Here is a 57,671-nt window from a genome sequence, read left to right on the forward strand (position 1 = left end):
ATTACAGCGGTATAGCATTCGATGATTTTGTAGATGCGCGAGTCGATAGAAGTGTCGACTTCAATTGGGGCACTGGCCAACCCCATTCCCAGCTCTCCGACGACAACTTCAGCGTTCGCTGGAATGGTATATTTACAGCGCCCCATGACTCAGGCACAAACACCTACCGCTTTACCGTCAGGACCAACGACGGCGTGAGGCTCTACGCAAACGGTACTCTTGTTATTGATGACTGGACAGAGCATGCTCCCACCGAATTTCAGTATGAACGCACACTCAGCCCCGGGGAAGAAGTCCTGCTCTCTATGGAATATTTTGAACGAGTTGGTTCAGCGGTCGCCGAGTACAGGGCAACAAACACCAATACAGGCGGAACCCTCTCCACGCCTGCCACTGTGAAGGCGCCAGACCCTACAACGAGCCACTCGCTTGATTCGGACAACGATGGGATTCCGGATACCTGGGAACTTTCACAGGGGCTTAGCCCCTGGGTTGACGACGCTGACTCTGTATCAAACAACGCTGGTATTTCGAATATTGAGGCATACAACAGTGGCCTTGATCCGTTCACACTCGAAGAAGTCGGAACCGTGAACACTAGCCCCGGCCCAACCGAGCCATCTCCTGAACCCGCAGAACCAAATGGCAGTATTACGCTGTCCTGGACGGCTCCAGGCACCCGCCTTGATGGCTCGTCTCTGTCACTGAGTGAAATCGATTACTACAGGATTCGCTATGGTCAATCACCGGGAGCGCTCACACAAACCCAGCAGGTCGACGGAGCCGAGACCTCATTTACTTTCGGAGATTTGGCGTCAGGAGTGTGGTACTTCTCGATAAGCGTCGTGGACCAGGGCGGTCTCGCAAGTGCGCCATCGGAAGTCGTATCCCAGCAAGTCGAATGAAGTAAAACCATATAACTCAATTTGTGTACAGGCGGTCTAGGTGTTCCTGGGCCGCTTCTTTTATTAACGGCGAAATGTCGCGTAACACGCGATCCCGGTCGCACTCTTCGCAATGAACACCAATAACTAACAGCGACGCATCGCTGCGGGAATTAAACATACCCGGTAGCTGGGCAAGCTTGGCCTGAAGTTCATTATTCTCCCATCGACCCTCAACATAGTATCCATACGCCACTACAAACGTCGTATCCGTTTGACGGAAGCCCAACTCCAGACCAGCCAACGGTGTCTGACCACTTACCGGATCAACACTGAAGGTACGCTTAGGAACCAATACCGAGGAATCGTATATTCGGTTGTTATACTGAACCACCTCAAACTTGGGGCGCTGATAGTCGTAACTGTATAACGCCACCAACAACCTGACTCCGGCCTGACCCTCCCGCGCCGTTCCTCGCTTTATATAGGTCTGTTCAAGGATACGATCGGGACGAACAATGGCAGGCTGCCATCCCAGAAGACTCCGGCGGAAAAGGGGCATCCAGTTGGAAGCATCTACTAGAGACACACTGTGTTGTTCGGTTTCCCCATTCATGTCTGCGAGGCTTGGTGAAACAGACCAGGAAGCCGCTCCCATCAAAAGCACAAGAAAAAGGGGGGATAACATGCCAGCGGCAGAATGGAGGCCTGATCCTTCCGTGTTGCCGTCCACAGCCGAGTCAAGGTTCTTTTCGGTGCCTTCCAGCCAACGAGCGAAGAAGTACAGTGGAACAAGAGTCCCGGCGAAAACCCACCAACCAAAGAAATCGTGCTCCTTGATAAGTGATGACGTCATTTCAGATTCGTATCCAATATAAATAATGACGAAAACACGGATCCAGTTGGCAACAAGGGATATCACCACTCCGGTAAACAAAAGAACGCAGCGGGTACGCCACAAACGGTAATTCAGTTCACCGTATAGCAGCGACAACGTTGCACCAACCAACAAGTACCGTAATCCGGAGCAACCATGGGCAATCTCGAATGCCCCCACTCCCGGAAAATAGACGAACACACCCTCGACGATAAATTCGATATCAAACTGCGATAACATCAGCTGGTTGAAAGCAACTGTAATCAGTTGCAGGTTCCAGGAAAGATAGTCCCAGAATGGAAGCGTGAATACCATCAACCCCATGGGGATAAAAAACGCTTGAGTCTGCCTCCACCCCCACAACACCAGAAGCCCACCAATCAATAGCGGCAAAAGTGCCACTTGCTGGAACGCTTCAATCAGAAGAACGCTGCCCGCGAGGTATACCAAGCCGGAGACACACAGTGGGAGCAGCCAGAACCAATAGAACCCAACTACCGGGCGATGCCTGCGCCACGCAGAGACTGTCAGGAAAATGCTGATCACGAGTACAAGAAAACCGTGGGAGTACGACTCATCGAACTTCAGCCAACGGTCAACCAGACCGCTCAACGTAGAAGCGGTAGCAACGAGAAAACAGGCAAAATACAGCGCGGGAAACAGCCAAGGGTATCGCGCTATGCCGATATTACGATCCATGTAGTAGATCCTGAGAAGCGTGGTTTAAATGGTAGTTTACCTTTTTACTACAAGTTGGCACTCGGGAAACGAGCACCCCACTTTAGTTTCCGGATTTTATACGGTATAGATACCGAAATATGCGGCTTCTGACTAGCATAAACGAAATCAGAGGCTCGGCATGAGTTGCAAGTCGAGCTTTGTAATCTTCATTCTTACCAGAGCCAGCAAGAAGGTCAAAGTCCGCAATACCGGCATTCTCAAACGCCTCTTCAATTGAATACCCTAAATGGAGCGTGCCCAGCGCCAGTTTAGGATGAAAATCCTGCTGGTAGCCCGATTGAAGGTTATAACAGCGACCACGGTAATGGACGTTATACAGCACTGACACGGCTGTCCCATCACAACGCATTATCGAAAGATCGGGCACACCCCCTTCCTCTACAACGTGTGTGAGGAAATCCTTATGGAATCTCAGGCTCCTCGCGGAAAAGCAGGGCTGCCCCCAGCGCTCGACATGAAAAGCATTCAGGGCATTAAAAAAGTCATCAGGACTGTCTGGCCAGGCGTCCGCAAATGAGAGCTCTCCGCAGATTTCGAGCACCTTGCGCCTGTTAAAGAGACGCAACCTGGTATTGGGCCCCAAGGCAGACAGGTAGTTGTCAAAACTACCCGTCGTTTCAATGCTGTAGGCCACATCACTATCGACAACCCGGTAGCTCCATCCCGCTTTGTGGGCCAGGTTCTGCAGATGCAATGCCTCAGGGGACTGTTTAATCACATCCCGGAAAACGGCTTCGGACCAACCACAGGACGACAGAAGACGTTCAAGCCGTCCCGCACCTTGGTCAAACGTCTCTTTTGAACAAACAAAGGAATTGTACTCCGTGCGCGGGGTGGAAATTCTACGGTAATTGGTGCCCACAAACTGCAGACAGCGCAACGGTATCAGCCCCTTGAGCAGGTATTTGTCAATGTAGACTCCGGATGCGCCGGAACCGCCCTGCTCCAGCAACTGGAACCCCCGGGTCTGCCCCCATTCACGCCACCATGCATTCTGCCAGGCATCTGTCTGGAAAATACTCACCGGTCCCTCACAAACGGTTGAAAAGTCGTAGCTCGTCCATGGAATGTGGTAGGTTACCTCACGAATAAGGAAATGCGTTATCTATCTTGTGCATGGATGTACAATACTGCCTCGTCATTCCGATACGTCCAGTGCGCCCATCGTTAACTCTTGAATACTCAGGAAAGCCCAGTGTCGACCATGTCACTCGTAAAACGCCTGTTTCGTGGGTCAATTGCCCAGACACTTCACATTGTGGTTACGATTGGCGTCGGGCTTTTCATGTTGCCCTTCATGGTGTCCCAGCTTGGGGAATCCATGTACGGCATCTGGATACTCATCGGTGGCTTCACAGCCACTCTTTACCTGTTTGATTTCGGTTTCGCGACCGCTGTCACCCGGTTCATGGCACGCTATATCCAGCAGGAGGACACCAGGAAAGCCAACCAGGTTATCAACTCATCCCTGATTATCTATTCCGGCCTTGCTGTTGTCGTCATGCTGGCCAGCGCTGTCATCGCCTGGGTATCACCGGTCTGGGTTGAAAATCCAGACAATGTCTTGCTGATACGCCTTCTGATACTGATTGCCGGGCTCCAGATAGCACTCGGATTTCCATTTAAGGCATTTGCCGGCATTGCTGCAGCCTACGTGAGATATGACCTTACCGCATGGTGCCGAATAGTCGTAAAAGTACTTTCCACTGTCTGCTCTGTTATTGCCCTACTGCATGGCTATGAACTACTCGCCATCAGCCTCGTCCAACTGGGCGCCTCTATCCTCACAGACATCATCCTGATCTCTATTGCGAAGTATCTCCACCCGGCTATGCGCATCCGCAGGGAGTTTGTCGACAGGGAAACAATGCGGTCGCTCTTCAATTACAGCAACTGGGCCTTCCTGATCGATATCACCAACCTGGCCAAGGACAAAGCCGACATATTTCTGATCGGTGCCTATCTTGGAACTTCATTGCTGACGACCTATTACGTCGCCGTCAGGCTGGTTGAGTACAGCCTCCAGTTCCTTACCAAAGCAACAGGAATGAGCACCCCGGTGTTTGCGGCATCGCAGGCTAAGGGCGATACCGTCGATCTGCATGACAAGATTGCCGTTTTTCTGCGAATCAACATGATCCTCGGTGGATTCGCGCTTTTCGGCCTCATACTGCTCGGTGAACCGTTGATACGCCTTTGGATGGGTGCAGAGTTTGAATACACAACGGCCTACCATACGTTGGTGGTTCTGGTCAGCGGCCGCATGCTTATGTTCCTGACAGCACCCATGGGCAGCGTGCTCATGGCAACATCCCGACATCGACTTCAAGCCTTCCTTGGAATCGCGGAAACACTCACTTCAGCCTCGTTGATCTTCCTCCTGATCGGGGTACTGGACTACGGCATCGTGGCCGCAGCCATAGGGGTATCGGCACCACTATTCATTGGCCGAGCTTTTGTAATGCCATTCATCGTTCAGAGAGAAGTCGGGTTTACAGTTAACAGAGCAATTAAAGAGCTTGGTAAACCCATAGTTTTAATAGCATTATCATGTATTGTGGCCTCAGCAATGACTCGCTTCTTATTGCCCACGGGAACCTTTCCGGAGTTTTTATTTACCGGCCTGGCGATAACAACCGTATATTGGCTATTTGTTCTTCCGTCATTGTCCAAACGGGAATGGGGACACCTTGCACAGCTTTTACCGGGAAAGCTTGGCGTCAGGGCGAGAAACTATCTGTCAGCCAACCAATAGTCGTATATACTCACACTTATAGTGTGTTTCAAGCTGTTGGCTTGCACAAGGACAAGCAAACTATGGCGAATACGGCCCCTCGCATTGGTGTAGTTATCCCCCACTTCCAGAACGACGGCACGCTGCTCAGGCGCTCCCTCGAGTCCATTTTCAGTCAGACCGTCATCGCGCATATCGATATTGTTATTGTGGATGACGAATCACCCGTATCTACAAAATCCATTACACAGGATCTCTCACCTCCTGATGGAATATCGATCGCTGTAATAGAACAAAAGAACAGCGGGCCGGGTATTGCCAGAAACACGGGGCTTGCCGCGTTAAATTCAAAGACTGATTATGTCGCGTTTCTTGACTCGGACGACTATTGGTCACCTGAGCATCTCGAAACTGCTATGCTCGCTTTCAAGCTAGGCGCTCATTTCTATTTCTGCTCCCGCATTGTAGAGGGTGAGGATGAGGATCTTTTCAAAAAACTTAAGTTTATTGAAAAATATAATCTCGACTCGATCGAGGGTTATCCCCACCTATGCAGAATGAAAGACAACTACTTCAGGTCGGTTATCGAAGGTTACGTTACCACTTCGACTATTGTTTACGATTATCAAATGTTTGGAGATTTACGATTCCCAACGGAGTTCTACAGGTTTGGCGAAGACCAATTTCTGTGGCTAACAATCGGGAAAAGATCCGATAACGTCATCTGCTCGGATACCGTAGGGCTAACCTATGGGAAGGGCGTAAGTATATTTTCAGAGCAGACGTTTGGGACGGATAAGGATTTCTTTCGCATACATGATGAAATCCTTTATCGCAAAAAGGTGCTACGTAACTTCGAGCTGGACAGTGAAATGAATGAAGCAATTCACCGGCGGCTAAAATCGGCCCGCGATAGATTATCCCTTCGCCTTCTCCATAAGTTAAAACGGGGCCAGCTTCGCTTCCTGATGGTGGCTATCAAGTGTGACCTTGGAATCGCTCCGTACATGCTGGGAAACGCGGCAAGAATTATCGGGCGAGGATTTCATGTCAACAAGAATTAGTGTTGTTATCCCGGCATTCAATGCAGCAGCCTATTTAACTGAAACTGTGCAAAGTTTGCTCTCCCAATTGAGTGATCAGGACGAAATACTCGTCGTCGATGACGGCTCAACTGACAACACTTGCGCCGTTTGTGCGGATATTTCAGATCCCAGAGTTCGTTTGGTTCAAAGGGCAAACAGCGGTGGCCCTGCAGCTCCTCGGAACGCTGGATGCAGGGAAGCGAAAGGCAAATACATATTCCTGTTTGATTCGGACGATATCGCCGAACCCGACAAGGTAAGTGTCGCCATGAAGGCACTGGAAAACTCTCCAAAGGCCTCATTTCTGTTTACGAACTTCAGCCTTGCTGACTCCAACGGTGTCATCACCGAACACAGGTATCTGGACAGATACAGCGTTCTAAAACAGTTAGAGAAGTCGCCCGCTGGCACCAACACCTATACCGTAAACGGTGGCCGGCTTCTTGCCGCATTGTTGAGAGCCAATTTCGTCGGAACCTGCAGCGTTGTGTTTAAAAAGTCAGTTTGGCTACGTACCGAAGGGTTCAATGAGAACCTAAGACACCTCGATGATCGGGATATGTGGCTCCAGCTCTGCCGGCATGGCGACGCAGTGTTCGTGGACCACAGCTCATTCAGATATCGAAAACATGAAAGCGGGATTTCCTCACAGCGCATCAGAGCCCAGCATTTAGAGCGAGTGGCCGTAGCGGAAAGGGTAAAGCAGTGGGATCTCAACACTGAACAAAAAAATGCAGTGCACACGTTGGCCGCGAAAAACTACCTCAAGCTTGGCTACATAGACTTTCACGATCAGGGAAATATAGAACTTGCAAGGAATTGGTTTGCAAGAAGTTTTATTAACAAGCCATCCTACCCTGCCTTTAAGGGCATGATAAAATCAGTGGTACCACAGAAACTGTATCTAATGCTCAGCAGGAACTGATAGAAGCCCAAGAAAATCAACCAGAGCGTCTCGCTCCTCAAGTGTTATGTCGAGCGTTCTCAATTCATGCTGGCCATTAAGTCCTTTCTCTGGGGGCGATCTGTAGTAGTCCATCACGTCCTTTAATTGATCGAAGCGGCCATCATGGAAATAAGGTCCGGTCTTATCCAAAAACCTTAAAGTAGGCACCTTGAAAGCCCCCTGGAGCCCCTGGTGCTTGTCCCTGCTGAGGTATTTCAAATCGGTGCATTCTGAGGGGGCTGCGTCACTGTACTTGCCAAGACAATTGAACTCATCCATCAAAACAGACTGCAAACCGAACACGCGTCCATAGTCCATATTTGGACCACTGAACACGCCGCTGCCGATGTTGTGAAAACCACCATTGGTAAGCATTGGACCATTATGGCACTGAAGGCACTGAGTTTTTTCCTGGTCGATAAAGAGCTTCGCCCCAAGGATCTGGCTTTCGGAAACCATCGATAGCGCCCTATCCTGTTGGCCGGCCGTAAGGGCATCTACAAAATGATCAAACTTTGATGGCTCCGGTAGCAACGTTCTCTGAAACGCCTCAAGAACCTTGCCAATATTGGAAAACGCGCGATTGATCGTCGTTTGTGTCGGTCGTGACAACCTGTACCAGTTATTCTGGATATCAGAAGCACCGTAAGGTGAGGCTTCGTCCGGGAGTTTGGAGAAATCGAGTTTTGGCAAGCCACCAAACAGCGCCTCATAGTAGGAACGGTATCTTTTGTCATTATTGATGACTCTCAACACAGAGAGCCTGCTACTTCCCATTTCATCCGGAGCTTCAAAAGGAATCAGGGCCTGCGACCAGAGGGAGTCGCGGCGACCATCCCAGTAAAACCAACGCTGGTACGCCGCTCCAATAAGGGTAGGAGTGTTACGGGCCGCTTCCCCGACACCCTTTCCACGCTGCTTCCCGTCAGTAAAAGCCAGCTCGGGTTGATGGCAACTGGCACAGGACAACTGCCCATCCTTGCCAAAGCGAGAATCGTAGAAGACCTGGCGGCCAAATTCGACTGCGAGTTTGTGGTCCGCGACATTGTTTGAGGGGGTGTCAGGCAGCGGCGGAAGAGCAGAAAGGCTCAGTGATTGAAGTATCCGTATATCTCGCTCATCAAACTGCTCGTTGTTGGCCTGCGACGATAGCGACACGGACAGTGAAACCAACAGAAGCAAACACTTGGTGAAGAGCCGGAAGAGCATCAATAATCCAGATTAAAGACCAACGTCGCGTGGTCCTGCGCTACGCCATCGAAGAGACTTAAATTCAACTGCCACTCCCCATGCATATTGAACATCAAGCCATCTACCCTGTAACGGCCACCGCCGAGATACTCAGTCACTCTCGGCTGTGAAGGCAACCCATGGCCGTGGGCGGGCATTCCACCTGAAACCGCCAACCCTCTCAGCTCAACAGGATCACCAACGTCACTTTCTACTTCAATGATCCAACTGTGGTGGCTGTTTAACGGTACTTTCCCATCTTCGGGAAGAACCCGAAGATGGAAATGCCCATTGGCAGACATTACCTCGCACGCAGGCTGGCAAACTCCTTCCGACGCGGACAGGACTGCGGCCCACGGGAGAAGCACAACAACCAGCCAACGCCACTTAATCTCAAAGCCCAATTGGCTACCTCGCTTCATCCTGAACCGATTGTCTTAGCGGCCACCGTCGATCTCAAGCAGATACATCTCCAGTTCAACCGCCTCTTGCTCCGTGACCGTTACATTACTGTGTCGCAGGATTGCTTCCGCTATCGTAAGCGCAGAGCCATCATGCAGATAGGGTGCTGTCGCCCACAAGTGATTCAGTGTGGGTGTATCAAGACCGTAAACCGGTCCTCCTGAGGCATTACCGGTGACAGCTGTAATAGTTCCGACATCATGCACTACTCCGGAGGGAGAGTCTGTGCCTTCGCTACCAGAGTGGCAGCCTGCACATCCTTCTCTCTGGAAGACGCCCTCACCTGCCTGGCCTGCAGCCGACAGATTTCCGTCGTAGTAGGGTGAAGCGGGAATCGCGGTAAGCGACTCCACGTACGCTGCAACGGCATCCAGTTCAGCATCGTAGCCCTGCTTGGGTGCACCCATTGGATCCTCTACAACAGCAAAGTCCCCGTCCTCCAGGAGCCCCGTGCCGCCGGCCAGTGAGCGGATCTGATTTTCGAAGTCCTGAACCTCGTCAAAGTTGCCGGTCCAGTGCAAACGCCCGTGGCCAGAGCCTCGGCCCAGCAGACCAATAGTATTCCTCAACCCTTCGCCAAAGGTGCTCAGGTCCCACGTCCGGCCATCCTGACCGCCATCGTTATGGCAGGATGCGCAACTCATGTAGTTGTCCCTGGCCAAACGATCGTCGGCGGCATCGTAGAATAGCTGTTTTCCAAGAAGTACTGTTGGGGAAAGCGCTTCCTGCGAGACCAATGACGTTGACCCAACGGCAACAGTCGCACTTACGTCACCGTTGAGAATGGCTTTCAGGTCAAAGGTTGTCAGCGCGCGGTCCATGAAGTCATGGACATACAGCACTTCACCATCCGGCGACAGCGCAACGCCCTGCGGTGCACGCCCCGTATCCAGCCTGGTCAGTTCGAACCCACTGATTACGTCGTAAACAACCACTTCCCTACTGGTTTCAAGTGCAACGAACAGATAACGGCCATCGCCGGTAAACGCGGCACCGGTCGCAACACTGGCGTTGTCATGATCGATACGAACGCCAGGGTTCTCGGTCAGGTTCGCAAGATTAACCCGGGATGTAACGGCCCTGACAGTCTGGTCAAAGGTCATACCGGCGCCGCCTCTCAGACCGCCAGACAGGATATTGTCCTGTTTGGAGGGAACATAGGCATAGCTACCATCCGGTGACAGCACAGGAGCATTCAGGTAGTTGGGCAGCCCCGGACCAGAGCTCTCAGAAACACCCTTGTTCAGATATCCCAGGGAGACAGTCGATGTATGGGCCAGGGAGGCGGCATCCAACACAAATATTTCCGCATTGGCGTTTTGTACATCCGGAGACAGTCCATCCTCTCCTGGAACAAACGGCGTTACGAAGTTGGTGGCGTAAACCCGGTCACGGCCCACATCAATCGCCAGGTGCCGTACCCTGCCATCCAGCATGGCGGAACCCAACGTCTGATCCGTTGCAACATTTAACCTCAATACCTGCCCCAACGCCTCAAGGGCGACGTACAGCTCATGAGATCCCGGGCGGAACACAATGCCATGAGGCTGGGAAGCCATCGGAAGAGTCACCGTCCTGACAACCTGATAGGTGTCAGGATCAATCGCGTTCAGAGTGCTGTCACCTTTATTGGCAACCCAGACGTCACCTGAAACAGGATTAACAGCAACCGCGCTCGGCTTGTCCCCGACGGGCACTTCGACAACCACATCGCCGTCATCGACAAGCGTCACCGAGTCGTTATCCGGATTGACCACCCAGACTCTCCGTGAACCCGTATCGCGTTCGGTCACCAGCGTGGTGGAGTTAAGTACCTGGGGCGCACTCTCCGCATAACGGGAAGGATCATTCGGATACGCGTCAGTATTGTCTCCTACACCATCGTCATCCGTATCGGCCCAGTTCACAGAGTTATTCGGGAAGACATCACGATTATCTCCAACACCGTCACCATCGCTATCTGCATACTCACCGGAATTTTCCGGGAAGGCATCCAACGCGTCTGGTACGCCGTCATTATCAGTGTCCACTGCAAAGTCCCGTGGGTAAAGCGTCATGACCTCCTGGGCATTGATTTCAGCACCATTATTGAGGGCACCGGCAACCACGAACAGTTCGTTTCCGTAGCGGGCACCGCCGGGGGCATTCCGTGCGATGCCCAGGCTGGGCAGGGTGCGCCAGTTTCCGGTCACCACATCCAGAGCCTCAACATTGGAGTGAGCGCCCGCACCGCTCTCGCCGGCAGCAACAATCAGTTCAGAGCCCTGCTTGATCATCGCTATTCCACCCCTTGGCGTTGGAATATCACTGTCCAGAGTGCTCCATTGCCCGGTTTCGAAATCAAAGACATCCACCTCGGGAATGGTATCGCTTACCGGGTTGCCGAGGTTCACCGAGGAACGCCGGCCTCCAACTACGTATAGCTTACCGTTGGCCACAGCAGCCTTGTGATGGTCCCTTGCGCGCGGGGCATTCGGAAGCTGCGTCCACGTTTTGTTGACGGGGTCATAAACGTCAAACCACGGGACCCAGCCCGCGTTATGACCGCGGGTGTTCCCGCCGACTACGTAAATCTTGCCCTGATAATTGACCGCGGCAACCGAGCCTCTCCGGCGCTCCGCCGGGATCACAAACTCAGTTTTCCACTGAGTTGGTTGGTCAGGGTCAAAGCTGTAGATTTCAGGCACACCGGTTTCTGCAGGGAAACCACCTTCAAGCGCACCAACAACGAAGATGCGACCGCCCACCTCAACGCTCTGATAGTGATGCAGCCTGAGCTCCTGCTGGGATTCGTCGACCGGTACACCATGTTTGGTCCAGGTATTGGAGATGGCATTGTACTCGTCTATTGAGCGGCTACCGCGCCCCCCCGTCAGATAGAACCGCTCCTTGAACGCTATGTAGTCGTTCTCATGACGGGCATCCGCAGACCCGCTCGCCGGCATACGAACAGCCCAGTCAGAGGGTTGTTCAGGGTCCCCAGAACCATCGCCCGGGTCGCTGGAAGTATCACGCACCACCTGGATGGTATAGCCCTCTGACGGCACACCATTTTCATCCAGCGCATACAGCCAGTAGTAACCTGGGATCACAACATTCGGATTCGGATTCAGCTCCAACTGATATCCAGAAGCCTGCTGGGTGAACTCAACAGGAATGAACCGCTGATCGGTGTTTATCGAATGGGTTGTTCCCTGCAAGCGAATCATGTTGAAAGCCGTCGCACCGGATGAAACCTGAACCGATAAGGTCTCTCCGGCGCTGACCACTGTGCTATCAACTGAAACTATCTCGAGGCGACTTGCAGCGCTTCCATCCGTGTTGAAAAGATAATCAGGGGAATAGAACTGAGCATCCTGATGATTTGCATCGCAAGGTCCGCAGGCGCCGCCACCACCAGAAAATACCCGTCCGTCCTTCATAAGAAGCGCAGTTGAGTGGTAATTCCTCGGGATCTCAAGGCTGTTTACAACTGTCCAGGCCTCAGTTTCCGGATCCCAGATCTCTGCAGGAAGAATCGAGCCCCAATCATCCCAAAGCTTGCCCTCTGTGGTACCACCTATTATGAGTACCCTTCCGTCTGGCAGAACCACTGCATCGTGGAAGGTCCTCTTGAAATTCATTGGTTCGATTTCCGTCACCACAGGTGCGGGCCCATTGATATCAACCATGATGGCGGTATCAGAAGACGGATCATCACTCGATGGATCGTTACCGCCGGTAATCAGAATCTTGCCCACGTCGTACATGACAGCGGAACCGAACATCCTTGCCTGATCGCCACCAAGCCTTGCACCGATTTCCTCCACGGAGCCCTGCCCTTCAGTGCCAAACCAGCGCATGGTTTCCATGGGGCCAGACTGGAAAACGTTACCATCCGGCGCCACGTGCATAAACGCATACCATTGCATGCTAGCCGTCTGGTTCTGCCAATGCTGTTGGCTATTCACCAGATTCTGCTCATCCACCAGGCCCTGCATATTCGCACCCGGGGTATTTGTCCATTGGTTCGTCACGCTGGAGTAGATTTCCGACGTATTGGCCGCACTTCGGGCAAAGGTTGTGAACACCCGGTCATCCGGCATGGTTAATGTCGTCGGATACCAGCGAGCCTTATCCATGTCATCCAGAGGTACCCAGGACATGGTCTCAATATCAAACCGGCTGGTTTTCTTGGTGTCCGGGTTGCCGCCAGAATTGAAGATTGAACCGTCTTCAGTCAGGGCAATACCGGAACAGAACTGATTATGTGTTTCGTTGTCCACACCCACGAACACACCAGTCTCGGGGTCGTAAAGGCTTGCGGTGCTCTTTGTACCCGTATCGGTTATCTCGGTTCCACCAACCCAGGTCAGCAATTTGCCGTCAGGAAGATGTGCTGCCGAAACCGGTATTTCCGGCCACTGAATAACCTCTCCCCACTCTCCGCCGATGTGCGGCTCGTAAACGACCGGGGTGGAAACCTCTCCGTGCAGGCGATCCGTTACAGCTGAGAACTCCGCAATATCAAATGAGTACTGCTGGACACCTTTGACGCCAGCGAACTCAACAACAGCCCCGCCGGTATTCTCAAAGTAGAGAACTTCAATCTGATGCAACCCTTCTTCGAGGAAAAGCACTGCCTCGCTGTGGTCCACCGCGCGTGTCAGGTCGTCATTAACGACAACGTTGCCATTTACCGTCAGGCGTACACCATCATCACTTCTGACAAGCAGGCTGTATTCTCCTGACTCAGGGGCGTAAACCTCCCGAGTCGCCAACATCGCGAAGTTGTTTACAAACGGGAAGCTCTCGCCAGCAGCAAAGATGGCCTCGCTGCCGGAAGTACCGTCGGTAAAGCTGATCTCATGAGTCTCGAAAGCGACGCTTTCGTATTGAGTGGCGTTATCAATCAAGGCCTGGGCATCCGCCAGGCTATCCACAACATCATCGCTCTTCACGAACTGAACCTGGTAGAGACTGCTGTAATACTGCTGGGTTGGATCGTTAGGATAAGCGTCACTGTTGTCCCCAACGCCATCCCCATCTGAATCAGAGGCTTCCGTTGGGTCAAACGGGAACGCATCATTCATATCGGCGATACCGTCGCCATCGGAATCCAGATTCGCGTCGCTGTTGTCCCCGACTCCGTTCTCATTGACGTCCGCCCATTCCGTCGGGTCGTTGGGGAACACATCTGAATTATCCCCGAAGCCGTCTCCATCGCTGTCCAACCACTCATCTGGATTGTTGGGGAATGCGTCTTCGCTGTCAGGAACACCATCACCATCCGTGTCGAAGTCTCCGGTACTTGGTGAGATACAAAACGCTGAGAGTTTTGGCCAATCTGCTATAGCACCGAAACCAATTCCGACCGCGTTGTCAGTGGTTTGGGCGAGATAACGCTTGGTTATGGCTGTTTTCGGGCCAACCTCACCAATAATGTCGAAACCGCTGGTGGTCAATTCGTTCTCGACATAGATATCGAAAACACGGCTGCCAGGGCCACCTGAGGGCGTTCCAACCTGGTAATAGATTTCCGCAAACATCAACTCAACAACGTAGTCTCCCACTGCAGGAACCGGAACTGCGTAGCTGAAGTCCCCCCAACGCTCACTTCTAAACAGTTTGTCATCGTCGGTGCCAGCAATACTGTAATTATTGGGGCCGCCAATATCTCCGCCAGAAAAATGGGCATCCGCAATGAACTCTGTGCCATCGGTCGCCACATAGCTTCCGCCACCAACGTTCACACACATCTGGAACCCATCAATGTCACCGAAGGGTGTGGGGTCAGCATTATCACCGACGCCATCACCATCGCTATCAAGCCACTCGGTGGGATCACCTGGGAATGCATCCTGATTGTTGTTGTAGCCATCTCCATCACGGTCAGGATCGCTATTGTCACCGATACCGTCGCCATCCAGGTCAGACCACTCTGCCGGATCGGCCGGGAACACGTCGGTATTGTCTCCAACGCCATCTTCATCACTGTCCAACCACTCAGTTGAATCAATCGGGAAAACGTCCTGGTCATCCGGAGTGCCATCGCCGTCATAATCGCCATTGGTTTGCCTGACACAAATGGCCGACACCTTGGGCTCGTTGGCAACTGCATTGAACGAGATATTGATTGAGCCGCTGCTTGAACTGGTGAGATAGTGCCTTGTTAGCGCCGTCCTGCTAGGCACGTCCGCCAGGATATCGAACCCGGGCTCCAGGACATTGCCCTGAACAATGATGTCGAAAACCCGGCTGCCAGCACCGCCAGTTGCGACCGTGGACTGGAAGTAAATCTCTGCAAACTCCAATGACGCAATGTAGTTTCCGGACTCAGGAACCGGTATGGAATAGGCGAAGTCGCCCCATCTCTCTGAATGGTAAAGGGTATCGTCGGCCGTACGGTCTATCTCATACACATGACTGGCTTTCGAGCCACCATTAAAATGGCTGTCGGCAATATAGAGGGTTTCATCAGCCGCGGAGTATTCCGACCCACCCACATTTATACACATCTGGTGGAGAGGCTCATCTCCGCCGGTTCCACCACCGTTGTCTCCACCATCACTTCCTGGATTCTCCCAGGCGGTGGGGTCATCGGGGTAGTAATCATCGGCATTGGCAACACCATCACCATCGCGATCCGGGTCCGAATTATCTCCCACTCCATCGCCATCAAGGTCGGACCATTCTGACGCATCATTCGGGAAGAGATCCGAATTGTCACCAACTCCATCTCCGTCCGAGTCAACGGTTTCATTGGGATCAGAGGGAAACGCATCCTGAGCGTCGGGCACACCATCACCATCGGAGTCAGCGCCCACGATTTCGGTTACACAGTAGGCTGAAAGCTTTGGCCAGTCTGTAATAGCACCGAAATCGACATCAATTTCACCATCCTCGACAACAGCCACATGGTCAAGCTGGGTTGCTGACTTGCTGCCTGCTGCCGCAATTATGTCGTACTGTTCCGCAACGGTTTCACCCTCTACGAACACATCAAATACCCGACTACCAACCCCGCCAGATGAAATCCTCGCCTGATAGTAGATTTCGGCAAAGTAAAGTTCGACCAGATAAGAACCTGAAACAGGAACAGGAATGTTGTAACTGAAACTCTCCCAACGTTCCGTATGATAAAGGACATCATCCAATGTATTGGCTATGGATTGCTTATGAGTGCCGGTTCTGCCCCCGAGGAAATGGGTGTCAGCCTTGAAAACAGTGCCGTCCTGAGCAGTGAACTCTGGGCCCCCAACGTTCACACATTCCGCAACACTCGGTAGGGAGGGAGTTGGATCAGAGTTGTCACCAATGCCATCATTATCGCTATCCAGCCACTCCGACGGATCCTCCGGGAACGCATCGTTATCATTAGCGAAGCCATCACCATCCATGTCAGGGTCGCTGTTATTCCCTACGCCATCACCATCCATGTCCGCAGATTCTGTGGCATCGAATGGGAACGCATCTGCATTGTCGCCAATACCATCCCCATCGCTATCGAGCCATTCCGTACCATCAAATGGAAATACGTCGTCGCTGTCACTATAGCCGTCGCCATCGAAATCACCGTTGCTAGGGAAAACACACACGGCCGACAGTTTGGGAAGATCTGAAATTGCGCCGAAACTGATGTTTACAGAGCTGCCGCCCACCTGAGAAAAATAGCTCCGGGAAACCGCTGTTACGCTTGCAGCCTGCTCGATTATATCGAGCTCGGATTCTACTTTTTCGCCCTGGATGTAGACATCGAAAACCCGGCTACCCACACCACCGGTTGTGGTGGTGGACTGGTAATAAATCTCTGCAAAATGAAGTGTCGTGATGTAGCTGCCCGCGGTCGGTACGGGAATCTGGTAACTGAAATTGCCGTATCGCTCCGATTGGAACAGCGGGTCGTCGTCCGTAGCGGCAATGTTGTGAGCGTGGGCCGCAATATTGCCACCAGAGAAATGGGCATCGGCGATAAACTGGAAGCCCTGAGACGAGGTGTAGGCGCCTCCCCCAGCGTTGAGACAGATGAGCGGCTCGCCAAAATCAGCTGCGCTTGTGATTCCCGTCCAGAGTAGCGCCAGCATAAATGTGATCGTTGGCTTGAAGGTGTTCCGTTTTGCGCCCATGCCCTAGCCTCTCCTTTGGACAAAACTCATCTCCAAAGGATCGCTGCAAAGCCTGTACCATTAAAACAAAAGGTTCGGACTTACAGTAGACAAAAGCCGCAAAAGGTCGTTATGAAAAAGCTCAATGTAAAGAAAGCTGACGACCAAAAAGCTCGGTCGATCCGCTAACGAGCCCGCCAATTCTTGAGCTGCCTGATTCTTGCAGCCAATCTGGAGCCAAGAAAGGACAGCAGATAGAGCTTCAAAGCCGTGGAGTTAATAGAAGCATTCAGTGCCTGTATGGCTTCCGCTCTGCATCGTCCCATTTCACTCTTCTGGAAGCTTTCGTAGGCCAACGCACAGTAGTTGTCTGAAACCAAGGAACGGATACTCCGCGCAAATTCATCGTCAAGTGGATTGTCCAATTGCCTTTCCAAAACTTTTATTTTCGAGGGGGTGCGTTTTCTTGCACTGCCCTTGGAAATGCTTGAACTTCCAATACGATAAGCGTGGTAGCAGCCAGGCAAAAACAGGACCACCTCTTGGCGCGTCACCCGGAACCACAGATCCCTGTCATCCCCATTGGTCAGCGATTCATCAAACCCCCCAAGCCGATCAAACACCTTTCGGGGAATAACGACCCCCGATGTACCAATATAGTTCTCGCTCCCGAGAGCACGATAGGCCTCCGGAGGTTCAATTCTCACGCACGCCTCATCTTTTGCACAAAACGGACCGGTGAACGTATAACTATCCAGGAACCGGGAACTCAAAACATTTCCGAGTTCATCAATTGTCGAAAAATTGGTGAACAGCAGACCAGCATCCGGATAGTGTGAAAAAGCCTGACGGGTCGCCTCCAACTTTCCCGGAAGCATGATATCGTCTGAGTCGAAAAGAGCGATGAGCGAGCCGTTTGCCTCCCTTATTCCGCGGTTTCGCGGGCTTGCAGGCCCCCCGCTGTTAGCCTGTCTTACATAGCGGACTCGTGACGTAGACCAGCCCTCCATAACATCGGGAGTTTCATCGGTCGATCCGTCATCGACCACAATGATTTCATCATGCTCGGACAGCTGCGGGACGATGCTCGCCAGAGTCTCCGGTAGAGTATTCGCCGCATTGAAGCTTGGAACAATGATACTGAAACTGAATTCTTTCACGTGCGCTAACTCCCTGTGAACGACGGAATTCTACACTAATGGTTAAAAGGCTGGAGAGAAACTATGAATTGCGGACGTCTACAACAAAAACAAAAGCAGACAGTGCGAAAGCCACAGAGGTTGAGATAGACTTACTTCCATAGACCACCCCTGCGAGTTCGAAGGAGCTGAACATGTACACTTGGTGCGATCTGACCAAACAACTGCCTTTCGCCATCAACATCGACGAATTGCGGCGGGAGCTTGATCAGCTGAAGGATGACAGCTGGCTGGAGCACTATGATGTAACCCTCTCACGAGGCTGGAAATCCATACCACTAGTTTCTAAAAACGGGGAAGCAAGTGGACCAGAGTCACAACGTGCCGCTCCATATGAGGAGATGAAACGGACTGAGATTTGCGCTGACCTCCCGGCATTCTCTTCGCTTCTGGATTCTTTTCATTGCCCTCAAGGCCGCATCCGTATTACCCGACTGGATCCTGGCTCTGGGATCGATAAACATCGTGACATCGGCCATGAAGTGGCAAATCTCGCATTCCGAAAGGTTCGTCTCCATATCCCTATCGAAACAAACTCCGGCGTCTATTTCTGGGTCGATGGCGAAAAGATCAAAATGGATACTGGTCGACTTTACTATGTTAATTTTTCAAAGCTGCATTACGTGATGAATGACGGCGATTCGCCTCGCTATCATCTAGTCATGGACCTCGGCGTAAACGATTGGTTGGAACAGTTTTTCCCTAAGCCCAGCCCTACTGATCGAGTCGAAATGGCATTCTATCGAGTAACGTTACCTTTGTTTTGGTATCTGAGGAGAAAGAAAGTAATTTGGACGACCAAATTTTGGCAGAACTACAACGGCTCATGGCTTCAGCGATTCCGACATAGATACTTTCCAAAGACATAAGTCCGAAGTCACCAATTGTCGATCTACTTATGAAATCAAAGTATAGAAGCTCACACGAAGTAGCAGAGAGTAGTAATTCTCAACAAAGCTACAACGCAAAACCAAAAGAACAAAGGCTATTTGTTTATTTAACCTGTATATACATTTTTTCTTGGTATCTTCAAATTGGGCTGCGCGTAGATTTCCTCGGAACCATTCGATTCGAGTTTATTCTTGGAGCCTTTTTAAGCGTTTGCGCAGCAATTAAACTACTAAATGAAAAAAAGTCTACTCCTCTAAAAGGACCAGTAATATTTTTTTTCTCGGTTGTGGCCTTCTATACGGCCTTTTCTTACGATCACGCTCAGTCTTGGAATATCTTCTTCAACCGCGTAGTGAAGTTCTCCATGCTTGCTGCGTTTATCGCCGCATTTGTTCGCACCGAGTGGGCTCTAAAATTAATAATAGGTGCCTTTCTTCTAGCGATGCTAAAGATGGGCCAAGAAGGATTTATGGGCACATTGACAGGTGGGATGGTTTGGCAAAATCAAGGTATTCCACGCTTGCATGGAGTAACCCCTCTTTATAGGCATCCAAATTCATACAGTGGTATGGCTGTTGGTTGCTTGCCATTCATCTTCTACCTCTATCCTATCGCGAACCGCTGGCAAAAGGCCCTTCTAGGCCTTTTGTTGGTATTCTCGATAACCATTATAGTTTTTACCGGCTCAAGAACTGGTTACGTAGCCACAGCCCTTCTAGGACTCTATTTCTGGCGTGAAAAGCTACGCTTACACAAATTTAAGTACACTTTAATAGGGCTTCTTGTAATATTAGTTGCGTACCTTGCTCTGCCTGAAGCCTATGTAGGACGGATTCAGTCGATTTTTACACTAGAAGAAGCAGAGGGTTCGTCATCTGACGCCCGAATCCAAATAATGAAAGATGCAATTTTAGTTTTTTTATCTAATCCTTGGGGCGTCGGGGTCGCTGCATTTCCAAGCGTAAGAATTGATATGTTTGGAAGGTTTCAAGATACCCATAATCTATACCTTGAGCTATTAACCAACATGAGCATATTAGGAATATCTGCCTTTTTCCTTTTTGTGCGTAGAATAATTGCAGTTAATCAAAAAATCGCCAATACGCCGAACCAATCACCATTTATAAAAGCAATGTCGAGAGCCATCATTGCGTTCATATATGCTCGTCTTTTTTTGGGATTGTTTGGGATGGACACCTACGAAATCTACTGGTGGTTTTCATTAGGTATATCTATTGCAATATATCGCATAAATGACCAAAACAGCCATACCGATGTATCGAATAGTAATATTGAATCCACTCTTACCGCAAAACGTTATATGCAAAAAGCTTTCAATTAGTAGAGTGAGCAAAAAATCCGGACTAAACTGACGGTATGTCTAATTTCGAGTCCTAATGCAAACAAAAACACACAAAGCGTTACAGGCGGAAACCGGAGATTGGTACGTAATTCCAGATGCCTAGGCACTTCTAAGGATAGGCTAAGTGGCTGGTGCGATACACAGACATAGTTGCCTTACTATGAGAATGAGGAATTGAGATGAGACTCAGGTATAGCGTTATAACCAACCTGGTAATTTTGGCGTCACTTGCTTGGGCACCTGCTTTAGCTTTTGGTGCACCGAATGTGCAAAGTGTTACTACAGATCAAGCAGATGGTCAGACATTGATTATTACAGGCAGTAATTTCGAGTCTGCAGAGTTTCCAATAATTCTGGATACTGCAGATGACTGGCAGGTGGTTCAGCAAAACGATAGTTACAGCACGCTATCGCCTTCGGAACTTTGGTCTGAAGAGGGATCTGCGTGGGCCACACCCCTTGAAGTAGTATCGGGTACCGGACCCTTAGGAGAGCAATCAAATAGACTTTATTACGGAAAAAGAAAGAGTTACAACCGCTACTTCACACCGTTCCAAGACGAAAACAATAACTCTCTGTACGTGTCTTGGTGGTTCAAACCTTCCGAAAGCCCAAATGCTGCTGGCGGATCTAATAAATTCATTAGAATATGGGACGATGACGGCGGAAATAACACAAGAATCTCATGGACGAACATGCACCTAACATATTCGACTGGCGACTTGGGGCTAGAAGGCGTGGAATGGGGCACTTGGTCCGGCGACGAAAACAAATGGAATCTAATGGAGATTTACGTCGACTCAAGTAACAACTCTATAAGAACTTGGGTAAACGGAGATTTGCTTCACAACGTGAAGGATTTCAGAAAGTCTCCGATAAACAAAGGACTTAACGCTAAGCTTATTGGATTTGATCCGAGCGTGTCAGACCCATATCAGAATTTGGAGTTCCACATCGATAATATATACGTCTCCCAGAAGCCAACAAGAGTGGTAGCCTCGCTACATAAGACTTGGGATAGAGCAAAATCAGAGCATTTAGCACTTTTCCCAAGAAAGTGGACAACGACGCGAATACATGTAGACGCAGAAGAAATTTTGGATGATGGGCAGAGCTACTATCTATATGTAGTAGATCAATCAGGTGCTGCAAACCAAAACGGTGTCACCCTTTGTCCGAAATGCCCTGCGCGGATAGAGCTTAGATTATAGCTATCATAACTCGATAGCTCAAAATGGGGGCATAGGAAAAGCCTTGCCCCCCTCCTTCTTGCAGGTCAGTAGCAGACTCCATTCCATAGCGGCGAAATTTCAACCTACAAACGTTTAAAAGACAAAAGCGCTTTTGTCTTTATGAATGAAAACCATATACATAAAAAATATTTCTAAACTCTAATTAGCCATATCGTTATTGGAGGAATAACATCGATATCTCTAGAAGAGGCATTCTGAAATTAATCCAAGCAGCCTATTTTATATTTCAAGCGATCAAATTTCTTGGACCATGACTCCACTAAATATGGCTTGTATTCAACCAAATCAGATTTTAGTTCATTGTTGACTTCTTTTGATAAGAGAATATTTTTAAAAATATCATCTTTTGTAGGCCTGGTATATAAACAACCACTTCTGAAATAATTTCTGATTATCTTCGTATCAGACAGAATCATAGGCCTCTCTAGAGCAACAGCTTCATAAGAGCCACAATTTAATATATCGTTTTTTAGTGTGAGTATAACGATCACATCTGAGTAGTGCATTAACGCTTGGTATTCTTCTTCACTGATAAAACCCGTTAATATTATTCCACTCTCTTTGAGTTTTTCCACGTCCAATACACTAAATTTTTTTCGATAGTTTCCTGTTAGATAAACTCTAAAGTCGCTCGGCAATTCTCGAGAGGCTTCAATTATTTGAGAAATCGGTTCATCTGAGCTGAAAGTTGAAACAACCATCACATGAAAATAAGGCGTGTCATAGTCCATAAAGTAAGGAGGGTTCTGCGTACTAGCTAAAAACATATCTGGCACTTTATCTTCTAGGATAAAAGCCTCACCACCTAACCTCTCAACTAATTCTTTCAAAAATCCATTTGTCACAATAGTTAGGTCCGAGGCCTTGACAGTATATCGGCTAAGCCAATGAAATATTTTCCATTTTATGTTATTCGAGCGAGAATATTCCATTTTAAAGTTCGAATGTCGATCCACTACCAGCCTAAATCTCATTATTTTTCTCATAAGTGATAAGAAAAACGTGAGAACAATAGAAGGGTTCTGGCAAAAAACAATATCGGGATTCTTATTAAGAACAAAAAAAACAGTTCTAAATATTAAATATGGATAACGAATAAACCTAGATGCATTCAGTGAAAATAAGCAAAATTCTGCATCTAGACCTTTTGCGAGCTCTCGAGATCGTCTATGATTTTCCCAGCATATCCAAACCTTTGATTGCGACTCACTCATTACTCACTATCCATTTTCGACTAGTTTATCCAACAGGTTATGAAAACTAATTTTCCTGTGATTAGCACTCTACCAACTCTACTATCTTAAGAACAACAGCCTTCATCTATTCTCTATGCACTTTTCGTTAACCATCTGAATTTCGATAACAACTTACTAGTGACCCCTTAAGATATCGGAATTAAAGTGCACTTACGTTTGTCTGACATATAATTTCACAGATTCAAACAATAATATTTTGTGTAAAATAATTTCTCTTTTTATTCGCTTTCAATTCAGAGAATAATGATACGTTAATGTCAACTCTAACACCTTCGATACGATTAATCTCTCTCTCAATATAAACTTCTAGATCGCTCACATCACTCTCCCGAACACCACTAATAAACACATCAAGCTCAGAATACTTGGACTGAACAAGAGAAAATATAAAAGCCTCATTTGATTTTTTTGTATACCCATCAATTATCTTAGAGAATACGGTAGCATGAATTTTTTCGCGTTCCGTAATATAAAAAAACCTGTCTGACGTCCTACCGTGCAATTGTTCTATGAAATCAATGCTACCTATTTTTCGACAAGAAACTTTGTCAATGGAAAAGGAATCGCCTAATTGGTATCGAATTATATGTTGAGTGGCTCTAGATACATCGGAAACTAACCCCTCGTGCTCATCTAAAATTAGCCAAGGATTGACTAAATGCCTATGACCGTCTGCGCACTCGAATGCGATCACATCAAATTCAGTAGAACCATATTCTTCGGCAACAGGCGCCTTAAAGGCTCGGGAGATATAAGATTTTTGAGCGGGGAGAATCGTCTCCGCGGTACAAACCACACATTTAGGAGGCAAAAAGTCAAAATTCGTATCAGCCAGAGTCTTAGCGGCTTCAAGCAATAGTGACGAATAGCCATATATATAATCTGGTTGCCACTCCATCATGCTGACAATTTCTTCCCTTGCATGAGAACCCACGGGATGAAAAATCCGCCTGTTCATCACGGCACTTTTGAGCCGTGACGTTAAACCAGATTCAGGTCTCCCCCATAGCCTCGCCTCTCTCTCTCCAAGTTTCACACCATAATGCCGGAAACAATAATCCCGAATGCCGAGCATCCGGCCAAGTTCTATTCGGTTAACCGTAATATGGGTGGGCTCTCCTGTCGTCCCGGCAGTATGGCGGTTAAATGACCAATGCCTGGTGGACCGGCCTTTACTGTCACGTTGTTCTCTCAGAGCTTTCTTTGAAAGAGGGGGGGATTCATAGAGCTGCGTCAAGCTCGTAACCTCGTCACCACAAGCGTTCAGTGGACGGTTAACCTTGAGCTGATTTTCAACTTTTTTCAACCTTTCAGTTTCGGGAAGCGCCCATAACGCCTCTACTTCTTTTCGCCATTTCGTTACGGACAACCCCATTGCAATAAAAAAAAACCTACTAAGTAAATACCGCAGTCTCCGCATTGCCCGTAATATCCTGTTATCGAAATCTAGTTAAATGGTTCTTATAAATCTGTACTTTCGGTCTTTTATTTTTTAACTTTTCGTAAAAATCTACTAGTGGACTCAATGTATACAGTGTTAGATCGCTCAACAGTTCCCAAAAAGCGATTTTAGTTTCCTATCGGTTGGAATTTAAGTACGTTAAGCCAAATAGGGTCTTCTCGAGTGAACTGGTCGAGGAGCTTACGGGATAGCGATTGATGGCCCATCGGTCGCCCAAAGTATCCGCACCTGGAAATGCGGCAACTGCATACTCATAGCCTGCATCACGAACCTCGGACTTTATCCTCTCATTGAAATCAACTTGTTGCCCATTGGGGTAGCAAAATGCTCGAACGTTACAAGCCAATCGCTTTTCTATCAAACTACGTGAATAGAATAACTCCCTCTGTAACTCAGAACCCTCCAGCTGTGTTAAAATTGGATGACTGTGTGAATGGCTCCCGATATCCAACCCTCCTGCGACCATCTCCCTAATTTGCTCCCAGGTTAATGGCCGATAGACAGTTGGAGCTTTATTCGGCTTTTCAACGTCCAGAAGCCGGAAAAGATTATCTATCAGTTCAAGCTTCTCTATGTTCGATATCACCATGCAGTGATCTGCTATCTGGTGCCAGCATTGTTCAGGCTCCACAGCAATATTCAATACCTTGGGGATATTAGGTAAATAGAATTCCCTTATTCTTGTATTATCGAGTGCATAACGTATCTGGTCTGGCCAAAGCCAGAGATCTCCCTCTACAAACCCTGTTGTCACGAAGAGAGTGGCTGGTATATCTAGTTCTTTAAGTACCGGGAAAGCATAGTCAGCGAAGTCATGGTAGCCATCATCAAAGGTTACTACGACAGCATTTGTTGGCAAGCAAGCATTGTCATTTGCATTAACGAGCTCATCCAAAGTTATCACATTGAATGACTGTTTTATCATTTTCATTTGCTGGCGAAAGATATCAACGGTCATACCGGTTCTGTTCTCGGATGCACCTATTCTATGGTACATGAGAACTCTCGGGTGCCACCGTGTAAGATATCTAGCTACCGCCAGGCCGCCCAACGGCCTACAAACGCGATAGATCAGTTGATTTAGGCCCATAACCCCTTCCCGACTAAGTACATAATTAGATCCGTCTTAGCAACAACTTCGCCAGGGCTTTCCATGCGAACATATAGAAAAAGTCATGGCGTAAGCCCATCAGGATATCCTTGAAAGGCTCTGAAAACGTCTTTTCGCCATGTGCCACAGACATGCCACGACTTACATACATATCCGACCAGGCACGAGCCTGCAGCTTGATCGGTACTGCAGTAGGATTGTTGGTTATGAACTTTTTTAGGATTCGAAAAGCATTATCGTAACGACCACGATAGTTTTTAGACATCTGTCCTGGCCATATACGATAGATATAGGTTTTTTCCTCCGTATACTGAAACCTCCAGTCCATGGAGTATCTTAGCCAAAGGTCCCAATCGATTCCCATTGGCAGATCTTCGTCGAAGTACCCATTTTTCTCCAGACACTCCCTGCGTATAACCGCTGTGCCAAACGGAACGAAATTTTTTATAATCAGGTGATTGGTTACCTCGCCACTATATCGCTCATAAGGCTGAGGTTTATCAATTGTCTTGCCGTTTTGGTCTATGTACGAAACCTCGCTGTAGACCACCCCGGTATTTTGAACCTCAAACAATGGCATCTGTACGCTCAATTTCTCTGGGTGCCAGATGTCATCGGCATCGCAGAATGCAATGAAATCGCCGTTTGCCTCCTTGAGGCCACGATTCTTTGCTTTGGGCTGGCCGCGATTTTCCGTAGGTAGGTACCTCACTCGGCCATTGCCCTCAAACCGCTTCATTTGTTCTGGCGTATCGTCCGTTGAGCCGTCGTCTACTACTATCACTTCCAGGTTTTCCCACCTTTGAGCTAGTACGGAGTCAATAGCCTCTGGAAGGTACTGGCCCATGTTGTATGTCGCTATAACAACGCTTACCAGAGGCTGATCATTCATTCTTATACCTTGCATATTGAGAACCGGTACTTACCAGACGCTTCCTGAGGGATATTTGAGACATCTTTGATCTCGAGTTCTACGCTGTCGTCAAACACTTCCCGCATGGCGCTTATAAGTCCCGTGTCCGTATGTTCGTTGAAATCCTGACCTTTGACGCGATTGATAATCACGTGGTCCAGCGCATCCTGAACGAGCTGCATCTGCTCGATGCCCGGCACTTTGGTCAAGGTACGTTCCACCAGCGATATGCCGGCTACCTGCCCGCCTGCAGGCAATTTGAGAAAATCCGCTACCCTCCCCTCAAGGCGCTCAAGAATAGACATCCCCCGTCCACAGCTACAGGTTTTCTCGGTGTACACACCTACGTCCTCAACCCGGTAACGAATGAGTGGCATGCCGCGGTTATTCAGGTCCGTTACAACGATCTTACCGGGTTCGCCAGGCTTCACCGGGCGATTATTGGCATCCAGAAATTCCACATACACATGCGGTAGATTGAGGTGCATACCCTGGTGCTGTTCGCACTCGCAGGCAATCAGTCCAACTTCCTCGCAACCATAGCGATTCGTCACCGGGCAGCCAAAGGCTTGTTCAATCACTCTCCGTTCATGGTCGAGTAGCATCATGGATGTGGCAACAATCCCGTCCGGCTTCAAATCCTCAATGCGATTGGATACCAGGTAGTTCGCAAAGATGAAGATTGAATGAGCGTGCCCAAATACGGCGCCTGGTTGCTCTCTGCGCCATCGTTCCACAAACTCTCCCATGGATTTGTCATTCAGGTCCATGGTGTCGAGATAGATTGTGCGGTCAAGGAGGTGAAGACGCAGTTTCTGTTTCAACGTTTCCGCAACGGGAGGGTTACCCCAAACCGAGGCCTTCTTCATTCCAAGGTCCCAGCCCGCCCATCGATCAGCCATCAACTGGGCACCATTACGGCGTTCCTGGCAGGCTTCGTCGAAGTACAGATTCAGTGAAACACCGGTGGACCCACCAGTTTTGGCCATTACCAGATCGGTCTTGCTGAACTCGTCGCTTACAAACTGGTCCAGGTTGTTGCGGATATCCTGTTTGGTGGTTACCGGAACCGCCTCGAAAGCCGCTTTCGAGTTGATGGCGCCCGGCTCAATACCTTGCTCGGCAAACAGCTTTCTATAATGAGGGCTGTGGTTCGAAGCGTAAATTAACATGTCCTGAAGTCGCTTGAACTGAAGGTCCAGCAGCTTCTGGCGTGGCCACCACTGTTGCTCTTCGAGAGTTTTCCATTCCCGAAGTCGCCCGCTACGGTCTTTCAAGTCCCATAGCGGGTAAAAAATATGTTTGGAGAGTGTTCGCATCATATCTCGACCATCCCTGGTTCAATTTGGCGGTAAAGTTCAACGTGTTTGGCTACCATCGCTTTCATGGAGTACTTGTCAGCCAATTGTGATTGAGCGGCTTTCCCCATTTTTTCGCGCAGCTTCGGATTTTCCGCCAGTTTCCGTATTCGGTCTGCCAGAGCCTCAACATCACCAACGGGCACGAGGTAGCCGTTAAGGCCCTCTTCAACAATTTCCGGGTTGCCGCCGGTACGCGTGCAGACCACCGGCTTTCCACATCGCATGTACTCAATGATGGCATTGGAAAAGCCTTCTGTTTCCGAACAAAGTACGGCTATATCAAAGTCACGGATGTGGCGTTCAGGTTCGGGCTGACTCCCCAACAGATGGACGCGCCCTTCAAGCCCGAGTCGCGTTACCTGTTCCATATAGGCACTGGGATCACCGCCGCCGATTACGTTCAGTTTGAGATGCAAGCCTTCCCTGGCCAGTAGGCCAATCGCTTCAATCAGGTCTTCAATACGCTTAATCGGGCGAAGATTCGCAACGATACCCACGACAACCTCGGCCTCAAAACGACTTTCCCCGGAGGCTGTTACCTGCTCGCCAGACGAAATGTCGGGGTATCCATTGTAGATCACATGGATCTTTCCGAGTGGCATCTTCTCAAATCGGGACGTGATTTCAGCTACCGCTTTGCTGTTACATACGGCCGCGTGCACGCAGCGACCCGTCAGGCGTAGCGCCTTGAGATAGGTCCCGCTGTACCAGAAGCCCATGTCTCTTCTGGAGATGAGTGTTTTAAGGCCGGCAAGGCGCATCATGGGGGGAGCGATCACGGAAGTGTCGTTGAAAAAAGCATGGACCACGGAGAACCCCTGCTTGCGCAATAACCGGGCATACCTGTACATTTTGAACCAACTGCCGGGGCTGGAAATACTACCCACGCCGAGATCATGTACCGGCACCGGAAACATCCCGCTTCGGGTGTAATCCGTTCCGCGAAGCACAGCGAACTGTATGTCCCATCCCTGCTCCATTAATCCATTGACAAGCTTCAGTACCTGGCTTTCGGTGCCGGCGTAAGGATTATCGTATCGATCCATGATAATACTAAGCTTCATTGGGTGACCTGTCTGTAAACAGCGAGATAGCTTTCCATCATCGCATTTGCCGAGTAGTCAGTTTCCACCCTGTTCCGGGCCCACTCGACCTGTTCGTCGACGCTGTCTTTGTGGTCAAGTACGGCTGCCAATTCGCCTGCAAGCTGGGATGCCCCTTCATAGCGGACTATTCGTCCGCCCGCACCATGGCCCAGTACCTTGTCGATTTCACCAACGTCGCACGCGACGATCGGGATTCCCACGGCCATTGCCTCCAGCAGCGTAATCGGGAGGCCTTCCGTCAGTGACGGCATGCAGAGCACATCGCTCCTTTTCATTACCGCTGGAACCTCGTCGACATACCCCGGTAGCTGAACGAAATCCTCCAGGCCGAGATCGGACACCTGCCTTTCCAACGCAGCCCGCTGTTTACCTTCGCCAATAATAATAAGGCCCAATAATTCATGGCTCTGCCTGAGCACGGCAAATGCATCCAGCAGGCGGACAAACCCCTTTTCTGCGGACAAGCGCCCTACTCCCAATACTATCGAATCAAAACGGCTCAGGAATCCGAACACAGCCTCAGCGGGCTCACTCGACGCAGACTCACGTATTGAACCTATGCTCATCCCGTTGGGGATCACTACAGTCTTCGAAGAACGGGCAATTTTCTCCGGAACCTGACGTTTCATTGCTTCGGAGACCAGCACAACACGCCGCAACCGCGCCAGGATCAGGCGATCTATCGTTTCGTATACCCAGGCCTTTGTGAATCGCTTCGCCCTTACGTAACCGTGCAGTGTAGCGATCAAAGGTATTTTCCGGATCGATTCGGGCCAAAGGCCCATGAGCACGTTGAACTTATAACCGTGTGAATGGAGGATCTGGTAGTTTTCGGATTGTGCCCAACGGAGTATGTCGCGGGCAGCCTTTAGATTGAATCCCGGGTTCATTCGCCAGGGAATTACCGGTATACCAAGACGCCTAGCTTCTACTTCAATGGGCTTGTTCTGAATACCAGTCTCACCGGCACTGAGAACGGTAGGTAACAAACCTGCGGCCATTTGCTCGGAAACCAGCGTCAACAACATCTTCTCAGCCCCGTAGAGACCGCCACTGTCAATCAGGTGAAGAACTCTCATGTTATCGGTATCAACCTTTCCTTGGGTTCCAGACTACTTTCTTTTCTCCCTTCAGAAACGCCATTGTGGCTTTTAGCGATGCGATGTTCAGCAAGAGGAAGTAATAGGGAACGGCATAAACAAAGGAGCTACTGCGGCCGCGCTCCTCGCCCTTACGTCCCAACCAGCCAAAGGCGTAGAGCAGCACCAGGCCGAAGAAACACAATGCGTAGAAGCCTCCCCGGGGGGCCAACAGCAAGGCAGCCACCGTGAACGTTATCAGCGGAACAAACGCCAGATAGCGAAGCAGTTTGTGAGATACCATTTGCAGCGCAAACAGTCCGTAGTTGAAGGGGTTCATCAGATGTGCCATGTCCTTCAGGGCCCACAACGCTCGCAGACTCACTCTGACACGCATACTGAACTCGCTGACGCTGTCCTCGTTGGCATCTTCCTTCAACAGTGCCCTGGGCTCGTAGATAACCCGATACCCTTGTTCAACGACCTTCAGCGGTTGCACGAAGTCCGGGAGTTGGTCTGCTCGCAGGGACTGATAGAGCGACTTCCGAATGCCATCAATACCACCATCAACACCTACGACGGAGCCAATGGCAGACTCCTTTACCCGCAGCCAATTCTCATATTTCATGTAGGTGCTGCAGCCATCGCCCACCAGTGAACCATCAGCGGCCACGTAAACCATTTTTCCGGTCACATAGCCAACACCGTCATCAGCGAAGTTGCTCACCAGATGATTCACTGCGTTTTGGTCCCACTGGGAGTTCGCATCCGAGAACAGGATAATGTCCCCTGTAGCGTTCGCAACCAACGTGTTCAAGCCAGCGGTCTTGCCTTGCCGGGGTACCTGACGAAAGAGTTTTATGCTGCGACTGGATGACTGAGCAACCCGTTCGACAATGCTGTCTGTGCCATCGTCTGATTCGTCAGACACTACCAGTATTTCAATTTTTTCGTCCGGATAGGCAAGTTCCAGCTTGTTGTTCAGTGTTGCCTCAATGCTGTCCGCTTCGTTATAGGCCGCGATGACAATGGTCACTGTGGGTTGATAGGAGTCGTCGGTAGAGATTGGCAAGCCTCGTATCTGGGCCAGTACCGACGCCAGTAACGGATAGCCCAGATAGATATAGAAAAGCAGCGCCAGCGAAAGCCAGAAAACCAGGGTTAGCATGATGTCTCATCCGTGAAGAAGGTCATTTCGTTCAACCCCCAAGCAAACGGGCAGTGCCCATCTCGGTCTGCCGGGGGCTGGCATCCCGGCCCAGCACACCCTGCTCGACGAGAACGTCACTCATCGTGGTGAATCGAAACCTTTTCAGCAGGTTAACCAGCCGCTGCTCACACACTTCCAGGTTATTGTAGTGCCTGAAACGAGAGAACCACTTTACGTCGAGCCGCGGTTGGCCAGGGTCGATTTCCCAAGGATGGAGGTAAAAGACAAAGGGCTTGCCCATACGGTTGATCGAGCCAAGCCCCCACTGGCTGAACCAATAGGGGAACAAACGGAAGTAGCCACCTCCGGCGATTGGAAGAGTGTAGCCCGGCAACTTCAAGGTGCTCAGCGGGAATTCTGCGATCTCCGAACCGTTGTCGGTTTTCAGGCGATGCGGCCATCTGGGTGTACCTGGCATTCCATACCGGTCATGGTGAACGGGGAAAATAGAGGAATCCCATGTGAACCCCTCTTCACACAAAATATCCAGCGCCCAGCGTGACTGGGCGGTGATGGAATAACTTGCAGCGCGATACCCGGTAACCGGTTCACCAATAATGTCTTCGAGGATAGCCTTGGATCTCCGGGTTTCCTCGCGGAACACCTCTGGCGTCTGTTTGTAGATAAGCTGATGGCTGTAACCGTGGCTCGCCACCTCGTGGCCGGCATCGTGTATACGACGGACCAGCGCGGGCGATTTTTCCGCAACCCAGCCAAGGGTAAAAAAGGTGGCTTTCGTGTTGTGATCACCCAATACGGAAAGAAGACGGTCGGTATTGGCCTCAACCCGATATTCCATATCGTGCCAGTCTTTCCGGTCGACGGCTTCGGCGAGCGCGGCTACCTGGAAATAATCTTCTACATCGATCGTAAGTGCGTTACTGATGGTGTTCATGAGTCATAGCGACGGTGCCGCCTCCTCTTGATATTCCGTGGCCAGGTTTAAAAGATCGCATAGGTGAGCCCCAGCGCTATCCAGTTCTCCGTGTATTCTCTGGAGACTAAATCACTGGTCCGTTGCTTATGACCAATCTGGCCAGACACACTGAGATCTCTGCTTGCCTTGTAGGTTAACCCCACATTGGAATTGAACAGTTCGTCATCCTCGCCCTCATCCTCGTAGCGGTAATGCGTCATTGACGCGCCGACGTTGAAATCAAGCCTGGATCCAAGCGGGCGGGAGTAACGCAAAGATAGCCCGGCCCTTTCTTCCTTGTCGGTCGTCTGCAGGTAGTCAGACCGGCTGGCAGTAAGCCCGATATTGACCGAACTCGCATCACTGAACCGCTTACCCAGTCCGGCTTCCAGCGCTGTTACTTCAACCGTTGTCGTCTCTCGAAGATTGAATTCGAAATCATCGAACTGGATGTCAAAGTCAGAGGTCTGGTCGGTTAACTGCCTACTGGCTTGAAGATAGATTTCGGACGAAGGATTGAGCTCTCGCTCGAGCATCAGGTCACCGACGACCCCATCTGATTCCTGGCTCACGCCGCGAAACCTGCTTTCAATTCGGCTGTTGCCAACCGAACCGGACACTCGCATCGCTGGCCAACGCTTGTTGAAAACAAGGCTGAGGGTATCCTTATCGATCTCCTCATCGGTATCCAGTTCCGCCCGATCTGTGCTGGCGCTGACCCCACCGGAAAACGTCGGACTGAACAGCCTGTTCCATGCAATTATGCCGATGACCCGATCACTGTCGGTTTCCTCGGCCTCTTCGAATTGCGTATTTTCGTACTCGGCGGACAACTGAATACTGTCGCGAGGACTCAGTTTAATAGTGTAGTTGGGGCCGGTTCTGAAAACATTTTTTCGAGTGGTGTTGTCAGGCGTGGACGGCCCTCTGCTATCCTGGCTAACATCCCTCACATTATCGGAAACAGCCCAGTTGAGCTGGTGAGCGAGCTCGCACTCCCCGGAAAAATCGGCATTAGTGTAGGTTTCCGGATCAAAGGTATCACTGTGCCAGTAACCGTAACCCAACGTCGCTCCGAGGTTCGATGTGCAGCGGCCGGGATCACTCTGATGGGACACGCTCACTCTCAAACGCGTTTCGGTGTCACTTTCCTCGTTGGATGGCGCCTCTCGGGCATTATCGCTGTGCCGATTGTCGATGCCTGCTGACACCTTTAAAGGCTCAGCGGTTGCCACCGAGGACACCGCGGTTGCGGCAACAACGAAGAGTAAAAAGGCTTCTCGCTTCCAGCGTATCGCTGAGCGGATCGTTCTAACCATTGATCACCGCTCCAACAAACTTCTCCGGTTTGAACGCAGTGGCGACATTCTCAACCGTGCCTGCTGTTACCTTCCCATGGGGCACGACGAGCATCGTGTAGTCGCAAAGCTCGGACAGAATCCGGGCGTCTGGTGAATCCGCCACGGAAGCGGTATCCAACACGATAAAGCGATCCGGATATCTACGCCGTATGGCCTGCAGAAACTGCTTCATCCTGAATGATGTGAAAAACTCAGCCGGTGTTTCCCTGCGACTACCGGCGGGAATAAGCCTGAGCCGAGGAATGCCGGTGGGGTATAGAATCCGGCTGATGTCGTAGTCGGAATCATCGAGAAAATCCGTCAGTCCCGTTTCAGGCATGATATCAAGGGTGGAATGAAGCGTTGGTTCGCGAAGATTGCAGTCGATGATTAACGCGGTTTTCGACTGGTCAAATGCAAACGCGGCCGCCAGGTTCAGAGCCACAAATGAGGCGCCTGCCTCCGCTGAAGCACCCGTTACAACCAAAGTAAAATTGTTGCCGCCAGAGTTCTCAAGCAATTTGGTACGTAATGCCCTGAATCGGTTTACCAGGTTGCGGTTCTTCGACTCAGGATAGATTATCCTGCGCTCGTCAAGATCATCAGGCGTAAGCCGACGTGGCTCCTGCATCTTTACGATCTGTTTGCTGATGACATATTTGTCAACCGCACCCGCCCCCAACTCCAGCGAACTGGGCACCAACATTCTGGAGTCTTCCCACTCAGAGTATGGCAACCCGCCCTTCTCCGCCTCTTTCGCTATGTCACGCTGAGTGAACCACGATTGCTCGGAACCGGCTTCCCTGGACTGCCCGTCGCCGCTTTCACCACCGGCACGTTGCTTCTGTTCTACCGCATCGTCATCTCGATTCCTTGATTCCGACATCAAACTGCTCCCAATTCAGACGCCACAACAATAGCAACGTAAAAAGCTATCGCAATAACAGAGAGAAACCCTATGGCAATCGTGAGACGTCTGTCTTTTCTTTTTTCATAGGGCGTGCGCACATCAGGAATTTCAGCAAGCACCGGCAGGCCAATGTCTTCCTCAAGTTGCGCACGGGCGCGAATCCTGGGATCAATTTGTAGCAGTCCGGCTATGGCGCCAAACGGTGCGACAAGCCCTAACACCAGCCCTGCCATTGCAAACATCGGAAACTTCGGGCCAACCGGCGACGTGGGGTACTGGGCGGTTTCATTGATCTTGTAATTCATGCCCTGCCCTTCAATGTCCAGGGACATTGACACACGCGCCCTCTCACGACGCTTCAGAAGATCATCGTATATGCCCTTGTTGACCTCCATATCCCTTGTGAGCTGCGAGTACTCTGTCTTGTTTTCCTGTATTCGCTCCATCCGCTCCTCCTGCTCGGCCATGAGCCTTTTCAGAGAGCGGATTCGAGTCTCAACCGTTTCCATATCAGCACGGGTGGTTGAGAGTTTTGCACTAAGTTCCTGATGCAAGGGGTTAACAATCTCATTGCCTTCCAGCGACCTTTCACCGTTATTTTCCCGATCCGCCAGCGCTGCATTGCGCTGCTTCTTCAGCTCTGCCAACTGCTCCCGCAGGATAATGATATCGGGGTAGGAGTCGTGGTACTGGAGACGGAGGCTATCGAGCCGAGACTGCAACGATGAGATTCTTTCCTGAAATTCGTCCTGAGATCGCCCTTGGTAGATGGTCGGACGCACCTGGGACAGCTGGTTTCGCAGCGATTCCAGCCGGGTAGTGAGCTCAGCGCGCTCCAACTCGGCCAGCTCAAGCTGGCTGCGGAGATTGGCCATCCTTCTGTTGGCGTCTTCTTCGGTCCCATCCTTGTTCGTTGAAAGGAACTCCTTGAGCCGGCGCTCCGCCTCTGCAAGTTGCTGTTCATAGGCTTTGACCTGGCGGTCGATAAACTCATAGGCGCTGCGGCTCTCGGCACGCTTTCGATCTCTGCTCTGTTCGATGAACAGTTGCCCAAGCCGCTGAGCCACCTTGAACGCTTCCATAGGGGATGACGAGGTGAAACCGATACTGAAAAAGTTGTCACCACGTGTGCGTACGCTTAGCCCTCCCCTAATGCCAGATATTCGACTTTCCAGGCGCTCAGGCGGCAAATCGACATTATCGTACACGTCACTATCCTTCGCGAGCGTTTCCATGATACTGCGGCCAAGGAGCATTTCCCGCGCCGCAGAAGCTCTGTCATTAATCTCAGTGGTAACGGCACTGCCTTCCATCAACGGGCGGATGATATTGCTGTCATCAACGAATATCACTACTTCGGATTGATACTTGTACGGCCAGAGAAAGCCGGCGGCAAGCACCGCAAAACTAACCAGTACAAACACCAGAAATGCCAGCCACTTCTTTGACCGGACTTCTCGCAGCATTTCAACTGGTAACTGGGATAATGGAAGTGCCATAGCTCAATCCAACAGTCTGACTGTTACAGGGTTTACGTGATCAGAAATTTCGCTCGGGGACGCTCAGAATATCCCCCGGACGCATGGCGTAGTTTGTCTCTATTTTCCCGCGGTTAAGAATGTCGTCAAGCTTTACAGGGATCGCTACCACTTCACCGTTCATTTTCCGGTAAAGCATTGACCGGTTTAGTGCGGCAAACTCGTTTCCGCCGCCAGCACTCAGGAACATATCCAATACCGTCATCCCATCCCGGTGTGGCTGCGAGACCTGCTGACGCACAGCTCCCGTCACCCGAACACGATCAGTGAACTCATGGCTTCCCATTGAGGTCACCACCACGCTTACCTGGGGTTCCCTGATATATTCGGTAAGCTCAACCCGGATGTCGTCTGCCAACTCTTCCGGCTCTTTGCCACTTGCCTGAACATCACCGATCAGTGGCACCGAGATTTTGCCATCAGGACGAATGGGGACCGAAACACTAAGATCCTCGTTTCGCCATACCGACACCCGGACGACGTCAGTGGCGCCCAGGACATAGCTATTCACACTACCTGACGGCCCAGCGGATAGAGCCTGCTGTATTTTTTCGGGGGATGAAGCAGTGGGGCCTGCACAACCGGAAGCGATAACCATCAGCGAGATGCACAGAGCAAGTCCTGGCAAAGTAGTGATCCGTGACATTTTTATTCCTCTTGAGATATCCATGCTGTATTCCGTTTATCAGTCGACGTAACTGGCTGGAATTATCTTGATCCTTTTTTGAACAATACCACCTCCACTGTCTGAATTATAATCAACAAATCCAGCAAAAGGCTTTGGTTTTTGATGTAATAAAGATCGTAACGAAGCTTCTCCCTGGTGTCCTCTTCGTTGTCAGCATAAGCGAAACAAAGCTGGGCCCAGCCTGTCAGACCAGGCTTGACCCGGTGACGCTCACTATAGAACGGTATCCTCTCGGACAATTTCTCGACAAATATAGGCCTCTCCGGACGAGGCCCTACAAATGCCATGGTTCCGTTGATCACGTTGAATATTTGAGGTAATTCGTCGATACGCACTTTTCGGATAAAGTCGCCAACCCGCGTAACTCGGGTGTCATTTTTACTCGCCCATACTGCCCCATTCTTTTCGGCATCCGTGGTCATGGAGCGAAATTTGTGAACCCTGAAAACTCTGCCGTTAAGACCGACACGTTCTTGACTATAAAATACCGGGGCTGCCAACCCATCTTCAATTTTTATCGCAATAGCGGTAAGCGCCATCAAAGGCAGACCGGCCAACAATAAGATCGTCGCGGCAAGTATATCGAGAGACCGTTTTCCAAATCCAAATACAGATGAGACTGAAAACCCGTCAGAGAACACCAGCCAACCATGGGTAACCATCTCCAAGGCAACTTTACGTGACTCCCGCTCATAGAAAGACGCCGCGTCAACTATCTTTACGCCTTCCATTTTGCACTCAAGCAAATCCTCCATCGGCAATCCTTTGCGGCGGTCATCCGCTGCCACAACTATCTCTCTGACCGGGTGTTTCCGTATATAGTCGTGAAGTGTATTGGGAAGCCTGATGAGGTGCTTTTCTTCAATCTCCGACGACTCATCCGGTAGTGGTACGAAACCCGACAGCGTGAAACCTTTGCGATTGAAAGGTGTAGTCAGGTCTTCAAGCAACTGCCTTGCACGAAACCCGGACCCAAGAACCAGCACTTTGCGCTTGAAAGAGTCCTTGCCGGTAAATGCAAAGAATATTGACCGATAAATCCCTAGAAAAAAGAAACCAAGGACAGAGGCTGAAGTGAGCAAGTCGGTAAAGCCTAGATACCACAACCATTGATCGGCCAAGAGATAAATAGACGCTGATGCCGGCACACCAATGATGAGTGAAAAAATGGTGCGAAGCATCATCCCGGACATACCCTCTTCGAGGCGTGACTGATGAACGCCAAGAGCAACCATAACCAAAAGATTTGCAAGACCGAAGGCTAACGCTGAAGGTAGTAGGAACTGAATACTTTCAAAGAAAAAAGAAGAATCGCCGAAATGGCGGAAAAAAGCGGCGATACAGAAACTAACTGCCAGGACAATTAAGTCAATAAGGCCCAGAATGACGAAGGGAACATGAATGTAGTGCTTGAACAATCTGACGTGGGCCACGCCAACTCCTTTTGCTGTTCACTGTAAACGCGCCTGCGCATCCCATGCTGCAGATCTAACAATGAACAGAGTTTACTGCATTTTAATGATACTGCAATCAGGGACAGTAGAAGGACGGCACCCGACGCGACGCCAGAAACGCAAAACACCCCGCCCCGGAGATCAAGGCAGGGTGTTCGATGGCTTACTTAGCTCAGGCTGACTTGCGACGGCGAGTCATACCCAGGCCCAGCAGGCCAAGACCAAACAGAGCGAGCGTTCCTGGCTCGGGCACCGCTTGCACGTCTGAAATACCAACGATCAGATCGTTGTAATCAAAGTCACCATCAATCAGGTCTTCGAAGGCCACAATCAGTGAGCTGCCAAAGAAGCTGCTGTTCTGGCTGCCAGTCACGTCAAAGATCCGTGTCATGTCAACGCCGCCGTTCAGGCTGGCATCTGAATAGAACGTGGTGTTGCCACGCTGCAGATAGAAGCCGAACGTAGAGCCAATGTTGGCTGTTCCGAAGTGAGTGGAAGCCGTTCCGGCGTCCAGGTCAAATTCTACCTGGCGACCGCCAGAGCCTTCTGACCCTGAAAACACCTGAAGTGTTTCGTTGGTGTCGTTCAGGTTATAGATACCGAAGTTGTTGATGTTCGCAAAACCTGCAAATTCAAACAGCAGGAAGGCACCGGCTGAATCCTGGTTACCATCAACATCGTTCAGTTTTGCAAAAGAGGCTCCGTTGTCGTAGAACGCGCCTTCACCGAGGGAATCGGTAAACACGTCCGCGCCACCGTCTGTTTTCAGGTCGAAAACGTCCATTGGAGCGGCCTGAGCTACCGAGAACGTTCCCACCAGCATCGCCGCTGCAATCAGCTTTGAAGTCATTTTCATTTTACTGCTCCTTGTCTACATCTTATGATTCTCATCAACCGCCCAAAACAATGCAGTTGTCGTGCCAATTATTTATTCATTATTAAACAATAACTTACATTGGCAATATTTGGGTTGCGTAAAATATACTGACACACCGCCATTGATCCTCAGCGATTGCGCTTTGACTTCCGCGAAAGCGAAAGTCCAATCCCTAGCAGTCCCAGCGCGAACAACGCCAGCGTACCCGGCTCTGTGACATTGGCGACTGTTATGTTGTCGATGCCGTACCCATCATTGGGGTTGTTGGAAAAAATACTGACATCCCCCAAACCCGCTGCGTCATAGAGGCTGACATAGAAAACTCTGCCGTTGCCCAGAGCAGACCCAAATATGTCGTTGAAGCTGAAATCGAACCCGCCAATCGAGAGGCGTCCGCCAGCATCGTTGGGGTCTGTCAGATAGAAACCCATGGCGTTAAAACCAGCCGCTGGAGAAATAACCATCTGGCGTGCATCCATACTGTCCAACCAGTTATCCCCGGATACGGAATAGCGCCCGCTAAAGGGACTGGCGCCGGCGTTCAATACGGCAAGACCGCCATTGCAGTTATAGGGACCGCTATCGCACAACCCGCCTGAACCTGGCACCGCACTGGTAAAGGCCCCAACACCCACTGAGGAGGTGATGGTGCCAGCCTGGCTTCCAACGGTGTAAAAAGAATTATCATCGAACGTTTCGGTGAGATAACCGGAATGCGCAGCGTCCAGGAAGTCCTGTTCCGCGGAGGCGGCCGCTGTAGCGCCCTGGCTACTAATGCTGAGAATGGGCGCAGCGCTGGCCCAGTTGCAGGCGCCAAGGAGAACCCCAATGGCGCCGACTGTTTGTAGTGTGTTCATATCAGTACTCCATATAAGCTGACAGAATCGTCTTCGATAGGGAGTAACTGCTGCATAAGACGTGCCACGGCTTCAACTGGTTCATTTTCAGTCAGTTAGAAGCCCGCACATTTTCTCAATGTAAAGTTTTTCGACAACCCCTCGCTATGCCCGGAGAGCAGGCGCTCCAATCAGTTCAGATAACAAACAGATCAACAAATTCGTGTGCGGGGGTCGACTCCAATAGCGCTTGATCTTTACACAGGTTAAAGATCTTCACGCAGCGCTGACCAGGAAACCGGGTCGCCAGGTTATGGCGGAACTTATCCTCAAGCAGGGGAATCCCCTCCTTTCGGCGACGGCGATGGCCAATGGGATACTCAACTGCCACCTTATCCGTGCTGGTGCCGTCGGCGAAGAACACCTGAATCGCATTGGCAATTGAGCGCTTATCTGCTTCCAGATACTCACGCGTGTATCGCTCATCCTCAACCACGTCCATCTTGTCTCGGAGTTGGTCGATCATCGGATTGGCCTCATGGAAGCTGTCTTCATAATGCTCCGCTGTCAGCCCCCCAAAAATCAGCGGTACAGCAGCCATGTATTGAAGGCAGTGATCCCGGTCGGCCGCGTTTGCCAATGTGCCCTGTTTCGAGATGATACGGATGGCAGATTCGTGGGTGGTGATAACGATTCGCTCGATGTCATCCAGGCGGTCTTTTACCTCGGGATGAAGTATGACCGCTGCTTCCGCCGCTGTTTGAGCATGGAACTCGGCCGGGAAGGAAATCTTGAACAGAATGTTTTCCATCACGTAGGCGCCAAAAGCCTGGGGTAAAGTAAACTGACGCTTGTCCTCAGGTTTCAGTTTCTGATCTTTATTGGTTTTGCTGAACAGAACGTCGTAGAAGCCCCATTGGGGCGCCGTGAGCACCCCCGGGATACCCATTTCTCCCCGCATTGCAATATCGGCCAGCCGCACGGCGCGGGACGTTGCATCTCCCGCCGCCCAGGATTTTCGGGAGCCAGCGTTCGGCGCATGACGGTAGGTTCGCAGCGCCTGGCCGTCCACCCAGGCATGGGACAAGGCCGACAGCATTTGATCGCGACTGGCACCCATCAGTTTTGCGACAACAGCGGTTGAGGCCACCTTGACGAGCACAACGTGATCCAGCCCCACCCGGTTAAACGAGTTTTCGAGTGCAAGCACCCCCTGGATTTCATGGGCCATGATCATAGCCTCCAGGACATCCCGCATGGTCAGGGGCGCCTTGCCCTCCGCCACCCGCTTCTGGGACAGATGATCCGCCACGGCCAGTATGCCCCCCAGGTTATCCGAGGGGTGGCCCCACTCCGCCGCCAGCCAGGTATCGTTGTAGTCCAGCCAGCGCACGATACAGCCAATATCCCAGGCCGCCTTTACCGGATCGAGTCTGTAAGGCGTGCCCGGAACACGGGCGCCATGGGGTACAACGGTGCCGTCAACCAGCGGCCCAAGGTGCTTGGTGCATTCAGGGAAACGCAGGGCCAGAAGGCCACAACCGAGGGTATCTATCAGGCAGTTTCTCGCGGTATTCCAAGCCTCTTTGCTTTTTATCCGATAGCCGAGAGCGTAGTCGGCGATTGCCTGCAGGACGTCGTCATAGTCGGGGCGAATGTTCTGATCAGCGTTGGAGCTCATGGCGAATCCCTTATTGGTTTTGGATCTCAGTGAGAGACTAAGAACGAAAAACAGTCATGCCAAACAGGTTAGTACATCGGCCCGGCCGGGATACAGCCATCCAGATCTTAAGCGTTGACTTTTTATACACTTTTCAATGCCTCACCGGTGACCAGAGCATTCAGAAAATGGCAACCGGCTGTTTTAACCGAAAAATATCCAAGCTGGCTTTTTTCTTGCTAAAAACGCAGTCCGGAGACCACTCCGCAGGAAACGCGGGGTGAATATGGATATCTGTAAAAACGCAAGGAGAATGAAGTATGAAAGGATTTGACCACAAAATAGTGATTGGCCTGGGATTGGCCGCTGCAATGGCTGGGAACGCTTACGCAGCCCCCATCGTAAACGTCGTCAACTCTGACGGCGACCTCTACAACACCGAAATGCTGACCGGGTATTCAACCGACGGCTCGCTGATGGACGGCATGGAAGTCACTACTTGCTTTGCCAGCGCGACCTGTGAAACCGTGGCATTTGACGGTACGGTCGGCAGCTCTTCATACGGCGAAGCCATCGGTAGTGGCTGGAGCTTGTCTATCAATGGAGACACCTACAGCTCCCCGTTTACCTTCAATTCCGTTCAAGACGTCACCAGCATCGTATTGAACGGGCGCCCGGGAAACACGATCTTTGACATTGTTGGTAGCGACTCCCGCTCACCAGATTCAGCCCTGGGCAAGCCTTTTCGACTGTCCAATTCCGGCGATCTGACGGATAGCACAACCGTGAACGTTGAATACTCCGACAAGCTTTCCCTCGATGGTGTATTTTACGACGACCTGTTTACAACCATGGCTATCGATTTCGATGGCAGCCTGTTCTCAGGCATGTTCAGCTTCCTGAGCGATACTGACAACAACGATTTCGACGCCGGTAGCCCGATTACTCCGACCAACCCGGTTCCGGAGCCCAGCACCCTGGCCCTGCTGGGGCTTGGCGCCCTGGGTTTTGGACTGCGTCGCCGTAGTCGCAAGGCATAAGTAGAGCGCTTCGGCTCCGCAAGCTCGACAGGTGTTTTGCGGAGCCGGAACGTGGGCCTCCAGGCTCAAGCTGGTGGGGCTTTTAGCTTTCCAACCATTACCCTTCAGTTTATTGCCCGTAGATCCGAGGTGACGAAACTCAACGTCCCTCTCTCTAGCTCCAGCTCTTCTATCGCGAACCCATCCTCACAGAAAGACACGACGCTGAGGTGACTGTTAATCGCATAAAGAGAGTCCATAGAGTAACAATTGTAAGGCAGCGTCATTACCTTGCTTGTTATGTTCCCGGTGGTTTCATTGACGGCCCATATGTCGGGGTTGAGCAATCCCGCGGGGCTGAGCACATCCCTCTCGATGGAAGAGCTCATCGCCAGCACTTTTGCTCGGTCTCCGCCACGAGTCAGGTTCATCGACGTTGCATAGTAGGTTTCCGCGTTAGGCACAACCGGGCCACCGGGCCGGCCTACAATCAGGGTTCTGTTACGACCTGAGAAATCCAGGAAATTGACGAAAAGCAGTGATTCCGTTCGAGAAGCAACAAACGTAGATTCCACCGCCAGAACCAAATCGACCTCACCCGAACTCAGATCGACGGTATAGACTTCACCGAGAGGGTCTGAGCGATCAGCACCCTGAAAAGTCGTCCATAAAGCGATGGCTTTGTCGCCCATAACGACAACATCGTCGAGCGCCCAACCATCCGCAAACTTATCTGAGAAATCAGCAAACAAAGAGGCAGATCGATTGATTTCATCGACCTTGTGCAACACGCCACGGTCCGCGATGATTGTGTATTTGTCGTCCTCGATCAAAGAGAGTGACGCCAACCGGGCAGACTCAGAAAGTCCCGACAGCACAGGTTGTGCGCCTGCAAGACCGGAGTCCAACAGCATCGCAACTGAGGTCATCAAAAACTCGCCGTCACTGAGCACACCCACAAACGTCTCATCCCGTGTGGGGCCGGGTTCTGCCATGGGGTAGACTCTCGGCACCCAGGTGCTTCCCGCCACCCGCTTCAGCTCAGCGCCTGACTCTCCATACAGGATGATCGTCCTTTCGGCATAGTTATTGGCGACCACAAAATCGATATCGCCGTCGCCGTTGAAGAATACATCCGTGTAGGATGACACCCCATCCGCTTCCCAGACCTCGAACGTATTGGCTCCCAATGTCCACCAGTAATGCGTGTCGTCGGAATCAACCGAGAGGTCGCATGTCAGATTACCGCCGGACATCGCCAGATTGACAAGTCCTGTCGACAGGTCACTGTTCACGAAACCCTTAACGGAACAAGGTTCCTGCCCGCCACCAATATTCGACAGTTTGACACTTGTTCCATCAACGCGGCTGTGAATCGACACGCTGGTTGAGCTTGCGGTTACGGCGGCTGGAGCGAACAGATTGTCGGTAAAGACACCCCCGGCAAATACCTGCCCACCCACCTTATCCCCTGCCTGCACATAAGCCAGCGAGTGAGATTCAAGATTACGACGATAAACCCGTGGGTTCTCGTTCGTGCCTCGTAAGGAATAGTCGTGCTCAATATAGCCATCCAGTTCAGGCAGGGATTTCGCCCTCACTCCGGGGCCAGCATTGTCTTGCCCAGCTTGCGAAGAATTCGATGATGAGGAGGACCCACCGTCACCACATCCAACCAATGCCAAGGCGATTGAACAAACAATAAGAGGAAGGCCAGACGGACCGAATGGTTGCGACATTTTTCACATTCCGTTGAAATTTAAGCGTTTATCCCTTTTATCCAAAGAGCTTACAAGCGCTGAATTCTGGAATCGTGAAACCTGTCGCAACCAGCGTCACAATTATATCAAGGGCACCCTCACCCAACCTTCCATAAGCACTCGCGCGCTGCGGCTCATGATGGCTTTGGTGGCTGTCCACTGGCCGTTGACCAGACTGGCTTCCGCACCAACCTGCAAGGTGCCTGATGGGTGGCCGAAGGTCACGGAGGTTCTGTCACCGCCGCCAGCGGCCAGGTTAACCAGAGTTCCCGGTACGGCAGCTGCGGTAGCAATAGCAACGGCGGCTGTTCCCATCATCGCGTGGTGGAGCTTACCCATGGAAAGGGCCCGCACCAGCACGTCCACATCCCCTGCCCCAATGGCTTTGCCACTGGAAGACACATAGTCAGAAGGCTTTGCCACAAACGCCACCTTGGGCGTGTGCTGGCGGCTGGCGGCCTCTTCTACGGACTGAATCAGTCCCATTTTGACAGCACCGTGGGCGCGGATGGTTTCAAACATCGCCAGGGCCTCGGGATTGCTGTTGATATCGTCCTGCAGTTCCGTGCCCTTGTAGCCAATGTCTTCTGCATTCAGGAAGATGGTGGGAATGCCGGCATTGATCATGGTGGCCTTGAGGGTGCCAACACCGGGTACTTCCAGGTCGTCAACCAGGTTGCCGGTGGGGAACATGGCGCCTTCGCCATCGGCGGGGTCCATGAATTCCACCTGGACTTCGGCCGCCGGGAAGGTCACGCCGTCCAGTTCGAAATCACCGGTTTCCTGCACTTCACCATTGGTGATGGGAATGCGGGCAATGATGGTTTTCCGGATGTTGGCCTGCCAGATGCGAACCGTGGCAATACCGTTTTCTGGAATGCGCTCTTGAGCGACGAAACCACCATTGATGGCAAATGCGCCGACGGCGGCGGTCAGGTTGCCGCAGTTCCCGCTCCAGTCGACGAACGGCTTGTCGATGGATACCTGACCAAAGAGGTAGTCCACGTCGTGGCCCGGTTGTGTCGGCTCGGCCAGGATCACGGTCTTGCTGGTGCTGGAGGTAGCACCGCCCATGCCGTCGATCTGCTTCTGGTAAGGGTCCGGGCTGCCGATCACACGCAGCAGAAGGTTATCCCGGGCTTTGCCCGGGACTTGTGCCGCTTCCGGCAGATCCTTCAACCGAAAGAACACGCCCTTGCTGGTGCCGCCACGCATGTAGGTAGCGGGAACTTTTATCTGGGGCGCGTGGGTCATGCGGCGCCCTCCGATTGCAGGAAGTCCTCGGCAAAGCGCTGAAGCACGCCACCAGCACTATAGATAGACACTTCTTCCGCTGTATCCAGACGACAGATCACGGGCACACGCTCGGTGCTGCCATTGTTGCGATGGATAACCAGAGTGAGTAGCGCACGCGGTGCAGCTGTGCCCTCTACGTCATAGGTTTCAGTACCATCAATACCCAGGGTTTGCCGCGTGGTGCCTTCCTCGAACTGCAGGGGCATAACGCCCATGCCGACGAGATTGGTACGGTGAATGCGCTCAAAGCCTTCGGCAACGATGGCTTCCACACCCGCCAGGGCCACGCCCTTGGCCGCCCAGTCGCGGGAGGAACCCTGACCATAGTCGGCGCCAGCGATGATGATCAGTGGCTGCTTCCGCTCCATGTAGGTTTCGATGGCTTCCCACATGCGGGTGACCTTGCCTTCCGGCTCAACCCTCGCCAGGGAGCCCTGCTTCACCTTGCCATTCTCGTCCCGGACCATTTCATTGAACAGTTTCGGGTTGGCAAAGGTGGCGCGCTGAGCCGTCAGGTGATCGCCCCGATGGGTGGCGTAGGAGTTGAAGTCTTCCTCAGGCACGCCCATTTTATGCAGGTATTCGCCGGCTGCGCTGTCCATCAGGATGGCATTGGACGGCGACAGGTGGTCGGTGGTGATGTTGTCCGGCAACACTGCCAGCGGGCGCATACCCTTGAGGGTTTTCTCGCCTACCATGCCACCTTCCCAGTACGGCGGGCGACGAATGTAGGTGCTCTGGGGGCGCCAGTCGTAGTTCGGGTTGGTGTTGGCGTGCGCATCCCGGGTGATGTCGAACATCGGAATATAAGTGCTGCGGAACTGCTCCGGCTTCACACTGGACTTCACGATGGAGTCAATTTCCGCATCATCCGGCCAGATGTCCTTCAAGGTAATGGGGTTGCCATCCTTGTCGTGCCCCAGGGCGTCTTTTTCGATGTCGAAGCGGATGGTGCCCGCAATCGCATAGGCCACCACAAGCGGCGGCGATGCCAGGAACGCCTGTTTAGCGTAGGGGTGAATGCGGCCGTCAAAGTTCCGGTTGCCCGAAAGCACGGCGGTGGAATACAGGTCCCGATCAACAATTTCCTTTTGGATCTTCGGGTCCAGTGCGCCACTCATGCCATTACAGGTGGTGCAGGCGAAAGCCACTACGCCGAAGCCGAGTTCTTCCAGCTCGGACATCAGGCTGGCTTCTTCCAGATACATTTTTACCGTCTTTGAGCCCGGCGCCAGGGAAGTCTTTACCCAAGGCTTGCGAGTCAGGCCCAGCTTGTTGGCATTACGGGCGATCAGGCCTGCGGCCACCATATTGCGGGGGTTACTGGTATTCGTGCAACTGGTAATCGCGGCGATGATGCACGCGCCGTCCGGCATCTTGCCCTCTTCTTTTTCCCATTTGCCGGCAACACCGCGCTCAGCCAGTTCGGAGGTGGGAAGATGCGCGTGGGGGTTAGACGGACCCGCCAGCGTACGGTGTACCTTGGACAGGTCAAACGTCAGCACTCGCTCGTATTCGGCGTTTTTCATGCTGTCGGCCCACAGGCCTGTCTCTTTGGCGTATCTCTCAACCAGGGCGACCTGTTCGTCTTCACGACCGGTCAGTTTGAGGTAATCGATGGTCTGGCCGTCGATATAGAACATCGCCGCCGTGGCACCGTATTCCGGAGTCATGTTGGAGATGGTAGCCCGGTCACCTACGGTCAGGCTGTCGGCGCCTTCGCCGTAGAATTCCAGGTAGGCACCTACCACCCTTTCCTTACGCAGGAATTCAGTGATAGCCAGCACCATGTCGGTACCGGTGATTCCTGGTTGCAGCTTGCCCTTGAGCTCCACACCCACGATGTCTGGCAGGCGCATCATGGAGGCGCGGCCCAGCATCACGCTTTCGGCTTCAAGGCCGCCCACGCCCACGGAGATAACACCAAGGGCGTCTACCATTGGCGTGTGGCTGTCGGTTCCCACGCAGGTATCCGGATACGCAATACCGTCACGGTTCTGAACCACCGGCGACATCTTCTCCAGGTTGATCTGGTGCATGATGCCGTTGCCCGGAGGAATCACATCTACGTTCTTGAACGCCGTCTTGGTCCAGTTGATGAAGTGGAAACGGTCGTCGTTGCGGCGGTCTTCCACGGCACGGTTTTTCTCGAACGCGTCTTTCTCGAAACCAGCATGCTCAACGGCCAGCGAGTGATCCACGATCAACTGGGTGGGCACCACCGGATTGACTTTCGCCGGATCACCACCCTTTTCCTTGATGGCATCGCGCAGGCCAGCCAGATCTACCAGGGCCGTCTGGCCAAGGATGTCATGGCAGACCACGCGGGCCGGGTACCAGGGAAAATCCAGGTCCCGTTTGCGTTCGATCAGCTGCTTGAGGGAATCCGTCAGTGCCGACGGGTCACAACGACGAACCAACTGCTCCGCCAGGATCTTGGAGGTGTACGGCAGTCTGTCGTAGGCGCCAGGCTGGATGTCTTCCACAGCCTGACGGGTGTCAAAATACTCCAGGTCGGTGCCCGGGAGAGGTTTGCGGTAATCAATGTTCATGGGCGGTACTCAAATTCTGGTTTATCGGATTACGGCCGCTCGTCGATCGGCACCCACTTCGAATCCGCCGGGCCATCGTAATCGGCACTTGGGCGGATGATGCGGTTGTTCTCACGCTGCTCTTTCACGTGGGCGGTCCAACCAGACACACGTGACATCACGAAGATGGGGGTAAACAATTCGGTCGGGATACCCATGAAGTGATAGGCGGAGGCATGGAAGAAGTCGGCGTTGCAGAACAGCTTCTTCTCGCGCCACATGACTTCCTCACAACGAACCGATACCGGGTACAGAACGGTATCACCCACTTCCTTGGCGAGCTCCTCGGACCATTTCTTGATGATGGCGTTGCGGGGATCAGACTCCCGATAGATCGCATGGCCGAAGCCCATAATCTTCTCTTTGCGCTCCAGCATGCCCAGCAGGCCTTTCTCGGCTTCGTCCGGGGTCTGGAATTTCTGGATCAGCGCCATGGCCGCCTCATTGGCGCCACCGTGAAGCGGGCCGCGCAGGGTACCAATGGCACCGGTCACGCAGCTGTGGATATCCGACAGGGTGGAAGCACACACACGAGCCGTGAAGGTAGAGGCGTTGAACTCATGCTCTGCATAAAGAATCAGCGACACGTTCATAACGCGCTCATGCAGTTCGCTGGGTTTCTTGCCGTGAAGCAGTTCCAGGAAATGGCCGCCAATGGAATCCACGTCGCTGGCGGTATCGATACGCACGCCTTCATGGGCGAAGCGGTACCAGTAGGTGATGATGGCCGGGAACAGCGCCAGCATGCGGTCGATCTTGTCGTTCTGCTGGCTGAAGTCGGTCTCCGTTTCCAGGTTGCCCAGCATGGAGCAGCCGGTGCGCATCACATCCATGGGGTGAGCGTCTTTGGGAATATGCTCCAGTACGGATTTCACGGCGTATGGCAGTTCACGCATACTCACAAGCTTTTTCTTGTAGTCCTCAAGCTCCTGCCGGTTAGGCAGCTTGCCGCGCAACAGCAGGTAAGCCACTTCTTCAAACTGGGCGTGGTCCGCCAGATCGCTGATGTCATAGCCACGATAGGTCAGGCCGGCACCGGACTGGCCAACAGTACACAGCGACGTTACGCCAGCCACCTGGCCGCGAAGACCTGCGCCTCCGAGTTTTTTTGCTTCAGCCATGGTTTTCCCCCTCATCAATGTTTGGATTTTGATTAACCCTTTTTCTGCTGGAACAGCTCGTCCAGCTTCTGTTCGAAATCGTGGTAGTTCAGGAAATCGTACAACTCCATCCGCGTTTGCATAAGATCAACCACGTCTTTCTGGTCACCTTTCTCGAGGATGTTTTCGTAAACCGTCAGTGCAGCCTTGTTCATGGCGCGAAAGGCACTCAATGGATACAGCACCATACCGGCGCCGGCTTCTGCAAGCTCCTTGCGATTGTACAACGGCGTGGCACCGAACTCGGTAATATTGGCCAGCACCGGCACGTCCAGGGCTTCAGAGAAGGCCTTGTAGTGCTCCAACTCGGTCACCGCTTCGGCAAAAATGCCGTCGGCGCCCGCCTCTATGCAAGCCTTCGCACGCTCAATCGCGGCGTCCAGACCTTCCTTCTGGAACGCGTCGGTACGAGCCATGATGAAGAAGTCATCGTCCTGACGGGCATCCACGGCGGCCGTGATGCGATCCACCATTTCTTCCTGGGAGACGATTTCCTTGTTCGGTCGGTGACCACAGCGTTTCTGGGCCACCTGATCTTCGATATGGACTGCCGCTGCGCCAGCGCGTTCCATCTCGCGAATTGTGCGAGCAATGTTGAAGGCGCCGCCCCACCCGGTATCGATGTCTACCAGCAGCGGGACGTCGGTGGCCGCAGTGATACGGCGGACATCCTCGACCACATCGTTCAGAGTGGTCATGCCCAGATCCGGCAAACCATAGGACGCATTGGCAACACCGCCGCCGGACAGGTAGATGGCCTGATGACCGACCTTTTCCGCCATCATCGCAGTATAGGCGTTGATGGTGCCGACGATCTGTAGGGGGTGGTTTTCTTTCAGGGCTTTGCGGAAGCGTGCGCCTGGGGATAGTGTTTTGGACATGAGTAACCTCGTTATTTGGGGTGACGGTTCTAGATCGTTAAATCGCCTTGCTGAATCTTTTTCTCGATGTTTTTGCGGGCCGCATGGATGTGTCGTTTCATCAGGAATTCCGCCAGCTCGCCGTCACGCTGGGCGATGGCTTCAACAATCCTGCGATGCTCCCCCAGCGCCATGTGAGGGCGCCCGGATGAGGTGCTCAAACGGTAACGATACATCCGGACCATATAGTAAAGATCACCCAGCAGCATTTGCGCGAGTTTGGTGTTGCGACTGCCGGTGGCAATTCGGTGATGGAAGTCGTAGTCGCCTTCCGCCTGATAGTAGGCCTGGCCCTGGGCTTGTTCGATCATTCGCTCATGGCTATCGAGGGTGGCGGACAGGTCAGCGATTTCCTGATCGGTCATCCGCTCGGCGGCCTGACGGGCGGCGAGCCCCTCCATGGTTTCGCGAATGCGGTAGAGCTCCATGAGTTCATCAGCGCTGACTGAGACCACCTTTACCCCGGCGTGGGGCCGGCGCACCAGCAACCCTCGGGATTCAAGGCGGCCAAGCGCCTCGCGAAGCGGGCCACGGGTAAGATTGAAACGGGAGCAAAGTTCGACTTCGCCGATCTTTTCGCCAGGGGCAAGGTCGCCCTTAACGATGGCCGTTTGCAGACAATCGAAGGCTTCATCGGCACGGGTATAGGTTTGGGCGATAGCTTCCGGCATATTTTGTCAACAATAGTGACTGGAATTACCGGAAATCTACGCCCTAACTCGATTATTGTCAACAATCCAGGATTGCCTGGCAGCGTAATTGTTGACAGAGCGGCAGCCTTCACCGCCCAGAAGCAAGGCTAATAGAGCGTGCGCTCGTCCTTCGGAGGCGGCGTGTACTGGTACAACCAGGTTTCGGTAAGCACCTGGTTACCGAGTTTGAGCTGAAGACGCAGGTCAATCGGTTCCAGGGAGTCGTCGGGCACAAGGTCAAACATCGCCCGATAACCACCAATGGAGTCCAATGGCCGCGCAGAGGTGATTTCCACCTCCCCACGGCTGGCCGTTATCACCGGCTCTACCTCTGCATCGTCCCCCACCAGCGGCAGCGCGCCGCCGGCAAAGTCCACGGCAAACCGCCAGGAGAAATATTTTCGCTCCTTCCCGACAACGCCCCCCAATCCCGTACGTGTTGCCTGGACCGTGGCCAGCTCCTCTGGCTCCATCGGCGGCTCGCCCCCCCATGACAACGTGTAGGAATAAAGATACTCCTGCCCCGGCTCCATGGGCTTCTCGGGGTGCCAGAAGGCGACGATATTGTCGAACGTCTCGTCCTTGGTGGGAATCTCCACCAGCATCACGCTGCCTTTGCCCCAGTCATCGTGAGGCGTGACCCAGGTGCTCGGACGTTTCTCGTAGAACACGCCGTCGTCCTGGTAGTTGGCAAACCGGCGGTCGCGCTGCAGCAGGCCAAAGCCACGAGGATTATTGTCAACAAACGTATTTACCCGCAGGGAGCGAGGATTGACCAGTGGCCGCCACAGCCATTCGCCCTGCCCGTTCAGGATCGACAGCCCGTCCGAATCGTGAATTTCCGGGCGCCAGTCATAGGCCATACGGCGATCATTCTCACCGGTCTGGTACATACTGGTCAGTGGCGCGACCCCCACCCGCTGAATGGGTTTTCTCGGGTATATCGCCGCATCCACGCTCATCACCATGTTCCGTCCCGGGGTCAACGTAAAGGCAAAGGCACCGGTCGTGCTGGGTGAATCCAGAAGTGCATAGACCACCATGTTCTGGCTGCCCGGTTTCGGTTTCTCCAGCCAGAAGGCCGAAAACTGCGGGAACTCTTCCCCGCTTTCCAGTGCGGTGTCGATCGCCAGGCCCCTGGCGGAGAGCCCGTATTGCATCTCTGACCCAACCGCCCGGAAGTAGCTGGCGCCGAGGAAAGCGGCCAGGTCGCGCTCGTAGTCCGTGTGGAAGTGAACACGGAACCCGGCATAGCCAAGATCCTCCGGCAGGGTTCCCAGGGGTTGTTCACCCTCATATCGGAAGTATTCCGGCTTGTACGCAAGCTCCCGGGCCTCGCCATCTTCCACTTCGTGGATGCGCACCGGGGTTTTGAAGTAGAGGCCAAGATGGAAAAGCTGCACCTGGAACGCATTGTCGTCGTTACGCCAAAGCGCTTCTTCGGGGCGAAAGCCGATCGCCTGGTAATCGTCCCAGGACAGATTCTTCAACGAGCCGGGCAACTCCCCTTCATGTGACACCCAGGGTTCACCGGCCAAGGCCCGCGCATGGCCTTTCAGCCACGCGTAACTGAATGGCTTGGGCTCACCAACCTCGCCCGCCACGCTGGAACCACTGTACATCAATGCCGAGAGGGGCAGTGCCTGGGCTCCCGCCAGACTGACGAAGGTTTTGATCAGTGTGCGTCTGTCCATGTCATGCTCCCGTCTAATATTGAAGCCTTTACTCTTCAGGTTTTGTCTTGCCCAGACTGGATATTCGCCGTCCCCAGAAACTGTCCGGCGATGAACGCCAGGCAAGCTGGTGCAGTTCCGCCAGTGCCGTGCGGTCACGGAACACTTGGCTGAGTTCGTTCCGGGACAATGACTCCGGCCCTTTGTCGGCGAGTCGTCGTACCAATGGCGCCAGCAACTCCGCCCTTCTGGGTTGGCGATCGGCGCGCGCCAAAGTGAGATGAAGCTGGTTCAGTCGCGGCCGTATCACGGCGGCCTCCACAGCGGTAATCACCGGAACCTCATCACTCTCGGCCCTTGCGCGTCTGGCGTCGTTCAATACCGCGACTGGTGTAAGCTCTTCCGGTATCACCAGTAATCCTTTTTTCCGAAAGGCCCGCCCCAGCCCTACACGGCTGAGCACCACCGATGTCGGGGCTGCCAACACAAGCGGCACCGCTACGGGCAGGGACCAGAGGAAAAACATGGGGTCCAGGCTCCAGGCGAAGGCGGACCAGCCAGCGCCCACGAGCATGCCGGGAAACTGGGTCAGAAAAGCGTCCCGCCATGTCGTTTCTTCGGTACGGTTCTGCCCTGCCCAGGACAAAGAGACGTTGAGAAGAGCGCCAAGAACATATCGGCTGTGGGCCATCATCCTGACCGGAGCCAGCAGCACGGACACAACGATTTCCAGCATCACACTCAGAAATAGCCGCCAGACACCTCCGAAGCCCCGCACAAGGCCGTGGATTACAGCATCAAAGATGGCAAGAAACTTTGGCAGGAACAGCAGCGATAGAGTGCTCAACGCAAGCCCGATAGCCCATTCCGGCCGCCATTCCGGCCATAGGGGGAATAGCCCCTGGTGCCCTTCTGGGAAGTAATTGATGCTGGCGACGGTCATTTGCACGGCTTCAACGGTCGTCAGAATCAGAAACGCCAACCAGAGCGGCGACGCCAGGTACGCCATGATGCCGTTCAGCAGCGCCATCCGGTGGGCCAGACGCAGCTTCCGACCGAACAGAAGGATCCAGAGATGCTGGAGGTTGCCCCTGGACCAGCGATTATCCCGGGAAAGCTCATCCGAAATGGTGGGCGGTGATTCTTCAAAACTGTTCCCAAGCTCAGGCTCAAGCCACACCTCATAACCCGCGCGCCCCATGTAGGCCGCTTCCACAAAATCGTGACTCATGATGGGCCCGCGAAAAAGCCCGAAGCCCCGTAGTTTGCGAAGACCGCAGTGCGCCATGAATGGCTCGACACGCAGAATGGCGTTGTGGCCCCAGAAAGCAGCGTCTCCCATCTGTATGGCTGCCAGACCGGTGGCAAACAACGACGAGTAAAGGCGATTCGCGAACTGCTGCACTCTGGCAAAGAGAGACTCACCGTTGATAATGGTGGGTGCGGTCTGCAAGATACCCACGTTGGGTTCCCGCTCCATCAGCTGCACCATTTTCACGATGGTTCCCGCGCTCAGCAGGCTGTCGGCATCCAGAACAACCATATAGCGGTAACGACGGCCCCAACGCCGCAAAAAGTCCGCAACGTTGCCGCTTTTGAAATTGAGATTGACGCGCCGTCGACGATAGAACAGCCGCCCCTCGGCCCCCAACTCTTCGCACAACCGATGCCACTCGGCCTGTTCCTGTAGCCAGACGTTCGGGTCCCTGCTGTCGGAGATGATATGAAACTCAAAGCGGTCCAGGTGCCCGGTCCGCTCAATATCCTGATAGACAGCCTTCAACCCACTGAGTGTCCATTGCACCGGCTCATGGTAGATCGGCATAACGATGGCGGTTTTGGCCAACGCCGTGTTTTCCAGTTCCGACTCCGGATGGCGCTTGAGAAGACTGTGGCGATCTCCCCCTACCAGCCTGAGCACAAAGCCAAACACGGCCGTCCAGAACCCCACTGCAATCCACATATAAAGGAGGATGAAAAGCGAAAGCAGGCCGAGCTCCACCCATGTGCCGCCGTGATACGGCAGAATCCAGAGCAGGAAGTAACTGGCAACAACGGTTTGCCCAACCACAAACAGTGTCAGGAAAAAACGACGCACTGTGGCGGTACGTCGCCAGGTTCCCGAACGCTCGATTGGGGCTGCATTAACGACCTCAGTCATGGGGGTAGTACCCCAGGTGGCCGCGCATGAGGGGTGGAATGGGCGCCGGTATGTCCATTCCCGGCAAGTTGAAGTAGTCCGGCACGAGTTCAATACACCGGGCGGGCAAGTCTGGCCCATCACCTTCTGTCATGGCACCGTCAACCAAACGCAACACCTGTCGACAGGTTTCCGCGTCCAGTTCCACGCCATCGTCGCGCAGATAGGTCATGACCCTCTCGATTGCCTGCTGGCATAAGGTTTCCGGCATGAACAAATCTCCGCTCTACTGTTTCTGGCCAAGCCCGGAATCCGGGCCGATGGAATAGGTCCAGGTCTCGGTCAGTGGCTCATTATCAAGCAGGAGTTGTCCTCGGAGCACCGGAGCCTTTTCACCGACGGGGCGCACCAGCATCGACAGTCGCCAGGTGCCATCCGCCTCAACGTACTCAACGAAATGCTCTATGATCTCAACGGCATCGCTGTTTCCGCTGCCCTCACTGACCTTACTGACGATGGCTGCATTAGGCTTGAGATCGTCCAGTGGCCCTCCTGCAAAATCAACAATGATTCGGTAGGCCCCCTCTTCCGTGCCGCCTCCGGGACGATTGCCATCTCCAACAAACGTTTGCAGTGCACGCCCGGTGTCCTGCCCGGATACGTCCTTGTCGCCAAAACGAAGGCTGTAGGCAAACGCCCGATGGTCACCCTGCTTTACTGGCTCCTTCGGTTTCCAGAAGGCAACAATGTTGTCGTTGGTTTCCGCGTTGGTGGGGATTTCAACCAGCACGACCTCGCCGTTCGACCATCCCTGCCTTGGCGCAACCCACGCACTGGGCCGTTTGTCATATCGAGCCTCGGCGTCCTCAAACTGGTCAAACTGGGTATCCCGCTGCATCAAACCGAAGCCAGCCAGGCGATCAACCTGAAGGTAGCTGAGCCGGAGGCGCGATGGGTTCGTCAGAGGGCGCCACAACCATTCGCCCGCGCCCTGGTCATGAATCAGCAGTCCGCTTGAGTCGTGCACCTGGGGCCGCCATTCACCCCGGGGCCTGGCAGTATTTTCGCCGTAGTAGAACATCGACGTCAGTGGCGCCAGGCCCGGTTGGTCCACCGGGTTGCGGTAGAACAACTCAGCAGTGACATCGATACGTGTGGTTTTGCCAGGCTGGATATCGAAACGGTAGGCGCCGGCGACGCTAGGGCCGTCCAACAGGCCGTAAACCCGCATACGTTCACTGCCACCTCCCGGCCGTTCAAGCCAGAATTCAACAAACGATGGCACCTCCTCTCCGGAGGGCAGTCCGGTGTCTATCGCTATACCCCGCGCCGACAGGCCAAAGTGATTGTCGGCACCCACGCCCCGGAAGTAGCTTGCGCCGGCGAAGACCAGAAATTGATTCTGTTCGTCGCCACGGCCCATCGGGTACGTGAGTTTGAAGCCCGCATAGCCCAGGTCCGCGGGAACCCTTTTGGCGAGTTCCGGGTCCGGGAAGCTGAACCCGGATTTATCAAACGGGATGGGTTTTACACCGTCGGCATCCACTTCATTCAACTTGACGGTATGGGTGTAATAGCTCCCCGGTGGCACCATCATCACCTGGAAACGGGAGCGCCCTTCCCGCCAAAGGCTGGCTTGTGGATTGAAGCGGATGGATTGGTAGGCTCGATAGCTCAGGTTCCTGAGAAAGCCGGGCACCGAAGGTGGTGGCTGATACTCACCTTCAGCTCTTGCTTTGGCCTTGTCCACTATTTCCCTGAACTCAAGCGCCCCCGCCGCATGGGCGTAGAGCAGCCCCGGCAATATCAGGCCGATCAGCCATCGTTTCCCTGAATGCATGTAGCTCCTACCTCAAAAATGTCCATCGACTTTTTAATGTAGCACTTGCGACCGGCGCCGTCTCAAGTGACATCTTCGTAAGGCAGGTTGGCCGCAGGGGGCCCGAGAGGCTTCAGGAGGGAGCTAGAACGTCGTTGGCAAGCAATCAGATACCCATGGTGAGGGAAAACCGAACGTCCGGGCGTTCGGGCATCGTCATGGCCATCGTGGAAGCACGAATCATACGGCCGACGCTGACATTCGCTGTGAAAGCCCGGCCCTCGAACTTCAATGACACCTGGCCAGCAGATGCCCGGCCGTGGCGGTCGGACTGGGTCTCAGAGTATGGAACCCAGCCGTGCAACACCGCAAAATTCACGCTGGAAAGCACACCGTCCATAAACGGCATCTGCCAGGAGGGGCTGGCGGTATCCAGGCGCAACCAGCCACCCCGAACAACCGATACGGATTGCCCGTTAAAACCGGCGATCATGGAGGGGCCTGCGACGGTCAGATACTCCGACACCGGAAGATCTTCATCAGCGAACTGGTAGCGTCCGTGAATCCGCCAGCGCCACCGATAGAGCTCCTGTTCCAGCGAAGCGGACATCGCCACTTTATAGAAGGCGTCTTCGCGACCAACATCGTCCTGCAACCGATAATCGGTCGAACTGTACTCGCGACCGCTCACCGCCAGAAGACCGGTGCTGGCCTGCAAACCATCCCAAAGCTCATGACCGCCCTGCGCCTTGAGACCGACTGAGGACAACTCGTAGCGGCTCTCCGATACCAGGCTCCCCTTCTCCATAGCGCGACTGTCTCGACCGGTATGGTGGGCAACACCATCAAACGCCAGACCAAACCGTGAAAACAGCGGCCGACTGGCCCCGACACCCACAACACTGGATTCGCCACTGGCATTGTAGCGCCTGTCACCACTGGTAACGGCGTGGCTGTAGTAAGAACTTCCGGTTTCCACGGTTACTTGGTTGGCGCCGGCCGGAAAGCGGTAGCGAAACGAGGTGGCGTTGACGTCCGAGCGGTTCTTGTGGGACCGGGCATCGCGATAATGAAACCCGATTGCATCGCTGCTACCGACCAGGCTGTCAGCAGACACACCGATGTCCCCGTCCAT

General features: G+C 52.6%; 42 protein-coding genes (1 of these 42 running past the window's edge). 8 read left to right on the top strand and 34 right to left on the bottom strand.

Annotated elements, in window-relative coordinates; translation table 11 throughout:
• Positions 1-905, top strand: a 905-nt coding sequence (locus ACTRWH_RS10080; protein WP_462826378.1) for a PA14 domain-containing protein, incomplete at its 5' end; no start/stop codon positions are given.
• 16 nt (positions 906-921) lie between these two features.
• Here ACTRWH_RS10080 and ACTRWH_RS10085 read toward each other — a convergent pair.
• Both ACTRWH_RS10085 and ACTRWH_RS10090 read right to left on the bottom strand, forming a co-directional pair.
• A complete protein-coding gene (locus ACTRWH_RS10085; protein WP_127401421.1) occupies positions 922-2,460 on the bottom strand; it encodes an exosortase/archaeosortase family protein in 1,539 nt (512 codons plus the stop codon).
• 82 nt (positions 2,461-2,542) lie between these two features.
• Positions 2,543-3,454: a GNAT family N-acetyltransferase gene (locus tag ACTRWH_RS10090; RefSeq protein ID WP_462826379.1), complete on the bottom strand. Its 912-nt coding sequence runs from the start codon at positions 3,452-3,454 to the stop codon at positions 2,543-2,545.
• A 252-nt stretch (positions 3,455-3,706) separates the two neighbouring features.
• Between ACTRWH_RS10090 and ACTRWH_RS10095 the strand changes: the two genes are divergently transcribed.
• The 3 genes from ACTRWH_RS10095 to ACTRWH_RS10105 all read left to right on the top strand — a co-directional run bounded on the left by ACTRWH_RS10095 (position 3,707) and on the right by ACTRWH_RS10105 (position 7,246).
• Complete coding sequence (locus ACTRWH_RS10095) at positions 3,707-5,257, top strand: oligosaccharide flippase family protein (protein WP_226910012.1); 1,551 nt, start codon at positions 3,707-3,709, stop codon at positions 5,255-5,257.
• A gap of 62 nt (positions 5,258-5,319) precedes the next feature.
• Entirely contained in the window at positions 5,320-6,300 is a 981-nt protein-coding gene (locus ACTRWH_RS10100; RefSeq protein WP_052479515.1) for a glycosyltransferase family 2 protein, read from the top strand.
• Complete coding sequence (locus ACTRWH_RS10105) at positions 6,284-7,246, top strand: glycosyltransferase family 2 protein (protein ID WP_075196104.1); 963 nt, start codon at positions 6,284-6,286, stop codon at positions 7,244-7,246. The genes ACTRWH_RS10100 and ACTRWH_RS10105 overlap by 17 nt, the downstream gene beginning before the upstream one ends.
• Here ACTRWH_RS10105 and ACTRWH_RS10110 read toward each other — a convergent pair.
• The 4 genes from ACTRWH_RS10110 to ACTRWH_RS10125 all read right to left on the bottom strand — a co-directional run bounded on the left by ACTRWH_RS10110 (position 7,226) and on the right by ACTRWH_RS10125 (position 18,203).
• Positions 7,226-8,476, bottom strand: coding sequence for a cytochrome-c peroxidase (locus ACTRWH_RS10110; protein WP_075196105.1), 1,251 nt, complete (start codon positions 8,474-8,476; stop codon positions 7,226-7,228). The two genes, ACTRWH_RS10105 and ACTRWH_RS10110, sit on opposite strands and share 21 nt — an antisense overlap.
• A complete protein-coding gene (locus ACTRWH_RS10115) occupies positions 8,476-8,799 on the bottom strand; it encodes a FixH family protein (RefSeq protein WP_178380797.1) in 324 nt (107 codons plus the stop codon). The genes ACTRWH_RS10110 and ACTRWH_RS10115 overlap by 1 nt, the downstream gene beginning before the upstream one ends.
• Before the next feature lie 135 nt (positions 8,800-8,934).
• Positions 8,935-17,064, bottom strand: coding sequence for a malectin domain-containing carbohydrate-binding protein (locus ACTRWH_RS10120; RefSeq protein ID WP_462826380.1), 8,130 nt, complete (start codon positions 17,062-17,064; stop codon positions 8,935-8,937).
• A 164-nt stretch (positions 17,065-17,228) separates the two neighbouring features.
• A complete protein-coding gene (locus tag ACTRWH_RS10125) occupies positions 17,229-18,203 on the bottom strand; it encodes a glycosyltransferase family 2 protein (protein WP_052479518.1) in 975 nt (324 codons plus the stop codon).
• Positions 18,204-18,376: 173 nt separating this feature from the next.
• Between ACTRWH_RS10125 and ACTRWH_RS10130 the strand changes: the two genes are divergently transcribed.
• From ACTRWH_RS10130 to ACTRWH_RS10140, 3 genes are all read left to right on the top strand, one after another.
• Entirely contained in the window at positions 18,377-19,111 is a 735-nt protein-coding gene (locus tag ACTRWH_RS10130) for an aspartyl/asparaginyl beta-hydroxylase domain-containing protein (protein WP_269399920.1), read from the top strand.
• A 29-nt stretch (positions 19,112-19,140) separates the two neighbouring features.
• Entirely contained in the window at positions 19,141-20,475 is a 1,335-nt protein-coding gene (locus tag ACTRWH_RS10135; protein WP_269399921.1) for an O-antigen ligase family protein, read from the top strand.
• Positions 20,476-20,675: 200 nt separating this feature from the next.
• Positions 20,676-21,707, top strand: a complete 1,032-nt coding sequence (locus ACTRWH_RS10140) for a hypothetical protein (protein WP_269399922.1) — start codon at positions 20,676-20,678, stop codon at positions 21,705-21,707.
• A gap of 242 nt (positions 21,708-21,949) precedes the next feature.
• Here ACTRWH_RS10140 and ACTRWH_RS10145 read toward each other — a convergent pair whose 3' ends face one another.
• From ACTRWH_RS10145 to prpD, 17 genes are all read right to left on the bottom strand, one after another.
• Positions 21,950-22,963 (bottom strand): glycosyltransferase, encoded by a 1,014-nt coding sequence (locus tag ACTRWH_RS10145; RefSeq protein WP_331283807.1) that lies wholly within the window; start codon positions 22,961-22,963, stop codon positions 21,950-21,952.
• A gap of 223 nt (positions 22,964-23,186) precedes the next feature.
• Positions 23,187-24,380, bottom strand: a complete 1,194-nt coding sequence (locus ACTRWH_RS10150; RefSeq protein ID WP_269399924.1) for a CoF synthetase — start codon at positions 24,378-24,380, stop codon at positions 23,187-23,189.
• Positions 24,381-24,582: 202 nt separating this feature from the next.
• Positions 24,583-25,425: a polysaccharide deacetylase family protein gene (locus ACTRWH_RS10155; protein ID WP_269399925.1), complete on the bottom strand. Its 843-nt coding sequence runs from the start codon at positions 25,423-25,425 to the stop codon at positions 24,583-24,585.
• A 157-nt stretch (positions 25,426-25,582) separates the two neighbouring features.
• Complete coding sequence (locus tag ACTRWH_RS10160; protein WP_269399926.1) at positions 25,583-26,470, bottom strand: glycosyltransferase family 2 protein; 888 nt, start codon at positions 26,468-26,470, stop codon at positions 25,583-25,585.
• 2 nt (positions 26,471-26,472) lie between these two features.
• The gene (locus tag ACTRWH_RS10165; RefSeq protein WP_269399927.1) at positions 26,473-27,813 is read right to left on the bottom strand and encodes a phenylacetate--CoA ligase family protein; all 1,341 of its coding nucleotides are present in this window, start codon (positions 27,811-27,813) and stop codon (positions 26,473-26,475) included.
• The gene (locus ACTRWH_RS10170) at positions 27,810-28,916 is read right to left on the bottom strand and encodes a glycosyltransferase (RefSeq protein ID WP_127401454.1); all 1,107 of its coding nucleotides are present in this window, start codon (positions 28,914-28,916) and stop codon (positions 27,810-27,812) included. Before ACTRWH_RS10170 ends, ACTRWH_RS10165 begins: the two co-directional genes overlap by 4 nt.
• A complete protein-coding gene (locus ACTRWH_RS10175) occupies positions 28,913-30,037 on the bottom strand; it encodes a glycosyltransferase (protein WP_127401456.1) in 1,125 nt (374 codons plus the stop codon). The genes ACTRWH_RS10170 and ACTRWH_RS10175 overlap by 4 nt, the downstream gene beginning before the upstream one ends.
• Positions 30,038-30,047: 10 nt before the next feature.
• Positions 30,048-31,205: a glycosyltransferase family 2 protein gene (locus ACTRWH_RS10180; RefSeq protein ID WP_151982351.1), complete on the bottom strand. Its 1,158-nt coding sequence runs from the start codon at positions 31,203-31,205 to the stop codon at positions 30,048-30,050.
• A 31-nt stretch (positions 31,206-31,236) separates the two neighbouring features.
• Positions 31,237-32,142: an XrtA system polysaccharide deacetylase gene (locus ACTRWH_RS10185; RefSeq protein ID WP_052479523.1), complete on the bottom strand. Its 906-nt coding sequence runs from the start codon at positions 32,140-32,142 to the stop codon at positions 31,237-31,239.
• A 47-nt stretch (positions 32,143-32,189) separates the two neighbouring features.
• Entirely contained in the window at positions 32,190-33,482 is a 1,293-nt protein-coding gene (locus ACTRWH_RS10190; protein WP_151982353.1) for an outer membrane beta-barrel protein, read from the bottom strand.
• Entirely contained in the window at positions 33,475-34,389 is a 915-nt protein-coding gene (locus ACTRWH_RS10195; RefSeq protein WP_041334830.1) for a P-loop NTPase family protein, read from the bottom strand. The genes ACTRWH_RS10190 and ACTRWH_RS10195 overlap by 8 nt, the downstream gene beginning before the upstream one ends.
• Positions 34,389-35,912: an XrtA system polysaccharide chain length determinant gene (locus tag ACTRWH_RS10200; RefSeq protein WP_041334832.1), complete on the bottom strand. Its 1,524-nt coding sequence runs from the start codon at positions 35,910-35,912 to the stop codon at positions 34,389-34,391. The genes ACTRWH_RS10195 and ACTRWH_RS10200 overlap by 1 nt, the downstream gene beginning before the upstream one ends.
• Positions 35,913-35,952: 40 nt before the next feature.
• Positions 35,953-36,597, bottom strand: a complete 645-nt coding sequence (locus ACTRWH_RS10205) for an XrtA/PEP-CTERM system exopolysaccharide export protein (protein WP_041336736.1) — start codon at positions 36,595-36,597, stop codon at positions 35,953-35,955.
• 62 nt (positions 36,598-36,659) lie between these two features.
• Positions 36,660-38,072, bottom strand: a complete 1,413-nt coding sequence (locus tag ACTRWH_RS10210; RefSeq protein ID WP_036205410.1) for a TIGR03013 family XrtA/PEP-CTERM system glycosyltransferase — start codon at positions 38,070-38,072, stop codon at positions 36,660-36,662.
• 193 nt (positions 38,073-38,265) lie between these two features.
• Positions 38,266-38,949 carry a PEP-CTERM sorting domain-containing protein gene (locus ACTRWH_RS10215; protein ID WP_091641255.1) on the bottom strand — a complete coding sequence of 228 codons (684 nt, stop codon included), beginning with the start codon at positions 38,947-38,949 and terminating at the stop codon, positions 38,266-38,268.
• 149 nt (positions 38,950-39,098) lie between these two features.
• Positions 39,099-39,827 (bottom strand): PEP-CTERM sorting domain-containing protein, encoded by a 729-nt coding sequence (locus ACTRWH_RS10220; RefSeq protein WP_462826381.1) that lies wholly within the window; start codon positions 39,825-39,827, stop codon positions 39,099-39,101.
• 175 nt (positions 39,828-40,002) lie between these two features.
• Complete coding sequence (prpD, locus tag ACTRWH_RS10225) at positions 40,003-41,487, bottom strand: 2-methylcitrate dehydratase (protein WP_462826382.1); 1,485 nt, start codon at positions 41,485-41,487, stop codon at positions 40,003-40,005.
• Between the two features lie 299 nt (positions 41,488-41,786).
• Here prpD and ACTRWH_RS10230 point away from each other — a divergent pair, with 299 nt between their 5' ends.
• Positions 41,787-42,506: a PEP-CTERM sorting domain-containing protein gene (locus ACTRWH_RS10230; protein ID WP_201296229.1), complete on the top strand. Its 720-nt coding sequence runs from the start codon at positions 41,787-41,789 to the stop codon at positions 42,504-42,506.
• 104 nt (positions 42,507-42,610) lie between these two features.
• Here ACTRWH_RS10230 and ACTRWH_RS10235 read toward each other — a convergent pair whose 3' ends face one another.
• From ACTRWH_RS10235 to ACTRWH_RS10285, 11 genes are all read right to left on the bottom strand, one after another.
• On the bottom strand, positions 42,611-44,224 hold the full coding sequence (locus ACTRWH_RS10235) for a hypothetical protein (RefSeq protein WP_127401468.1): 1,614 nt from the start codon (positions 44,222-44,224) through the stop codon (positions 42,611-42,613).
• A gap of 102 nt (positions 44,225-44,326) precedes the next feature.
• On the bottom strand, positions 44,327-45,499 hold the full coding sequence (prpF, locus tag ACTRWH_RS10240) for a 2-methylaconitate cis-trans isomerase PrpF (RefSeq protein WP_462826383.1): 1,173 nt from the start codon (positions 45,497-45,499) through the stop codon (positions 44,327-44,329).
• Complete coding sequence (acnD, locus tag ACTRWH_RS10245; protein ID WP_462826384.1) at positions 45,496-48,093, bottom strand: Fe/S-dependent 2-methylisocitrate dehydratase AcnD; 2,598 nt, start codon at positions 48,091-48,093, stop codon at positions 45,496-45,498. The genes prpF and acnD overlap by 4 nt, the downstream gene beginning before the upstream one ends.
• Before the next feature lie 29 nt (positions 48,094-48,122).
• The gene (gene prpC / locus ACTRWH_RS10250) at positions 48,123-49,253 is read right to left on the bottom strand and encodes a bifunctional 2-methylcitrate synthase/citrate synthase (protein WP_462826385.1); all 1,131 of its coding nucleotides are present in this window, start codon (positions 49,251-49,253) and stop codon (positions 48,123-48,125) included.
• Between the two features lie 32 nt (positions 49,254-49,285).
• Positions 49,286-50,173: a methylisocitrate lyase gene (gene prpB, locus ACTRWH_RS10255; protein ID WP_036205398.1), complete on the bottom strand. Its 888-nt coding sequence runs from the start codon at positions 50,171-50,173 to the stop codon at positions 49,286-49,288.
• A gap of 29 nt (positions 50,174-50,202) precedes the next feature.
• On the bottom strand, positions 50,203-50,883 hold the full coding sequence (locus tag ACTRWH_RS10260) for a GntR family transcriptional regulator (protein ID WP_036205397.1): 681 nt from the start codon (positions 50,881-50,883) through the stop codon (positions 50,203-50,205).
• A 128-nt stretch (positions 50,884-51,011) separates the two neighbouring features.
• Positions 51,012-52,598 carry a glucan biosynthesis protein gene (locus ACTRWH_RS10265; RefSeq protein WP_462826386.1) on the bottom strand — a complete coding sequence of 529 codons (1,587 nt, stop codon included), beginning with the start codon at positions 52,596-52,598 and terminating at the stop codon, positions 51,012-51,014.
• A 28-nt stretch (positions 52,599-52,626) separates the two neighbouring features.
• Positions 52,627-54,738 carry a glucans biosynthesis glucosyltransferase MdoH gene (mdoH, locus tag ACTRWH_RS10270; RefSeq protein WP_462826387.1) on the bottom strand — a complete coding sequence of 704 codons (2,112 nt, stop codon included), beginning with the start codon at positions 54,736-54,738 and terminating at the stop codon, positions 52,627-52,629.
• Positions 54,731-54,988 carry a hypothetical protein gene (locus ACTRWH_RS10275; protein ID WP_036205395.1) on the bottom strand — a complete coding sequence of 86 codons (258 nt, stop codon included), beginning with the start codon at positions 54,986-54,988 and terminating at the stop codon, positions 54,731-54,733. The genes mdoH and ACTRWH_RS10275 overlap by 8 nt, the downstream gene beginning before the upstream one ends.
• 15 nt (positions 54,989-55,003) lie before the next feature.
• Complete coding sequence (locus tag ACTRWH_RS10280) at positions 55,004-56,557, bottom strand: glucan biosynthesis protein G (RefSeq protein WP_126812407.1); 1,554 nt, start codon at positions 56,555-56,557, stop codon at positions 55,004-55,006.
• Between the two features lie 145 nt (positions 56,558-56,702).
• On the bottom strand, positions 56,703-57,671 hold the 3' portion of the coding sequence (locus tag ACTRWH_RS10285) for a ShlB/FhaC/HecB family hemolysin secretion/activation protein (RefSeq protein WP_156105470.1). 192 nt of this gene lie beyond the right edge of the window; only the last 969 of its 1,161 coding nucleotides appear in the window; its start codon lies beyond the right edge, outside the window — the gene reads right to left on this strand; it ends in the stop codon at positions 56,703-56,705.

It is taken from the genome of Marinobacter sp. G5_S1_61_S3, from assembly GCF_054968585.1.

What these genes read in the sequence shown, in the direction of transcription:
- mdoH (WP_462826387.1), bottom strand. Translation starts at nt 54,738, where the DNA reads ATGACTGAGGTCGTTAATGCAGCCCCAATCGAGCGTTCGGGAACCTGG.
- ACTRWH_RS10275 (WP_036205395.1), bottom strand. Translation starts at nt 54,988, where the DNA reads ATGCCGGAAACCTTATGCCAGCAGGCAATCGAGAGGGTCATGACCTAT.
- prpB (WP_036205398.1), bottom strand. Translation starts at nt 50,173, where the DNA reads ATGTCCAAAACACTATCCCCAGGCGCACGCTTCCGCAAAGCCCTGAAA.
- ACTRWH_RS10120 (WP_462826380.1), bottom strand. Translation starts at nt 17,064, where the DNA reads ATGGGCGCAAAACGGAACACCTTCAAGCCAACGATCACATTTATGCTG.
- ACTRWH_RS10190 (WP_151982353.1), bottom strand. Translation starts at nt 33,482, where the DNA reads ATGGTTAGAACGATCCGCTCAGCGATACGCTGGAAGCGAGAAGCCTTT.
- ACTRWH_RS10185 (WP_052479523.1), bottom strand. Translation starts at nt 32,142, where the DNA reads ATGAACACCATCAGTAACGCACTTACGATCGATGTAGAAGATTATTTC.
- ACTRWH_RS10205 (WP_041336736.1), bottom strand. Translation starts at nt 36,597, where the DNA reads ATGTCACGGATCACTACTTTGCCAGGACTTGCTCTGTGCATCTCGCTG.
- ACTRWH_RS10195 (WP_041334830.1), bottom strand. Translation starts at nt 34,389, where the DNA reads ATGTCGGAATCAAGGAATCGAGATGACGATGCGGTAGAACAGAAGCAA.
- ACTRWH_RS10175 (WP_127401456.1), bottom strand. Translation starts at nt 30,037, where the DNA reads ATGAGAGTTCTTCACCTGATTGACAGTGGCGGTCTCTACGGGGCTGAG.
- ACTRWH_RS10165 (WP_269399927.1), bottom strand. Translation starts at nt 27,813, where the DNA reads ATGATGCGAACACTCTCCAAACATATTTTTTACCCGCTATGGGACTTG.
- ACTRWH_RS10260 (WP_036205397.1), bottom strand. Translation starts at nt 50,883, where the DNA reads ATGCCGGAAGCTATCGCCCAAACCTATACCCGTGCCGATGAAGCCTTC.
- ACTRWH_RS10085 (WP_127401421.1), bottom strand. Translation starts at nt 2,460, where the DNA reads ATGGATCGTAATATCGGCATAGCGCGATACCCTTGGCTGTTTCCCGCG.
- ACTRWH_RS10180 (WP_151982351.1), bottom strand. Translation starts at nt 31,205, where the DNA reads ATGCTAACCCTGGTTTTCTGGCTTTCGCTGGCGCTGCTTTTCTATATC.
- ACTRWH_RS10110 (WP_075196105.1), bottom strand. Translation starts at nt 8,476, where the DNA reads ATGCTCTTCCGGCTCTTCACCAAGTGTTTGCTTCTGTTGGTTTCACTG.
- ACTRWH_RS10215 (WP_091641255.1), bottom strand. Translation starts at nt 38,949, where the DNA reads ATGAAAATGACTTCAAAGCTGATTGCAGCGGCGATGCTGGTGGGAACG.
- ACTRWH_RS10105 (WP_075196104.1), top strand. Translation starts at nt 6,284, where the DNA reads ATGTCAACAAGAATTAGTGTTGTTATCCCGGCATTCAATGCAGCAGCC.
- ACTRWH_RS10095 (WP_226910012.1), top strand. Translation starts at nt 3,707, where the DNA reads ATGTCACTCGTAAAACGCCTGTTTCGTGGGTCAATTGCCCAGACACTT.
- ACTRWH_RS10265 (WP_462826386.1), bottom strand. Translation starts at nt 52,598, where the DNA reads ATGGACAGACGCACACTGATCAAAACCTTCGTCAGTCTGGCGGGAGCC.
- prpF (WP_462826383.1), bottom strand. Translation starts at nt 45,499, where the DNA reads ATGACCCACGCGCCCCAGATAAAAGTTCCCGCTACCTACATGCGTGGC.
- ACTRWH_RS10100 (WP_052479515.1), top strand. Translation starts at nt 5,320, where the DNA reads ATGGCGAATACGGCCCCTCGCATTGGTGTAGTTATCCCCCACTTCCAG.
- acnD (WP_462826384.1), bottom strand. Translation starts at nt 48,093, where the DNA reads ATGAACATTGATTACCGCAAACCTCTCCCGGGCACCGACCTGGAGTAT.
- ACTRWH_RS10235 (WP_127401468.1), bottom strand. Translation starts at nt 44,224, where the DNA reads ATGTCGCAACCATTCGGTCCGTCTGGCCTTCCTCTTATTGTTTGTTCA.
- ACTRWH_RS10160 (WP_269399926.1), bottom strand. Translation starts at nt 26,470, where the DNA reads ATGAATGATCAGCCTCTGGTAAGCGTTGTTATAGCGACATACAACATG.
- ACTRWH_RS10145 (WP_331283807.1), bottom strand. Translation starts at nt 22,963, where the DNA reads ATGAGTGAGTCGCAATCAAAGGTTTGGATATGCTGGGAAAATCATAGA.
- ACTRWH_RS10200 (WP_041334832.1), bottom strand. Translation starts at nt 35,912, where the DNA reads ATGGCACTTCCATTATCCCAGTTACCAGTTGAAATGCTGCGAGAAGTC.
- ACTRWH_RS10115 (WP_178380797.1), bottom strand. Translation starts at nt 8,799, where the DNA reads ATGTCTGCCAATGGGCATTTCCATCTTCGGGTTCTTCCCGAAGATGGG.
- ACTRWH_RS10220 (WP_462826381.1), bottom strand. Translation starts at nt 39,827, where the DNA reads ATGAACACACTACAAACAGTCGGCGCCATTGGGGTTCTCCTTGGCGCC.
- ACTRWH_RS10135 (WP_269399921.1), top strand. Translation starts at nt 19,141, where the DNA reads ATGAAATCAAAGTATAGAAGCTCACACGAAGTAGCAGAGAGTAGTAAT.
- ACTRWH_RS10280 (WP_126812407.1), bottom strand. Translation starts at nt 56,557, where the DNA reads ATGCATTCAGGGAAACGATGGCTGATCGGCCTGATATTGCCGGGGCTG.
- prpC (WP_462826385.1), bottom strand. Translation starts at nt 49,253, where the DNA reads ATGGCTGAAGCAAAAAAACTCGGAGGCGCAGGTCTTCGCGGCCAGGTG.
- ACTRWH_RS10170 (WP_127401454.1), bottom strand. Translation starts at nt 28,916, where the DNA reads ATGAAGCTTAGTATTATCATGGATCGATACGATAATCCTTACGCCGGC.
- ACTRWH_RS10155 (WP_269399925.1), bottom strand. Translation starts at nt 25,425, where the DNA reads ATGACCGTTGATATCTTTCGCCAGCAAATGAAAATGATAAAACAGTCA.
- ACTRWH_RS10150 (WP_269399924.1), bottom strand. Translation starts at nt 24,380, where the DNA reads ATGGGGTTGTCCGTAACGAAATGGCGAAAAGAAGTAGAGGCGTTATGG.
- ACTRWH_RS10130 (WP_269399920.1), top strand. Translation starts at nt 18,377, where the DNA reads ATGTACACTTGGTGCGATCTGACCAAACAACTGCCTTTCGCCATCAAC.
- ACTRWH_RS10230 (WP_201296229.1), top strand. Translation starts at nt 41,787, where the DNA reads ATGAAAGGATTTGACCACAAAATAGTGATTGGCCTGGGATTGGCCGCT.
- ACTRWH_RS10140 (WP_269399922.1), top strand. Translation starts at nt 20,676, where the DNA reads ATGAGACTCAGGTATAGCGTTATAACCAACCTGGTAATTTTGGCGTCA.
- prpD (WP_462826382.1), bottom strand. Translation starts at nt 41,487, where the DNA reads ATGAGCTCCAACGCTGATCAGAACATTCGCCCCGACTATGACGACGTC.